Annotated in this window: 56 protein-coding genes (2 of these 56 running past the window's edge); 26 read left to right on the forward strand and 30 right to left on the reverse strand. The window is 68.3% G+C overall.

The window, feature by feature from the left end; genetic code table 11:
• The 3 genes in view from OH802_RS21700 to OH802_RS21710 are tightly spaced (each overlapping or abutting the next) and all read right to left on the reverse strand, a layout consistent with a single transcriptional unit that may run on beyond the window.
• Positions 1-26: the beginning of an HAD family hydrolase gene (locus OH802_RS21700; protein ID WP_406021974.1), read on the reverse strand. Its footprint begins 874 nt before the window's first position; only the first 26 of its 900 coding nucleotides appear in the window; it begins with the start codon at positions 24-26; the stop codon falls past the left edge of the window.
• Positions 23-1,009: a formylglycine-generating enzyme family protein gene (locus tag OH802_RS21705; protein WP_406021976.1), complete on the reverse strand. Its 987-nt coding sequence runs from the start codon at positions 1,007-1,009 to the stop codon at positions 23-25. Before OH802_RS21705 ends, OH802_RS21700 begins: the two co-directional genes overlap by 4 nt.
• Complete coding sequence (locus OH802_RS21710; protein ID WP_406021978.1) at positions 1,009-2,508, reverse strand: arylsulfatase; 1,500 nt, start codon at positions 2,506-2,508, stop codon at positions 1,009-1,011. The genes OH802_RS21705 and OH802_RS21710 overlap by 1 nt, the downstream gene beginning before the upstream one ends.
• Positions 2,509-2,614: 106 nt before the next feature.
• Here OH802_RS21710 and OH802_RS21715 point away from each other — a divergent pair, with 106 nt between their 5' ends.
• Together OH802_RS21715 and OH802_RS21720 are read left to right on the forward strand one after the other, a co-directional pair.
• Entirely contained in the window at positions 2,615-4,189 is a 1,575-nt protein-coding gene (locus OH802_RS21715; protein ID WP_406021980.1) for a SulP family inorganic anion transporter, read from the forward strand.
• Positions 4,190-4,444: 255 nt separating this feature from the next.
• The gene (locus tag OH802_RS21720) at positions 4,445-6,052 is read left to right on the forward strand and encodes an ABC-F family ATP-binding cassette domain-containing protein (protein WP_406021982.1); all 1,608 of its coding nucleotides are present in this window, start codon (positions 4,445-4,447) and stop codon (positions 6,050-6,052) included.
• A 58-nt stretch (positions 6,053-6,110) separates the two neighbouring features.
• Here OH802_RS21720 and OH802_RS21725 read toward each other — a convergent pair whose 3' ends face one another.
• Complete coding sequence (locus OH802_RS21725) at positions 6,111-6,911, reverse strand: alpha/beta fold hydrolase (protein WP_406021984.1); 801 nt, start codon at positions 6,909-6,911, stop codon at positions 6,111-6,113.
• 38 nt (positions 6,912-6,949) lie between these two features.
• Here OH802_RS21725 and OH802_RS21730 point away from each other — a divergent pair, with 38 nt between their 5' ends.
• Positions 6,950-7,579, forward strand: coding sequence for a TetR/AcrR family transcriptional regulator (locus OH802_RS21730; protein WP_406021986.1), 630 nt, complete (start codon positions 6,950-6,952; stop codon positions 7,577-7,579).
• Positions 7,580-7,731: 152 nt separating this feature from the next.
• On the opposite strand, the gene OH802_RS21735 is transcribed toward OH802_RS21730, so the two are convergent.
• The 3 genes from OH802_RS21735 to OH802_RS21745 form a co-directional block, all read right to left on the reverse strand.
• The gene (locus OH802_RS21735; RefSeq protein WP_406021987.1) at positions 7,732-8,079 is read right to left on the reverse strand and encodes a hypothetical protein; all 348 of its coding nucleotides are present in this window, start codon (positions 8,077-8,079) and stop codon (positions 7,732-7,734) included.
• 250 nt (positions 8,080-8,329) lie between these two features.
• Positions 8,330-9,031, reverse strand: a complete 702-nt coding sequence (locus OH802_RS21740) for a sortase domain-bontaining protein (protein ID WP_406021989.1) — start codon at positions 9,029-9,031, stop codon at positions 8,330-8,332.
• Between the two features lie 72 nt (positions 9,032-9,103).
• Positions 9,104-10,273 carry a class I SAM-dependent methyltransferase gene (locus OH802_RS21745; RefSeq protein ID WP_406021991.1) on the reverse strand — a complete coding sequence of 390 codons (1,170 nt, stop codon included), beginning with the start codon at positions 10,271-10,273 and terminating at the stop codon, positions 9,104-9,106.
• Positions 10,274-10,462: 189 nt separating this feature from the next.
• On the opposite strand from OH802_RS21745, the gene OH802_RS21750 reads away from it, so the two are divergent.
• Positions 10,463-10,918, forward strand: a complete 456-nt coding sequence (locus OH802_RS21750) for a VOC family protein (protein WP_406021993.1) — start codon at positions 10,463-10,465, stop codon at positions 10,916-10,918.
• Positions 10,919-11,029: 111 nt separating this feature from the next.
• Positions 11,030-11,416 (forward strand): hypothetical protein, encoded by a 387-nt coding sequence (locus tag OH802_RS21755; protein ID WP_406021995.1) that lies wholly within the window; start codon positions 11,030-11,032, stop codon positions 11,414-11,416.
• Between the two features lie 100 nt (positions 11,417-11,516).
• Here the strand turns inward: OH802_RS21755 and OH802_RS21760 are convergent, their stop codons facing one another.
• On the reverse strand, positions 11,517-12,119 hold the full coding sequence (locus OH802_RS21760) for a helix-turn-helix domain-containing protein (protein WP_406021997.1): 603 nt from the start codon (positions 12,117-12,119) through the stop codon (positions 11,517-11,519).
• Between the two features lie 154 nt (positions 12,120-12,273).
• On the opposite strand from OH802_RS21760, the gene OH802_RS21765 reads away from it, so the two are divergent.
• Entirely contained in the window at positions 12,274-12,606 is a 333-nt protein-coding gene (locus tag OH802_RS21765; RefSeq protein WP_141793738.1) for a hypothetical protein, read from the forward strand.
• A 284-nt stretch (positions 12,607-12,890) separates the two neighbouring features.
• Here OH802_RS21765 and OH802_RS21770 read toward each other — a convergent pair whose 3' ends face one another.
• The 5 genes from OH802_RS21770 to OH802_RS21790 form a co-directional block, all read right to left on the reverse strand.
• Entirely contained in the window at positions 12,891-14,468 is a 1,578-nt protein-coding gene (locus tag OH802_RS21770; protein ID WP_406021999.1) for a hypothetical protein, read from the reverse strand.
• Between the two features lie 219 nt (positions 14,469-14,687).
• Positions 14,688-18,188 carry a hypothetical protein gene (locus OH802_RS21775; protein ID WP_406022000.1) on the reverse strand — a complete coding sequence of 1,167 codons (3,501 nt, stop codon included), beginning with the start codon at positions 18,186-18,188 and terminating at the stop codon, positions 14,688-14,690.
• A gap of 261 nt (positions 18,189-18,449) precedes the next feature.
• Positions 18,450-19,235 (reverse strand): aminotransferase class IV, encoded by a 786-nt coding sequence (locus OH802_RS21780; protein ID WP_406022002.1) that lies wholly within the window; start codon positions 19,233-19,235, stop codon positions 18,450-18,452.
• A gap of 76 nt (positions 19,236-19,311) precedes the next feature.
• Positions 19,312-20,022, reverse strand: coding sequence for a creatininase family protein (locus OH802_RS21785; RefSeq protein ID WP_406022004.1), 711 nt, complete (start codon positions 20,020-20,022; stop codon positions 19,312-19,314).
• An 8-nt stretch (positions 20,023-20,030) separates the two neighbouring features.
• Entirely contained in the window at positions 20,031-21,167 is a 1,137-nt protein-coding gene (locus OH802_RS21790) for a hypothetical protein (RefSeq protein ID WP_406022006.1), read from the reverse strand.
• A gap of 46 nt (positions 21,168-21,213) precedes the next feature.
• Between OH802_RS21790 and OH802_RS21795 the strand changes: the two genes are divergently transcribed.
• From OH802_RS21795 to OH802_RS21810, 4 genes are all read left to right on the forward strand, one after another.
• Positions 21,214-22,047, forward strand: a complete 834-nt coding sequence (locus tag OH802_RS21795; RefSeq protein ID WP_406022008.1) for a TetR/AcrR family transcriptional regulator — start codon at positions 21,214-21,216, stop codon at positions 22,045-22,047.
• Entirely contained in the window at positions 22,028-23,017 is a 990-nt protein-coding gene (locus OH802_RS21800; RefSeq protein ID WP_406022010.1) for an HAD family hydrolase, read from the forward strand. Before OH802_RS21795 ends, OH802_RS21800 begins: the two co-directional genes overlap by 20 nt.
• A gap of 130 nt (positions 23,018-23,147) precedes the next feature.
• The gene (locus OH802_RS21805; protein ID WP_406022012.1) at positions 23,148-23,285 is read left to right on the forward strand and encodes a hypothetical protein; all 138 of its coding nucleotides are present in this window, start codon (positions 23,148-23,150) and stop codon (positions 23,283-23,285) included.
• A 302-nt stretch (positions 23,286-23,587) separates the two neighbouring features.
• Positions 23,588-24,694: an asparagine synthase-related protein gene (locus OH802_RS21810; RefSeq protein ID WP_406022013.1), complete on the forward strand. Its 1,107-nt coding sequence runs from the start codon at positions 23,588-23,590 to the stop codon at positions 24,692-24,694.
• Here OH802_RS21810 and OH802_RS21815 read toward each other — a convergent pair.
• Positions 24,673-25,539 (reverse strand): GNAT family N-acetyltransferase, encoded by an 867-nt coding sequence (locus OH802_RS21815; RefSeq protein ID WP_406029376.1) that lies wholly within the window; start codon positions 25,537-25,539, stop codon positions 24,673-24,675. The two genes, OH802_RS21810 and OH802_RS21815, sit on opposite strands and share 22 nt — an antisense overlap.
• A gap of 129 nt (positions 25,540-25,668) precedes the next feature.
• Between OH802_RS21815 and zwf the strand changes: the two genes are divergently transcribed.
• Both zwf and OH802_RS21825 read left to right on the forward strand, forming a co-directional pair.
• Positions 25,669-27,111 (forward strand): glucose-6-phosphate dehydrogenase, encoded by a 1,443-nt coding sequence (gene zwf, locus OH802_RS21820; RefSeq protein WP_406022015.1) that lies wholly within the window; start codon positions 25,669-25,671, stop codon positions 27,109-27,111.
• 57 nt (positions 27,112-27,168) lie between these two features.
• Positions 27,169-28,173 carry a 5'-3' exonuclease H3TH domain-containing protein gene (locus tag OH802_RS21825; protein WP_406022017.1) on the forward strand — a complete coding sequence of 335 codons (1,005 nt, stop codon included), beginning with the start codon at positions 27,169-27,171 and terminating at the stop codon, positions 28,171-28,173.
• Positions 28,174-28,214: 41 nt separating this feature from the next.
• On the opposite strand, the gene OH802_RS21830 is transcribed toward OH802_RS21825, so the two are convergent.
• The 3 genes from OH802_RS21830 to OH802_RS21840 all read right to left on the reverse strand — a co-directional run bounded on the left by OH802_RS21830 (position 28,215) and on the right by OH802_RS21840 (position 30,816).
• On the reverse strand, positions 28,215-28,823 hold the full coding sequence (locus OH802_RS21830; protein WP_406022019.1) for a hypothetical protein: 609 nt from the start codon (positions 28,821-28,823) through the stop codon (positions 28,215-28,217).
• A gap of 288 nt (positions 28,824-29,111) precedes the next feature.
• Positions 29,112-29,492 carry a hypothetical protein gene (locus tag OH802_RS21835; RefSeq protein ID WP_406022021.1) on the reverse strand — a complete coding sequence of 127 codons (381 nt, stop codon included), beginning with the start codon at positions 29,490-29,492 and terminating at the stop codon, positions 29,112-29,114.
• Between the two features lie 100 nt (positions 29,493-29,592).
• Complete coding sequence (locus OH802_RS21840; protein WP_406022023.1) at positions 29,593-30,816, reverse strand: trans-sulfuration enzyme family protein; 1,224 nt, start codon at positions 30,814-30,816, stop codon at positions 29,593-29,595.
• Positions 30,817-30,920: 104 nt separating this feature from the next.
• On the opposite strand from OH802_RS21840, the gene OH802_RS21845 reads away from it, so the two are divergent.
• Positions 30,921-31,421 carry an Lrp/AsnC family transcriptional regulator gene (locus OH802_RS21845; RefSeq protein WP_406029378.1) on the forward strand — a complete coding sequence of 167 codons (501 nt, stop codon included), beginning with the start codon at positions 30,921-30,923 and terminating at the stop codon, positions 31,419-31,421.
• Between the two features lie 24 nt (positions 31,422-31,445).
• On the opposite strand, the gene OH802_RS21850 is transcribed toward OH802_RS21845, so the two are convergent.
• Positions 31,446-31,658 (reverse strand): dodecin, encoded by a 213-nt coding sequence (locus OH802_RS21850; protein ID WP_045547745.1) that lies wholly within the window; start codon positions 31,656-31,658, stop codon positions 31,446-31,448.
• A gap of 158 nt (positions 31,659-31,816) precedes the next feature.
• On the opposite strand from OH802_RS21850, the gene OH802_RS21855 reads away from it, so the two are divergent.
• From OH802_RS21855 to OH802_RS21870, 4 genes are read left to right on the forward strand one after another with little or no spacing between them, the layout of a single operon-like run.
• Positions 31,817-33,247, forward strand: a complete 1,431-nt coding sequence (locus tag OH802_RS21855) for an MFS transporter (protein WP_406022025.1) — start codon at positions 31,817-31,819, stop codon at positions 33,245-33,247.
• A complete protein-coding gene (locus OH802_RS21860; RefSeq protein ID WP_406022027.1) occupies positions 33,244-33,702 on the forward strand; it encodes a hypothetical protein in 459 nt (152 codons plus the stop codon). Before OH802_RS21855 ends, OH802_RS21860 begins: the two co-directional genes overlap by 4 nt.
• On the forward strand, positions 33,699-34,169 hold the full coding sequence (locus OH802_RS21865) for a GNAT family N-acetyltransferase (RefSeq protein ID WP_406022029.1): 471 nt from the start codon (positions 33,699-33,701) through the stop codon (positions 34,167-34,169). The genes OH802_RS21860 and OH802_RS21865 overlap by 4 nt, the downstream gene beginning before the upstream one ends.
• A gap of 29 nt (positions 34,170-34,198) precedes the next feature.
• Positions 34,199-34,780: a TetR/AcrR family transcriptional regulator gene (locus OH802_RS21870; RefSeq protein ID WP_406022031.1), complete on the forward strand. Its 582-nt coding sequence runs from the start codon at positions 34,199-34,201 to the stop codon at positions 34,778-34,780.
• A 5-nt stretch (positions 34,781-34,785) separates the two neighbouring features.
• On the opposite strand, the gene OH802_RS21875 is transcribed toward OH802_RS21870, so the two are convergent.
• Positions 34,786-36,051, reverse strand: coding sequence for an oxygenase MpaB family protein (locus tag OH802_RS21875; protein WP_406022033.1), 1,266 nt, complete (start codon positions 36,049-36,051; stop codon positions 34,786-34,788).
• Between the two features lie 61 nt (positions 36,052-36,112).
• Between OH802_RS21875 and OH802_RS21880 the strand changes: the two genes are divergently transcribed.
• Positions 36,113-36,706, forward strand: a complete 594-nt coding sequence (locus OH802_RS21880) for a TetR/AcrR family transcriptional regulator (RefSeq protein ID WP_406022034.1) — start codon at positions 36,113-36,115, stop codon at positions 36,704-36,706.
• A 20-nt stretch (positions 36,707-36,726) separates the two neighbouring features.
• Here the strand turns inward: OH802_RS21880 and OH802_RS21885 are convergent, their stop codons facing one another.
• On the reverse strand, positions 36,727-38,409 hold the full coding sequence (locus tag OH802_RS21885) for an ABC-F family ATP-binding cassette domain-containing protein (RefSeq protein WP_406022036.1): 1,683 nt from the start codon (positions 38,407-38,409) through the stop codon (positions 36,727-36,729).
• 230 nt (positions 38,410-38,639) lie between these two features.
• Here OH802_RS21885 and OH802_RS21890 point away from each other — a divergent pair, with 230 nt between their 5' ends.
• From OH802_RS21890 to OH802_RS21910, 5 genes are all read left to right on the forward strand, one after another.
• Positions 38,640-39,155 (forward strand): GNAT family N-acetyltransferase, encoded by a 516-nt coding sequence (locus OH802_RS21890; protein WP_406022038.1) that lies wholly within the window; start codon positions 38,640-38,642, stop codon positions 39,153-39,155.
• Positions 39,156-39,232: 77 nt separating this feature from the next.
• Positions 39,233-40,450 carry a PucR family transcriptional regulator gene (locus tag OH802_RS21895; RefSeq protein WP_406022040.1) on the forward strand — a complete coding sequence of 406 codons (1,218 nt, stop codon included), beginning with the start codon at positions 39,233-39,235 and terminating at the stop codon, positions 40,448-40,450.
• 86 nt (positions 40,451-40,536) lie between these two features.
• Entirely contained in the window at positions 40,537-41,949 is a 1,413-nt protein-coding gene (locus OH802_RS21900; RefSeq protein ID WP_406022042.1) for a fatty acid desaturase, read from the forward strand.
• A complete protein-coding gene (locus OH802_RS21905) occupies positions 41,946-42,140 on the forward strand; it encodes a ferredoxin (RefSeq protein ID WP_350657827.1) in 195 nt (64 codons plus the stop codon). Before OH802_RS21900 ends, OH802_RS21905 begins: the two co-directional genes overlap by 4 nt.
• Before the next feature lie 29 nt (positions 42,141-42,169).
• A complete protein-coding gene (locus tag OH802_RS21910; RefSeq protein WP_406022044.1) occupies positions 42,170-43,354 on the forward strand; it encodes an NAD(P)/FAD-dependent oxidoreductase in 1,185 nt (394 codons plus the stop codon).
• On the opposite strand, the gene OH802_RS21915 is transcribed toward OH802_RS21910, so the two are convergent.
• The 4 genes from OH802_RS21915 to OH802_RS21930 all read right to left on the reverse strand — a co-directional run bounded on the left by OH802_RS21915 (position 43,312) and on the right by OH802_RS21930 (position 46,368).
• The gene (locus OH802_RS21915; RefSeq protein ID WP_406022046.1) at positions 43,312-44,199 is read right to left on the reverse strand and encodes a universal stress protein; all 888 of its coding nucleotides are present in this window, start codon (positions 44,197-44,199) and stop codon (positions 43,312-43,314) included. The two genes, OH802_RS21910 and OH802_RS21915, sit on opposite strands and share 43 nt — an antisense overlap.
• 51 nt (positions 44,200-44,250) lie before the next feature.
• Complete coding sequence (locus OH802_RS21920) at positions 44,251-44,667, reverse strand: pyridoxamine 5'-phosphate oxidase family protein (RefSeq protein ID WP_406022048.1); 417 nt, start codon at positions 44,665-44,667, stop codon at positions 44,251-44,253.
• A 14-nt stretch (positions 44,668-44,681) separates the two neighbouring features.
• A complete protein-coding gene (locus tag OH802_RS21925) occupies positions 44,682-45,647 on the reverse strand; it encodes a universal stress protein (protein ID WP_406022050.1) in 966 nt (321 codons plus the stop codon).
• Between the two features lie 133 nt (positions 45,648-45,780).
• Entirely contained in the window at positions 45,781-46,368 is a 588-nt protein-coding gene (locus tag OH802_RS21930) for a hypothetical protein (protein WP_406022052.1), read from the reverse strand.
• Positions 46,369-46,606: 238 nt separating this feature from the next.
• Between OH802_RS21930 and OH802_RS21935 the strand changes: the two genes are divergently transcribed.
• A complete protein-coding gene (locus OH802_RS21935; RefSeq protein WP_406022054.1) occupies positions 46,607-48,184 on the forward strand; it encodes a GAF domain-containing protein in 1,578 nt (525 codons plus the stop codon).
• Between the two features lie 88 nt (positions 48,185-48,272).
• Here OH802_RS21935 and OH802_RS21940 read toward each other — a convergent pair whose 3' ends face one another.
• The 3 genes from OH802_RS21940 to OH802_RS21950 form a co-directional block, all read right to left on the reverse strand.
• Complete coding sequence (locus tag OH802_RS21940; protein WP_406022056.1) at positions 48,273-49,193, reverse strand: universal stress protein; 921 nt, start codon at positions 49,191-49,193, stop codon at positions 48,273-48,275.
• A gap of 121 nt (positions 49,194-49,314) precedes the next feature.
• Positions 49,315-50,262: a universal stress protein gene (locus OH802_RS21945; RefSeq protein ID WP_406022058.1), complete on the reverse strand. Its 948-nt coding sequence runs from the start codon at positions 50,260-50,262 to the stop codon at positions 49,315-49,317.
• A gap of 104 nt (positions 50,263-50,366) precedes the next feature.
• Positions 50,367-51,092, reverse strand: a complete 726-nt coding sequence (locus tag OH802_RS21950) for a hypothetical protein (protein WP_406022060.1) — start codon at positions 51,090-51,092, stop codon at positions 50,367-50,369.
• A gap of 278 nt (positions 51,093-51,370) precedes the next feature.
• Here OH802_RS21950 and OH802_RS21955 point away from each other — a divergent pair, with 278 nt between their 5' ends.
• Together OH802_RS21955 and OH802_RS21960 are read left to right on the forward strand one after the other, a co-directional pair.
• Entirely contained in the window at positions 51,371-51,802 is a 432-nt protein-coding gene (locus OH802_RS21955; protein WP_406022062.1) for a hypothetical protein, read from the forward strand.
• Positions 51,799-52,617 carry a hypothetical protein gene (locus OH802_RS21960; protein WP_406022064.1) on the forward strand — a complete coding sequence of 273 codons (819 nt, stop codon included), beginning with the start codon at positions 51,799-51,801 and terminating at the stop codon, positions 52,615-52,617. Before OH802_RS21955 ends, OH802_RS21960 begins: the two co-directional genes overlap by 4 nt.
• A 123-nt stretch (positions 52,618-52,740) precedes the next feature.
• Here OH802_RS21960 and OH802_RS21965 read toward each other — a convergent pair whose 3' ends face one another.
• The 3 genes from OH802_RS21965 to OH802_RS21975 form a co-directional block, all read right to left on the reverse strand.
• Entirely contained in the window at positions 52,741-53,703 is a 963-nt protein-coding gene (locus OH802_RS21965) for a universal stress protein (protein WP_406022066.1), read from the reverse strand.
• A gap of 112 nt (positions 53,704-53,815) precedes the next feature.
• The gene (locus OH802_RS21970) at positions 53,816-55,471 is read right to left on the reverse strand and encodes a SulP family inorganic anion transporter (RefSeq protein ID WP_406022068.1); all 1,656 of its coding nucleotides are present in this window, start codon (positions 55,469-55,471) and stop codon (positions 53,816-53,818) included.
• Between the two features lie 54 nt (positions 55,472-55,525).
• On the reverse strand, positions 55,526-55,886 hold the 3' end of the coding sequence (locus tag OH802_RS21975) for a GAF domain-containing protein (protein WP_406022069.1). The gene runs 1,298 nt beyond the window's last position; 361 of the gene's 1,659 nt are visible here — the last part of the coding sequence; its start codon lies off the right edge, out of view; it ends in the stop codon at positions 55,526-55,528.

A 55,886-nucleotide genomic window follows, 5' to 3' on the forward strand; every position in this document is an offset into this window, starting at 1 on the left:
CAGGACGGCAGCAGTTGGTCGTTCACGGTGTCTCCTTCGGTTGCTGGGTCCCGGGGCGGCGTACGCATCGGAAGCCCATGTGGCTGGTGCCGGTGTCGACCATCTGTGGGCGGCGTGCCGCGGGCCGGTAGCGCAGGCAGTAGGTGTCGGCGCACAGGTGCGAGCCGCCCTTGACGACCTTGCGGGCGATCCGGAACTGGGGCTGCGCGGGGTCGAAGCTCTGCTCGGCATCGCCACCGCGCGGGTTGACGGGTACGCAGCACGGCTTCGCGACCTCGTCGGGATGCCGGTCGGTCCACCAGTCGCTGGTCCACTCCCACACGTTGCCGGCCATGTCGAAGAGCCCGAAGCCGTTGGCCGGGAAGCTCCCGACCGGGGACGTGCGGGAGAAGCCGCTCTCCCGGGTGTGCCGCCACGGGAAGTCGAGACCGTCCCAGGTGTTGGCCATGATCCGACCCTCCGGGCGCGGCTCGTCCCCCCACGTGAAGGCCGCTCCTTCGAGACCGCCGCGGGCGGCGTACTCCCACTCGGCCTCGGTGGGCAGGTCACCACCTGCCCAGGAGGCGTACGCCAGGGCATCCTCCAGAGCGACGTGGACGACCGGATGGTCGGGCCGGCGTTTGACCGAGCTGCCCGGCCCTTCCGGCGCCGACCAGCACGCCCCCGGCGTCCAGGTCCACCACTGGCTGACGTGCCGCAGGTCGACCGGCCCCGGTGTCGGCGTGAAGACCAGCGAGCCCGGCTGAAGGTTCTCCGGCGGCGCGTCGGGGAAGTCGGCCGGGTCGACCGGCCGCTCGGCGACGGTGACGTAGCGGGTCTTGCGCACGAACTTCGCGAACTGCTCGTTGGTGACCTGGTGGGCGTCGATGGAGAACGCCCCGACCCGCACGCGGTGGGTCGGGGCCTCCTCCGGATAGTGGTCGTCGGACCCCATCGTGAAGGTGCCGCCGGGCAGATCGACGACCGGATGCCTGGAGCTGGGTTGCCTGGTGAGGGGCTGGCTGGTCATCAGCTGCTCGGCATGCCGGCCTTGAGCTTCTCCATCAGCTGGTCGACGCTGAACGTCGCCGGCGTCTGCCGCGGCGGGAACTCGATCAGCGAGGACAGCATCTGCGCGACGTACGTCTGGGCCGGGATGAGCAGCCAGGCGTGGTCGAGCATCCAGTCGAAGTAGGTGTTCGACGTGCCCTCCGCCTTCTCGAACGGGTCCAGGCGCAGGTTGTAGATCTTGGGTGCGCGCAGCACCACCAACGGGTCCAGCCAGATCGCCAGCGTCCCGGTCTGGCGCTGCTCGAGGAAGATGAACTTCCAGTTGTCGAACCGCATGCCTGCGAGGTCGCCGTCGTCGGTGACGTAGAAGAAGTGCTTGCGCGGGCTCTCCTCGGCCTCGCCGGTGAAGTAGTCGAGCTGGTTGTGGCCGTCCAGGTGCACCTTGTAGGTGGTGCCCGCTAGCTCCGTCCCGGTCTTGAGCCGGTCGGCGACGTCGGTGTCACCGGCGGCGGCGAGCAGGGTCACGAACCAGTCGTTGTGGCTGACGATCCCGTTGCGCACCTCGCCGGCGGGGATGCGACCGGGCCAACGGACCATGGCCGGGACCCGGTAGGCGCCCTCCCAGTTGGAGTTCTTCTCGTTGCGGAACGGTGTCATGCCGGCGTCGGGCCAGCTGTTCATGTGGGGGCCGTTATCGGTGGAGTACATGACGATGGTGTTGTCGGCCAGCCCGTTCTCGTCCAGGTAGTCCAGGACGGACCCGACCAACTCGTCGTGGTCGACCATCGTGTCGTGGTACTCCGACTGCCACCGTCCGGCCTTGCCGCGGCTGCCGTCCTTGACGTGGGTGCGGAAGTGCATGTGGGTGGTGTTGAGCCACACGAAGAACGGGGTGTCGCTCGAGCTCGCGTCGGTCATGAATCGCAGCGCCTCGGGGACGACCTCGTCGTCGATCGTCTTCATCCGCTCCTTGGTGAGCGGACCGGTGTCCTCGATGCGCTGGGTGCCGTCGCCGTTGGCCCAGGAGTGGATTACGCCGCGCGGCCCGAACCTCTTGCGGAAGTTGGGGAACTCCTCCTCGCGCGGGTAGTCGTACAGCTCCGGCTCCTCCTCGGCGTTGAGGTGGTAGAGGTTGCCGAAGAACTCGTCGAAGCCGTGCATGGTTGGCAGAAACTCGTCGCGGTCGCCGAAGTGGTTCTTGCCGAACTGCCCGGTCGCGTAGCCCAATGACTTCAGTGCCGTCGCGATGGTCGGGTCCTCTGCGCGCAGACCGAGGTCCGCGCCGGGCATGCCGACCTTGGTCAGGCCGGTGCGATAGGGGTTCTGGCCGGTGATGAACGCCGCGCGGCCGGCCGTACAGCTCTGCTCGCCGTAGGAGTCGGTGAACCGGATGCCCTCGGCAGCGATCCGGTCGATGTTGGGTGTGCGGTAGCCCATCAGCCCGTCGCTGTAGCAGCTCAGGTTGCTGATGCCGATGTCGTCGCCCCAGATGATCAGGATGTTGGGCTTGTCGGACATGAAACCTCCTCGTGTCTGTGCTCGGAGGCTAGGCAAGCCCTCCCGCGCGCGACCTCCCCCGACTCGGGTGACATGCCAGACCGCCCGGTCGCGATGGAGTGGCGTCGTGAAGACGTGGCTGATCCCGACGATGCGCGGCTACGACCGCTCGTGGCTGCGCGGTGACGTGCTCGCCGGGCTCGCGACCGGGACGGTCGTGATCCCCCAGGCCATGGCGTACGCCACGATCGCGGGCATGCCTGCCAGCGTCGGGCTCTACACGTGCTTGCTGCCGATGGCGGCGTACGCCCTGCTGGGTGGCTCACGCGCGCTGAGCGTCTCGACGACGTCGACCATCTCCGTGCTGGTGGCAAGCTCGCTGGCCACCCTGCCCGAGCGCGACCCCGACGAGCTCATGCGGGCCGCGTTCACGCTGACCTTCCTGGTGGGCGTCTGTCTGCTGATCATGCGGCTGGCCCGGCTGGGCGCGCTGGTCGAGAGCATCTCCCCCGCCACCATGACCGGGATCCGGCTCGGCGTGGGGCTCACCGTCGTCGCCAGCCAGCTGCCGGCTCTGCTCGGCCTGTCGGCGGACCCGGAGGCGGAAGGCTTCGTCGAGGAGCTGGTCGCGGTCGCCCGCGAGCTCCCTGAGCTCTCGGTGGTGACCGCGGTGGTCGGGATCGCCGCGATCGTGATGCTCCTGGTGCTCCGGCGGCTGGCGCCGGCCGTGCCGGGGCCGCTCGTCGTCGTCGCGGCAGGCATCTTGTTGGTGGCGCTCAGCGGCGTGGAGGACCGCGGCCTCGCCCTCATCGACCCGGTGCCGACCGGGCTGCCGTCGCTGAGCCTGCCGGTGGTCGACGACGTGGTCGGGCTGCTCCCCGGCGCGATCGCCATCGCGCTCATGTCGTTCCTGGAGACGGTGCTGGTGGCGCGGACCAACCGGCGTCGCCACGAGCCTGCCATCGACGTGGACCGCGAGCTGGTCGCCACCGGCATCGGCGCCCTGGCCGGTGGGCTCACCCAGTCGCTCCCGCCGGCCGGCGGGTTCTCGCAGTCGGCCGTGAACCTCCGCTCGGGTGCTCGTACCCAGCTCTCCGGGCTGGTCACGGTGGGTCTGGCGCTGCTCGTCGCGCTCGCGCTGGCGCCTCTGCTGGCCGACCTGCCCCAGGCCATCCTTGCCGCCATGGTGCTGGTCGCCGTGGCCGGTCTGCTCGATCCACGGGAGCTTTGGACGTACGCCGCCATCGACCGGGCAGAGCTCTGGGTCGCCGTCGCCGTCGCCGCCGTCGGCCTGACCGGCGGGATGCTCCTCGGCGTCGCGGTCGGGGTCGGTCTCACCCTGCTGCTGGTCATCCGCGCGGTGAACCAGCCGCGGGTGCGCCGGCTCGCGCCCCCGTCCTCGGTGCCGGCGGGGGTGCTGCCGCTGCTGCTCACCGGCGACCTCTACACCGGCAACGCCCAGGCCACCTACGACGCGGCGCTCGCGCTGGTGCAGGCCGCCGATCCCCGAACGGTCACCCTCGACATCTCCACCCTCACCCACGTCACCGTCCCGCTGCTCAACACCCTCCGCTCGCTGCGCGACGACCTCGCCTCCGACGAGATCGAGCTGGTGCTCCTGGACGTGCCCGATGATGTGCTGCCCGTCCTCCGCCGAGCACCGTGGTTCGTGGAGGCGGAGCAGGAAGGGTTCGTCGGGTGAGCGGGCCCGCACGGCTGTTAAAGTGAAGACGTGGAGCTGATCGAAGTGGACAAGATCTAGCCACCGGACTGCCGGTGGCTTCGCCCGTGCGGGGATCCCGCACCGGTGAACGATCACTTCTCGACGCACACGCGCGTCCGCCCTTCCCGGGCGTCGACGCGTGGGGCTCTCCGGCACGTTCGCGTTTCTGCCGACACGTACCTGATCCCGTCGCGCCCTCTTGGCGCTCGACGGAAGAGACGAGAGAACACAGCCATGTCCACCCCATCCGCCATCACCCTGCGCGACCTGACCTTCGAGTGGCCCGACGGCACCGTCGCGCTCGAACGGGTCAACGGCACCTTCAGCACCGACCGGACCGGCCTGATCGGTCGCAACGGCGCCGGCAAGTCCACCCTGCTACGCCTCATCGCCGGCGAGCTGACACCGACCTCCGGGAAGATCGACGCCAGTGGCGAGGTCGTCTATCTGCCGCAGACGCTCACGCTGCGGCAGGACACGACGATCGCCGGCCTGCTCGGCATCGACGACATCCTCGCCGCGATCCGGGCGATCGAGGCCGGCGAGGTCGACCAGCGCCACTTCGACGCGATCGGCGACGACTGGGACATCGATTCCCGTGCCGACGAGGCCCTGGACCAGATCGGCTTCTCCGCCACCGACCTCGACCGTCGCGTCGCCGAGATCTCCGGCGGCGAGGGCATGCTGATCGCGATCACCGGCCTCCGCATCCGCCGCACCCCGATCACACTGCTCGACGAGCCCACGAACAACCTCGACCGAGCCACCCGTGCCAAGCTCGCCGAGTTCGTCGACCAGTGGCCCGGGACGCTCGTGGTCGTCAGCCACGACCTCGAGCTGCTCGAGCACATGGACAGCACCACCGAGCTGTTCTGCGGCACGCTGAGCACGTACGGCGGACCGTACAGCGCCTGGAAGGAGCACCGCGAGCAGGAGCAGGCCGCCGCCTCGCAGGCCGCCCGGTCCGCGCAGCAGGCGCTCAAGGTCGAGAAGCGGCAGCGCATCGAGGCGGAGACGAAGCTCGCCCGCCGCGAGCGGACCGCGAAGAAGACCCAGAAGGACGGCGGGATCCCGAAGATCCTCGCCGGCAACCGTGCCAGCAAGGCCCAGGCGTCCGCCGGCTCGCTCCGCTCGACGCTCGACGACAAGGTGAAGGCTGCTCAGGCTGCCGTCGATGCGGCCGGTGGCCGCGTACGCAACGAGGAGCACATCCACCTCACCCTCCCCGATCCTGGCGTGCCCCGCGGCCGGCGGATCGCGGAGCTGGAGGACGAGGACCGGACCGTCGTGATCCAGGGACCGGAGCGGGTGGCGCTGATCGGCGCGAACGGCTCCGGCAAGTCGACCCTTATCGACCAGATCGTCCAGGGCGGCGACCCGGTGCCAGGGCGGCCGCATGGCCGTCTTCTCACCGACCTGGTCGGCCTCCTCCCCCAGCGCCTCGACGGCCTCGACGACGAGGCCAGCGCGATGGAGAACGTACGCAGCGTGGCCCCGGACCTCCCGCCCGGAACCATCCGCAACCAGCTCGCCCGGCTCCTGCTTCGGGGCGACAGCGTGGACCGCCCGGTGCGTACGCTCTCAGGTGGCGAACGCTTCCGCGTCTCCCTCGCCCGCCTCCTCCTGGCCGACCCGCCCGCCCAGCTGCTGATCCTCGACGAGCCGACCAACAACCTCGACATCACCAGCGTCGAGCAGCTCGCCGAGGCCCTCGACGCCTACCGCGGCGCGTTGCTCGTCGTCAGCCACGACCACGGGTTCCTGGAGCGGATCGGCATCGACACCGTCATCGAGCTCGACGGGAACGGGCGGATGCACCAGCGTCGGAACCTGGGCGGCTAGCCCGAAGCCTTGCGTGGCCGAGACCACCGCAAGCGGGGCGTCGAACGCAGCCCGGCTCTCACCACGACCCGGCCAGGGAGTCGAGCATGCGGCCAAGCGCCTCAGGTGCGTCGACGTGGGCGAGGTGTCCCTGCCTGGGCAGACGATGGACTTCGGCGTGCGGCAACCGGGCCCTGACCTGCTCGAACGATGTGCCGTACGGCGCCATGTCGACGTTGTCCTCACCGATGATCAGGTCGACCGAGCCCGCTTGTGACCCCAACGACCCTGGGATCTCGGCCCGCGAGAGCGCCAAGAGCTCGACATAGAGCGGTTCACTGAGCTGACGCAGTGTCGTCCATGCGTTGCCGTCGGAGCGGAGGAGCTCGACATGCTCCCCCGAGAAACCCGAGACCTGCCGGTTCACGATCTCGACGCTGCGATCCCAGTCCCCGAGCTCATCGGCCTCCCGCAGGGACGGCAGCGCATGGCCACCGAAACCCGGTGCAACGGGTTCGTACGCGATCACGTGCTCGACCGGGCGCTCGGAAGCGAGCAGGAGAGCGATGAGACCCCCGTAGCTCCAGCCGAAGAGGGCCTTGGGCTCGCCGATCTGCTCGAGCACGGAGGTCAGGTCGTCGACCTCGGTCCGAAGCGAGTATTCGTCTCCGAGCGGGCCCGACGGCGCGCGTCCGCGTCGGTTGACGATCGAGACCGACGGCCACGTGGTCATGGCCCGAGCCACGTGTCGCCATCCCCTGGCATCGCTCATCACGCCCGGCACCACGAGCAGCCCGGGCCGGTCGCCGTCTCCGTATACATCAACCGTGACCCAGCGGCCGGCACCGGTCGGGACAGATTTCTGAAACGTTCGCTCCATAAAGTTTATTATGAAGCGAACGCTCTATAATGCAAGTCATGAGTTCCCGACCCGTCGGACGTCCCCGAATGTTCGATCGAGACGATGCGGTGCTGGCGGCGGCCCGCCTCTTCTGGAGCCGGGGTTACTCCGGCACGACCACCCGAGCGCTCAGCGAGGGCCTGGGAATGTCCACCTCGAGCATCTACGCCGCGTTCGGCAGCAAAGCCGGCCTCTTCGAAGAGGCCGTTCGCACATATGCCGAGCGCTACCGGACCATCTATGACGAGGCGTGCGCAGAGCCCGATCTCGGCGAGGTCCTGAGCCTGCTCCTTCGTCGCTCAGTGGTGGAGTTCACCCAACCCAGCGCTCGGCATCCGGGGTGCCTGATCAGTAGTGCGGCGATGACCGACGCACCAGGCACCATCGACACCCGGACCTATGTGAGCGAACTGCACGCGTCCAACGAGCGGCAGCTCCGAGAGCGCATCGAACGTGCACACAGCGAGGGTCACTCGGGGATCGGCATCGCGCCGGCGACGCTCGCCGCTCTAACACAAACGCTCTGGCACGGCCTGTCGGTCCAGTCCAACCAGGGTCTGGGGCGCGGCAAGCTCTTGGAGATCGTCGATGCAGCTCTTGCGACGCTGCTCGACAAGCCCCTCCACGACCGATCACTCATGGGGTAGCCAGGTCGGTCGGCTCCTGGCCGTGTCGCGCGACCCACCTCGCCACGAGGTCGCCGACCACGCGGGGGTTGTACGTCGGCGCACAGTGCCCGTCCGACACGTCACGGATGTCGATCGTCACTCACGCACGAGCCGTCCAAGACCAGTCACGTTCAGATCACGGCACCTCGGTCAGTGCCGGCACGAGGAAGCGCGATGAAGACGACGATGCCAACCAATGCACCGACCAGGAGACAGAGCAGCGCGACGCGATACACATTCGCGTTGAGCCAATTGACCATCGTCACGCGATGATCCGGACCGCGGATGACGGTGCGCTCGTCACCCATCTCGTAACGGTCGCACGAGTACGCGGTGAACACTGCTGGCTGTCCGACAGGCTTGTCCGCCGACCGCCAGGTGATCTCGTACTTCCGATGACGCTCGACCTTCGGCTGGCCCGATCCTCCGACCTCAACGGTCGTGCACGCATTGGCCTGCCCCTCGGGAAGGGTCTCCATGCCGACGACCTCAGCGCGCTCGACATGCTCGCCCGACGTCGCGTCGGCCCACGCAGGCACATACAACGCGAGCAGACCAAGAGCAACGACACCTCCCGCCCAGGCCGCCCGGACGCTGGGGCGCTTGCTGCGCGACCTCACGAGTCGCCGCCACCTCAATCCCTGCGTCACCTGCTCATCTCAGCAGATCCTCGCGAGCACGGTGGGGAATTGCACGCGCAGGCGCACGGTGTACGAGCGTGGCTCAGATTCACCTGATGGCGACGAGGACCCCGATCTTGTCGATACGGTGCTCGGGGTTGTCGAACTCGTCGGACCAGTAGTTGCCGGCCGCGTGGTCCTCAGGCGTGGCGCAGGTCGACAGCGTGATCATCGCGCGGGTGGGCTCTCGGCCGGGTTGGCCGGGGACGGCGGCGCGCTGCGCGCGGAGCGACGCCGTCGACCGGAACGACGTCTCCCGGGTGCCGGTGATGCGATAGACGTACGTCGCCTCCTCGGTGCGCACCCGGACCCGGTCACCTGGTTCGAGTTCGGGCAGCCGGAGGAACGCCTGCGTGGAGGAGAGCCGGTGCGCGGTCACCTGGTAGTTACCGATCCCACCAGGCCCGGTGCCGCCGCGAGGACCGTACGGACTGGCCGCCACACCGCCGTTCTGGATCTCGGTCCCGGGAGCGTCGTCGGTCCATCCTCGATAGGGCACGACCTCGAGATCGGTGACGCCGATGCGCGGGATGGACAGTTCCCCGCGCATCGGCCGGCCGTCGGAGGACAGCGGTGTCGTCTCGGTGGCCGACGGCGAGGCCGGCGCTGGCGGGGTCGAGGTTGCCGTGGCCGACGGCGACGCTGACGGTGTCGAAGGCGTGCTTGTCACCGAGGGGGTTTCGGCGCCGCACCCGCCGAGCGCGAGTGCACCGAGGACCGTGGCGACGGCTCGGGACGAGGTGATCTTCATGGCGCCGCCTCAGGCGAGCTAGTGGTTCGAGCCCACGGTACGCCGCCACGAAAGCCCGACCTGCCGACGAGATCAGAAGAGCCGGTAGAACCGCCAGAACCCGAACCCCTCGATCGGGAGGACCTCGAACCCACTGAAGCCCGCGGCCTCGCCGTAGCCCTGCAGGGTCGATGGCCGCATCACCGTCCCGGTCCCGACGCTCGGGGGCGACGAGAGCCCGTCCGGCAGACACACGAAGAGGCTGAACCCGTACATCATCCGCTCCAACTCGTCGCCGTCCGGCGCGAAGCTGTCCGCCACGGCCTCGTCCATCACCACCAGAGATCCGCCCGGGACGAGCGTCCTCCGGACCGCACTGAGCACGTCGACCGGCCGGGGCATGTCATGCACGCACTCGAAGGCGAAAGCGACGTCGACCGTCCCTTCCTCGAGCGTGGCTGCGTCCTGGCACACGAAACGCACCCGGTCCCCGACACCCGCCTCGTGTGCGTTCGCCACGGCCATGTCGACCGACGGCTGGTCGATGTCGATGCCGAGCACGGTGGCCTCGGGGTACGCGCGAGCCAAGGCGATGCTCGACCATCCCCCACCGCTACCCACGTCGAGAATCCGACACCCCGGCTCGGAGAGAACGTCGTGGACGGCGGGCACGCCAGCCAGCGCCGGCCCGAGCTGCTTCTCGTACCATGGCCGATTGGCGTCCGCCTGCGACTCCCGAGCGTCATCACCGAGCTCGTCCCAGCTGACCCCGCCACCATTCCGGTACGCCTCCAGGAGCCGAGGCAGCGCCGGCCCAACCGCCCCGAACATCCGGGCGATGGGCGCCAGATAAGCCAAACTGGTCGAGTCGGTCATCACCTCGGCCGTGCTCGCCGGGATGGCGAATCGGCGATCGTCAGGCTCCCCGTCCTTATCGACCACCAACAGCCCCACCACCGCCTGCTGCTCGAGCCACTCCCGCGCGTACCGCACCTGTGTCCCCGTACGCCCCGCCAGCTCGACCGCACTCGCCGGCCCCTCATCAGCCAGCGATCGATACCACCCAAGCCGATCCCCGATGAAGACCGAGACAATCTCCACCGTCCCGAGGAGCGACCCGAAAAGCCGCTCGGCCACTTCATCCGCCGTCTGCTGCGATGCATCCATCTGTCCACCATCGCCCCGGTCACGTTCACCTCGGCAGCCCGGTTCGGCCCCTACTTGGTTTGAGGTACGGCTCTTCGACCCTGATGCGATCTTCATGTCGTCCGGTGCTGCGTCCCCTCAGCCGCGATGTTCTCGGTGTCGAGCATTGGGTGACGAGTCCATCGCGGCGTAAAGTTGCACACCCTGCGGCGGCACTCATCACCGATGGTGAAACACGCGTACTCATGTCGACTGGTGCCTCGTGGCTGCGGAATGCTGCGAGGCATGAAGCTCCCGATTGTCGGCGTGCGCCAGATCAAGCTCCCGGTGAGCGATCTGGCCCGCAGTGCGCGTTGGTATTCCGACCTGTTCGGCCTCGAGCTGGCGGCTGAGTTCTACGAGGACTCGGCGGTCCGGGGGATCGTGCTCGCCGACCACGCTGCCGGTTTCGTGATCGGCCTTCGGCAGCGCGAGTACTGCGCGAGCGGTCCGGTACTGGACGGTTTCGACGTCTGTGCCTTCATGGTCAGCACGCCCGAACAGATGATGACGGTGGTCGCTCGGTGTGTCGATCTGGGCATCGCGCACGGCGAGATTCACGATCGCGGGGAGTTCGGCATCGCTATGGATGTAGCGGATCCGGACGGGACCATCCTTCGCTTCGTGGCCGGCTCGCACACCGGACCACCTGGCACCTTCGCCGGAGTCGAGTTCGGGCCCGGGCCGCCGACCTTCTATGACCAACCGCGACTCAACTTCTAGCCAAGGCGTACGCCACTCGCGGCGGTATGACGCAGTTCCGAAGCCGCGTCCGGCGGGTCCGAGTGGGCACGTTGTAGCGACACGTCGCGACTGCTGCGTCAGGATGTCGATATGACGAGCCTCATCCGTGTCGGGTATTGGCGCAGCGAGTACGAACCCACGCTGCCAGATCCGCGCGGGCACCTTGATGAGACCTGGGATGACGACGAGCGGGAACTCGTGGTCGCGTACCTTCAAGGTGGTCTGCCCGTGCTGCACATGATGGGGTTCTCGCCCTGTCGGATCTGCGATCTTTCGGCCAACGGAAACGCCGAACTGACCGACGGCTCGTATCTGTGGCCGCAGGGGCTCGCGCACTACGTCCAAGACCACCGCGTGCGCCTTCCGTCTGAGTTTGAACGGCACGTCTTGGACCGCTGGGAGATCCTGGAGGAGGCGGCGATTCGGGCTCACAAGGCGCCGCCCGATCGTTGGATGAGCATGACCGAGCAGGGGTAGGAGTCTCACACTCGCGGCGGCATGACGTGGTCCTCTGTCTTCACGCGAACTTGGTCAGTCGTCCATTGAAGGATGCGGGGCGCCAGTGGCTCACCGCCAGTCACCAGAGGTACTGCGCCAACTCCTTCGCGACTGCGCCCGCTACCGCTCCGACCCCGACCCAGAAGCCCTTACGCCAGGGGCTATTCGCCCTATTCAGCTTCTCGAGGAGGGGCTTCTGCTCCTCAAGTTGGTTTGTCAGGTTCGTTGCCGCCTTTGCGAGGGTCTCAATCTCCCGTTGGGAGTCACCAACGCTCGATCGATTGACTCGATCGACAACTTCGCTTGGGGTGAGCGGTCGGTCGCGTTCGCCAGTGCGGACAAACAAGCCACTTGGCGCGAGCGTTAGACGTCGGCCAGCCACGACCTCGACGACCACGACTTCGTCTGCGCCAACGAAGGTCCTAGTCGTCAATACTGCGGGAGATGGCTCGAGAAGTTGAAGTGCCTTTCCCACGTAGATCTCAGCGCGGTCAGCATCCACGCCGACCACGTGGGGCGTGCCGCTCTGCTCCGAAACACCTAGAACAAGAGAACCTCCGCTCGCGTTCGCAAACGCTGCCAAGTGTTGTGCAATTTGCGTTGGATTCGGAAGCCCGGCCTTGAACTCGACAGTTTCGGACTCGCCGGCGTTCACAAGCTCCAGCACCTTCTCTGGCGTCATGCACGAACCCTATCGATCCGGCGGCGTCCTCTTCAGTGCGTCATCATCGGTAACTCCATTGACACCTCGTCGCGGCGGTATGACGCGGGACCATTTCTGTCAGCTGGGGTTGCACGCCAGATCAGAGTTCGATGCGTGATGGCAAGATGACTACATGGCATCGGACTCCCGGATGGTGGCATTGGGTTTCGGAAAGTTCGCGCGCGCCGACCGTATCTTCGCCCTGGAGCGCATCACCGGGGAGGAACGCGGCGATGGCCGCCGCACTCGAGTCTGGATCGACGGGGTCACCGACCCCTTGATCGCGTCCAGGACCGAGATCACAATCCTTCGCGATATGGGCCAGGAGTCCGCGGTCACCGCACCCGAGCTCGACGAGGCAATGGACCTCGCCGCGCGTCTGGCGGCCGCGGCTGAGGAGGGTCGGGTGGATCTGAGCGATCTGGGTCGTCGTGCGCGACGCCTCCTCGCCACGACGACGCCATAGGGACGCCAAAGGGACGCCATAGGAAGGGAGACCTCGACAGCCCGCCCCTTCGGTGAGTGACCCATCGCGGCGATGTAGCGCGCTCGTGGCGGTATGACGCACGTCGATCAACGGCTGGGCGTGTACGTCGAGCCGCAGAGGCGCGCTGCGTCACCGGCGAAGGCCGCCCACAGCGTTGCTCGCGCCCGACCCTGCGCTCTCGACAGGAACGTCCGACACCCGACTCCCAGCCATTCCTGTCGCCATAGTTGGGAGCCTGCTCGAGTCCGAATGGCGCTGGTGGGTCAGCCGTCTCCGCGGGTCGATTCCTCAGCCGCAGCCGCCTGCGCGTCTTCGACGTCCACTTTCGGGCCGGTCGGATTCGCCGGTGCCAAACCCTTCAAGACCATCGCGTCGAGGTCCTCGACGGACCAGTCGGACCGGATGAGGCGCTCATGGAGGACCTCCCGAACCAACCACACGGCGACCGAGTGGGTGGAGAACTCCGGCCCTCCCTCTTGCGGCTGAACCGTCGCGTGCTTGCCGCTGGTGCTGCCGTGGACCAGTTCGGAGCGCCGGTCGTAGACCTTCCGGGCAACCTTGAACGTCAATTCGGGGTCACGAGGATCATCGGTCTTGGATGCGAGGAGGGCAGCCGCCCGGACAGAGACGCGGTACGAGATCTCAGCGCCTTTCTGCCCGAGCAGAGCCTCGAGCCCGATGCACGCGTCGATGAGCTGGTCATCCGGCGCATCGCGAAGCAATGCCATCGAAAGCCGCCTGGACGCAAGCTTTGCCTGTGCGTTGGAGGTCTTCAGAGCTGCTGCGACCTCCGGAAGTTGCGCTGCTTCCTCGGCGGTCACCGCCCTGTGTTCTTTGAGCCACCCGCCGTTCTCGAAGTACAAGGGATAGCGGCGAGCAGTAAAAACGTGGTTCAAGTTTGGGAGATGATCTTCCCAATGTTCCGCCCAGTCACGCGGGCGACGGAACACGCGAGCCCACCCGGGGCGTGCGAGAGAGACGATGCGGATGGCTTCGCAGACGGCCGTGATACCACTGGTGTCGATCGGGGCCTCCTGGGTGAACAGCTTCCGGCCCCCTCCGATGTTGTCCATCGCGGGCATGTCAACGACCACGGCCCACTTTGCTGCGTCAGCGAGCGGGGTCTTTACGGTGAACCGGTCGACTTCGCTGATGCGGCGCAGGTCGTCGTCAGTGAGTCGTTCGATTCGAGTGACTTCATCCACCTGAAGGCCCTCGTCGCCAATGTCGAAGTCGGTCAGCAGGAGAGGAACCACGAGCTGGTAGGCCAACGTGGGCGCGAGCCACGACCTCTCCCTCTGCAGATACAGGTCGGCGACGGCCGGGTCGGCCATCCCCAGGCCGAGCGCGGTCGCACGGTCGTAGATGCTCGATGGAAGCAGCACGATGGTCGTGTCCACCAAGGACTTGGCCAAGTCGTCGGGAATCGTTCCGCCAACGATCTGCGGCCGAATTCTCTCGTGCACGGTCTCGGTTGTGGTGACGTATTCTTTCAGCTCGGCCATGCCGGAAATGTCGTCGTAGGCGAACGGGTCGATGCCGCTGGCCTTGTTTGCGAACAACTCGGCCGGGGCGACACGAGACTCGTCCTTTTCCTTGGAGTACACGTTCGGCCAACCCGAGTCGAAAGCCTTCACCTGCCGCTTCTCCCGGTACGGCGTGTACTTGTAGCCTTCTTGAGCGAAGTACTCAGTCACCATCGCGTCCATATGCGCGACGACCGTCATCGTCAGTCGGAACAGATCCGGGTCGATGACCGTCTCTGGCATAGACGGAAGTTCCACAGGCATCAGGTCTGACGACGGCGTAGCGGACTGCTGCTCGGAATCGGTGTCGCTCACGGCGCTATTCAATCAACCAGGCACACGACGTGCATCAGGGTTAGTTGCGGTCCTCGCGGACAGCTATTTCTCCGAGTTGATGACCGCGCTGTTCGGGGTGATCCACGGCGCACCTGGGATCAGGCTCCTGACCTCTTGCTGGTTAGGTCGCGAAACCTTGACCGACTTCGAGTTAGGTCGGGCCCAAACGCGACCCCGGCGGAATCGGCGTCCGCGATGTCAGTAGCCGAGTGTCCCGCGCACCGCAGCGCGTCGCGCAGCCCTTCTCGCCTCAGCCAAGCGCGGTTCAAAGGTCTCGACGCCACGCTCACCGAGCCGCACGAGGTCCGGTTCGGACTCCCCAGCCAGTTCACGGCACACCTTGAGGTGCCGTTCGAGCCGTTCGTGGTCTTCGCCCCAGTGCGTTCCGACATCGAGGGTCCAGAGAAGGTCATCGGGCTGCCAGTTGAGTGGCCGGAGCATGACAGCAAGAACCTTCAGCGGGTATCGCTTGCCGTGCTGGAATCGCGTCGCGTGCAGCAGCGTGCTGAGCGACAGCGGGAAGTTCGGGTCGGATACGGCTGTGGTGATCCACTCGATGTCTGCGGCTGAGATGACCCAGAAGAGGTTCTTGGCCATCGGGCTTTCGCGCACCTGGTTCCAGAGTTCGAAACGGTGCGCGTTGCTCAGCTCACGCGCGCTTTCCTCCCACTCGTCGAAGTCATCGTTGCCCTCGAGCGCTTCGACGTGCTTGACCAGCAGACTCATGTAGGTCTCTGGCTTCGTCTTTGCGAGAATGTGGAGCGCTTTGGACTGCATGTGGTCGCGCATCGTGCCTGATGGGACGGCGAGGTCGCTCATGGCCGTAGCCCAGTCGGAGTCGTTTGGTATCTCTTCTGAGGAGTACGACATCTCGGCCGCCCACAAAGCGGCGGCACTGCTTCGAACCTTGGGGTCGCGGTGGGTGAACAGCGCTTGACGGGTGGTGTCGGATGCGTGACGGATGGCGTAGGACGAGTCGAGGTCCTGGATGTCATCGACTGTGAGGGCGTCGACGACGAGACTCGCGAGCTCGGTGTCTTCGCACTTGCTGATGACCGAGCTGATAAGAGAGCCTCTCCCGTAGGCGTCGCCGAGGAGTTCCATGGCAAGAGGAACAGTCAAGACGCCGTTGTCGACGCATCTGCTGATGAGAGGGCTGACTGCCCGACCCAGTCCATGGTCTAGCGCTGCACGGAGCCAGACCTCGGGGTCGGGACGCGTGGAGAGGTGGACCATGATGTTCCACCTTGCTGACCTGTGCCCGGCAATGGCGAGGTCACTGTCATGGTCCACGAGCCAGGTCATGATGACGCTGGGCGGTTGTTCGATGTAGGCAGCGAGCACTCGGTCGAGCTCAGCGTCTCGGAGACGGCGATCCTCTTCCCAATCTTCGGAGCGGTCGCGCTCGGTGGTCAGCGCCGCGAAGAGCTCATCAGGTTCGTCAAGCTTGATTTCGAGCCTGGAGGCTGCTCGGTTGAAGACTGCTCGCAGGCCTGGGGTGGTGACCAGTGGGGCGATGGCTTTGGCGATCGAGACCGCGACCCGTCGAGCCGCGGTCTGCTGCCCTGAGTTCGGGATGCCGCCGAGAGGAAGGGGGTATCCGCTGGCGATGTGTTCCCATTTGCTTATGACGTCGATGAGTTTTGGGAGTTCGGCGTCCGAAGCCCTGGCGAGTCGACTGACCAGTTCCGGTTCGAGCGCGTCATACATGGCGTGGATGTCTTCTCCGAGCCAGGTGAACGACTGCAGGACGAACGAGTTCACCTTCTCGGGGCTCATGTAGTTCCCGTCAAAGGTCGGCTGGAGGACACAACATGCGAGTTGGTACCAGACGTGGTCAGGCAGATCTTGAGCTTGGTCACTCGCCATTGCCGCGCAGAGGTGCACGATCGCCGTCGAGGCGGGGAAATCACCGGTTCTGGCGTCGTGGACGTTCTCGACCACCGTCTTGATGGGCGTCGCGTAGTCCCACCCTCGCGCATCCAGTTGGGTCAGTGAGTCAAAGAAGAGTCCGACCCACTCGATCTTCTCTGCCTGAAGCGAGTCTGCGACGCGCGCAGCGAGGACATCGGCTGCTCCGACGGCGGACTGTTCATCGTTTCCCTGGGCCGCATCTTGCACGGCCTGCTTCAGGTACTCGAAAACGAAACGGGTGCACTCAGGGTTGATGAGTGCGTAGGTGCGCAAGAGTTCGTCACCCTCAGAGCCCAATCCTAGGTCGCGAAGTACGGCGAGAAGTTCGGCCGCGGGGGGCACCATCGGCTGTTCGGCGCCGAGTAACGCGGCGTAGATCTGCGTCTGCAGGATGCCCGGGAGAAGGTCAGGCAGCGCAGTCTTGATGTCGCTGATGCGTACGGCGGTCGCGTGGCCAGCGAAGTAGACATCAGCCACGATGCTCGCTGCAATGGTTCGGGGAACCACGCGGTAGGTGTTCTCGAATGTCCGCCCGTCAGGGGAGTTCCACAATCGGTTACGGCGCACGTCGACAAGACCGGCGATTGCGACCGAGCGGATGAGCTCCTCGAACTGCGTGGGGCTGAGTTCGAATAGCTTCGCGATCGTGCGGGTCTGGTCTTCGTTGGCGTCGTTGACGAGGGCGATGGCTGCGAGCAGTTGGATAGCTTCGGCCGGCGCTTTGGAACGGCGAAGGAACGCCCGGATCTGATCCCTGAGCGCTTGTCCAGTCCACACGGCCTGCCAGGCGCCTTGCTGGACTAGGAGGTCGGCGAGGTTGAGCGCCCACGCCGGTCGCCCTTGGGCTTGCTGGAGCAGATGAGCGATGACCGAGGTGCGGGTGATGCCTCGCTCGCGAAGGAGGACTCCGATTTCCTCCGCGGTGAGCAGGTCCACCTCGAGGGCGAGCGCATTCGGAAGGTGGTCGGCGACGCTTTCCATCTCGTCGGGCCAGCAGGTGACGGCGACGCGGAACTCGAGGTTCTCTGCGAGCCGAGCACGCAGGAGTTGCTCGATGTCGTCGGTTCGGCCGCCGGCGTCATCGACGACCACGAGCTTCGGTTTGGTCGTGAGGAGGTCGTCGAGCAGCCGTTCGGCTGCGGTGTTCCGTTCGAGGAACAGGGCGCCAGGTAGCCTTCCGGCTACGTGGCTCTTGCCGGCGCCGGGGACACCCCAGAGGATGAGGTCCTGATCGGACTTCTCGGCGCGGTCGAGGAGTTCGTCGCGACCGACGGTGGGGAGCTGATGCTCGTCAGGACGTGCTCCACGGGGCGTGCGGGAGAGGCTGAACGCACCGCCTTCAATGTGCAGAATTTTCCGGCGCCAGTCGGGATCATCGCGGAATGCGTTGGCGAACCATGGACGGTCGAAGACTTGGATGAGTTCGCACTTGAACTCCTTGGCGATCGCGGCCAGTTTGATGCGTTTCTGCCGGTTGACCTCGGCGAGGTTCGCGACGACGACTTGGTCGACGATCGTCTCGTGGTCTCGGGCCGACTCGAGGCTCCCGCGGAGGCTCTTCTTGGCACCTTCCCATGTGCGGGAAGAGGTGATGATGAGGCCGAGGACCTGGCCGTTGGATTTGACGAGTTCTGCATCAAGTCCGTGGTCGGTCCCGCCCGTCACAGGGACGAGACCTGGGTAGTCGTGCCCGATGAGCGCGGCCGCGCAATCCTCGAAATCAGATTGTTGCAGGCGGTACCGGGTGTCGTTTAGACGTCGGTCGATACGGTCAAGCAGGTTCACGATCGGGCGCCTACCTAGCTCTCTACGAGGTCCGCTCTTCGGACAATCCGAATGTAGCGAGTCAGCTCGATCGACCGCTGCCTCATAAGTCGATATGCATAGCGTCGCCGAACATCCCGGCGAAGGGAGCAGCCGTCGGAGACGGTCGCAAAGCCACGTTTGTGGGTTGCTCCTAGCCGTGCAACTGTGCCTGCTACTGCGCGTCCTACTGGGCGGATTGACGCGTAGCTACCTGGCCTCAGCCAGAACGGGCGGCCGCCCTCACCTCTGAGCCGGGATTGCTGCGTAGGCTCGCTGCAACTCGGCGATCGCGGGAGCATCCGAGTCGAAGTGATGGCCATCGATCGCGCTGATCGGACGCACGCCGATGCTGGCGTTAGTGGCGAACGCCGCCTGCATGCGATCGATCTGATCGAGGGGGATCGCCTTCGACACGTGTCGGTCGTTCACGCCGCGAAGCAGGGCCATCGTCACGCCGGGAAGTACGGCCGCGTCGGGCCAGATCACCGTTCCATCGGTGGCGATGAAGCCGATGTTCCAGGTGCTGCCCTCGGAGACGTTAGTGCTGGTGGGATCGGTGAACAGCACGTCATCGAACCCCGCCTTCTTGGCCGCGGCGCGGTGATGGAGCGGGCTGAACAGGCCGACATGCTTGATCTCTGGTGTGTCGCGCTGGAACGCGACGGTCTTGACTCGCAGCGGCGGCAGCTCGCCGGCGTGGCTGGGCCGGATCGTGATGAGCGGGACCGGCCTCGCTGTGACCGTACCGACGTTGCCGAGGTTGATCGCCGGATCGAACATCGTCACCCGCAGGGTGTAGCTCCCGGTTGACCCAACAGTCGCGGCGCGGATGTCCGCCACCAGGGACTCGCGGTCGAGATCGGCGTCGAAGACGGTCTTCGCGTTGCTGACCAGGCGATCCAGGTGTAGATCGAAGCCACGTACGCCGCCTTCCTCGACATGCATCGAGGTGAAGTGGCCATATCCGGTCAAGGCCAGCGCCCTCAACTCGTCGGGGCTTGCTTCGACACCGTGGATCGTCGCCATGGCGACAACCCTGCCACTTCACGACCGCGCGACTCCCGCGCCCTGCGAAATGGCGAAGGCGTACGGCTAAAGGTTGCTACCTAGATGGCTGAACACCGCTGAGATGATCGTTGAAGCGAGTTGCCAGCGCATCCAGAAGCGCCGCGCCCTTCTCCGCGCTCGCTAGCGACGGGCTGCCGATGATGCCGGACTCCGTGTAGCGGCGCATGCCGTGGGTGAGCAGGTGGGGACGGCCGGCAGCCAGATGGTCCCGGTGTTTGTAGTCCTGGCCCACGAGGTCGGGGGCGCACTGGAGAAGGATGCTGACCTCGAGCTCACCGGCGTGCATGTCGTCGTGAGCATTCGTCTCCAGGCGGGCGGCCTCACGAGCGGCGGCCCAGTCACTGCGACCAGGGAAGAGGGAAAGGTCGCTGGCTTCTTGGACGATGTTCTGCAGGACGTAGTTGCCGCCGTGGCCGTTGACGAGCACGACGTGCTCGGCGCCTTGCGCGCGAGCTGAGGCGACGATGTCTTCGACCAGGCGGATCAGCGTGGCGGCGGGGATGCTGAGGGTGCCTGCCCAGTCGGCGTGCTCCTGCGAGCAGGAGACGGTGATCGGGGGCAGCAGCCACAAGTCGTTGGCGCGGGCAACCACCGAGGCGATCTGGGTCGCGACGATGGTGTCGGTCGACAGCGGCAGGATGTCGCCGTGCTGCTCGAAACTGCCGATCGGGAGCACTGCGATCTTGCTCCCTCGAGCAGCCACGTCGGGGCTGGTCTCAGTGGAGATCACGTCGGGGTTGGTCATCGGCGCACTCACGCCTCTCGTGCCGTGGTTGCTTTGAAGGCGCGATTAAAGTCGCGCACCGTGGGGGTCTCCCAGACCGGCGCCAGTTCGCGGCGCAGGTCGTGGATCTGGGTGAGGATCCGCGCTGATCTGGTGACCTCCAAGACCTTCAACGCTTGATGGCCAGTGATCACCGCTTCCTCGACCTCATGTGCGCCAGCGTACGCAGTGGCCAGACGAGCTAGCGCGAGCCCGCGGTCGCGATCCTGGGTGCCGGCCGGCCACGCTCGGAGGCTTCGGATGAGGATGTCGAGCGCGTCTTGGTGCTTGCCAAGACGGAGGAAACAGTTGGCTGCCTCCATCTCGATATAGGACGACGTGACGTACGGGACCAGGCTCGCGGTCCCATGGCCGGCTCCATTCGTCGCGACAATCTGGAGTGCGTCGTCGAGATCTCGGCGGCAGGCGACTTCGTCGCCGACCAGTGCGTGTGCCATCGCTCGTTGCCTCAGGAGAACACCGCTGAGTCGTGGATCATCGAGCGCCGGCGTTCCGAGAGCAGCGCTTGCGCGAGTGAGCGCGTCCCGGTTGTCGCGACGGTCGGAGGCGATGTTGCTCCGACGCATCGCAACATAGGCGATCAGCTCAGGGTCGTTGGCCTCGGCGGCCAGATCGACGGCCTGGTCGGTCCACCTCACAGCATCATCGAGGTCCCCTGCATCCTGGTGGAGCCAGCCGGTGAACTCGCTCAACCGCGTCGCCACGCGCGAGACATCGGCTCGGTTTGGCCCTGTGGCACCGCGTACGAGTCCCGTCACGAACCGTGCCTGTTCACGAGCAAGGGCAAGGACGGTCTGTGGCCCAGTGGCGGCGTCTAGGGTCGCGAGCTGGCCGAGAGAGACCTGCAGCGCATTCAGGAGGTCCGGGCTCACGGCCTTGTTCAGGGGCTCGGAACCGTAGGTGGAACCCGCCGGTTCAGGCGATGTCGGAAACCCGAGTTCCGGCGCGGTCAGATCGAACGTGTCTTGCAGAAGGCTCCGGTAGAACGCGTCGGGCTCACGGCGCCCGTTCTCCCAGCGGGAGATCTGGGTCTTGAGCACAGCGGTGTCGGGGAGCCTAGCGCCGCGTCGGGCCGCCGCGGTCTGGAGCTCGCTGATCAAGCGCATCTGGGACCAACCGCGACGCAGTCGCGCATCACGCAACCTGCTCGTCATGGCCCGCCTCCGCGACTTGATCGACAGCGTTTTCCCAGGTCAATCGGGGTTAACCAAGCCAATCCAGCAGGCGGCATCTCCCGAGATCAACAACTATCGCCCAACCTATCGAACTATGAGCGCACAATCGGCGTACCCAGGCCCGGTCAGCCGCCGGAGCCTGCGAGTCGGCCGCCCCAGACACACGGGGGCCGCCGCAGCAGGACTCTCACCGCGCGACGAGATCATCGACCACGCAGCACGGTTGTTCGTCGGCCGTGGATACGCCGCCACATCAACGCGGGAGATCGCAGACGCCGTCGGGATCCGGCAAGCGTCGCTCTACTATCACTTCGCGGGCAAGGAGGACGTGCTGCACGAGTTGCTGGAGAGAACGATCCGCCCCACGACGACTCGGATCGAGCAGCTCGAGGCCGACGCCGCCGCGCTCGGCTGGGACGTCGCGCTATGCCTGCTACTCCTCATCGATGTACGGACACTCGCAGACGCAAGACACAACAGCGGCCTGCTGCAGCGCCTGCCCGACGTGACCGCCACGAGCTCCTTCGCCGAGTTTGCGAGCGCTCGTACCGACCTCAGTGATGCGTACGAGCGTTTCGCTGCCAACGCGGCTCCGCACAGCACCACCCGGTCAGATGACGCTTGGGGCGCAACCCCGATCGGCGCGCTCCTCCTTCAGCTCGCCGAGGTCGTCATCGCGATGCGTCAGGCCGGCCGGCCCATCGGCAACGACGTCGTACGCAGCATCGCGATCTCCGGCCTGCGCCTCTGCGGGGACCTGGATCGAACCGCCGCTGACAGAGCAATAGCGCTTGTCGAGACCTACCTTTGACACGCATCATCAGCGTCGGCCACACACCCACTATCGACAGCCTCATGACGAACGAGAACGGGACCCCTTGAGTACCTTGATCCTCAGCGACCTCGACGGCACCCTCCTCGGTCCCGGCGCCACACTCTCGACGTCAACCCGCGATGGCATCAACGACCTCGTGACCAACGGACTGCTGTTCACGTACGCAACCGCCCGCTCGTACGTTTCCGCGGCTCGAGTCACCGATGGGCTCGACCTGCGGGTCCCGGTCACCGTCTCGGGTGGCGCGTTCCAACTCGACCCGCAAACCGGCGCGATCCTCAACGAGGAACGCATCGCGGCCGATGACTTGGACACCGTGCTCCGACTCTGCCGCGGGCACCGCGTTCCGCCGATCGTCTACAACGGCACTCCGACGGCCGAGCGGGCGACTCGGGTGGAGGGCGAGGAGTCCGAGGGCATGCGCCGCTTTCTCGCGGACAGGGTTGGCGACCAACGCTTTCGAACAGTCACAAGCTGGGCCCGTCTCCCCCACGATGGCGTCTTCTACGCCACGATCATCGGCGACGCTTCGGCGATCGCAGCCCTGACGGTCGACATCGCTGCAGCAACCGACGGCAGGCTCTCCTTGATCGCGCAGATCGATACGCACCACCCGCAGGACACGTACCTCGAGCTCAGCGCCGCGCGCGCGACCAAAGCCCACGCCGTCGCCTGGCTGCGCGACTACCTGGACGTCGACCAGGTCATCGCCTACGGCGACAACCTCAACGACCTGCCCATGTTCGGGGCAGCCGACGAGGCGTACGCGGTCGCCAACGCCGCCCCGGAAGTCCTCGAAGCCGCCACCGAGGTGGTCGGCTCGAACGTCGAGGACGGCGTCGTGCATCATCTCGCGGCGTCTTGGTCGCGCGATGTGAAGACAGCCCGCCCGGCCGAGTTGCTGAACGGACCGCAGAACGGACCAGACGCCATTTCCCTCAGTTAAAGCATTGACGGCTTGACTTCCCCGAGGGCATGTTGGATTTGCCTGACCATGCAGACGCTCAGGTGATTTCACGTCATGACAATCTCGGGCCGTGGAGATCCGCTGCCCTCCGCAGAAGGCAGGTGAAGCCATGGCAGCGAAGTCCAGGCCGGGCGACGGTCAGCATGCACGGGGCCGCAAGGGCGGCAGTCGCCTCGGGCCTGAGGTCCATGTCGGTGGGGTGTTCAAGAGCGTGGCGCTGTTGGTCAAGGGCATCGTCACTCGGTGACGAGACCCCATTGCGCAGGAACGGGCGAGCAGGTCGACCACGGTTCTCTCGACGTCGTAAGAGATGTTCTTCGGCCACGATACGGCCCCCGGACAGCAACATGGCACGTCGATCCGAACGGCCGCCGACACTTGGTACCTCCGGTTCAGGCCGGCAGTTGCTTTGACCTCAGCCATCTTGCGCTCTATCTGTCGCCGCCGGCGCTGTTCGGGGAGTTCAGACCCGCCTCGCCGTGGGCGGGCTGGACCCTTCGGCGGGAGACGGCATTGCCCGTGAAGACTTCGAGGTCTCAGCTCCGTTCAGTGTTCGACCGTACCGTCGAGGAACTGGTTGCCGGTCATGACGCGATCGCGGTGAGAGTGTCAGGTGGTATGGACAGCGCGGCAGTGCTGTCGTCGCTGGCTCGCATCGCTTCAGCAGACGTTCAGGTGACGGCGTTCGTCACCGAGGCAGTCGCTGACTCTGGCGAGCGGGCTTCGGAACAGGCGACGCGGATCGTCCGGAGTGTCTTCCGGGATAAGGCACGAGCCGAGATCGTTGTGCTGCCGAGATCCAGAGTTGCTGCTCCTGCATGGAGCGCGGTCGGCCCTCGCCTGGAGGGCGCTCCTGGACGAAACGCAGCCGCGATCGCCGCTGCTGCCGATGTCGGGGCGACCTTGATGCTGAGCGGTGACGGTGCCGACGAACTTCTCACTACCCCGGCCTTCCTTGGACGCCATTTGGCGCGCGCGGGTTCAGCATTCAGTCTTCTGCGTTACCTCGGAGACCACGGGCCCACCGACATAGTTGCCACAGCGGTCGCCTCGGCAACTGAGCTCCTGTTGAGCAGACGGACTGCGGCTGCGGCACGCGTGTACAAGGCTCTGGTCAACGACCCTGTCGTACAGGGGGAAGCTACTCTCGATCCCGGCTTCGCAGCACGTGTTCGGGAATGGACGCGGGCGTACGACGGCGCGCTACACGATCTGCTCTCGGAGCTGCTCGCCGGCCGTTGGGCCCACGCTGAGGCACACCTGGCAATCTGGCCCCAGGATCAGCTCCACCTCGGATCCGAAATACCAGTCCGGTCTCCATTCCTCGAACAACCATTCGTAGGCCACGCGCTCGGATTGCCGCTACGGGAACGTTGGGACGCCGAGCTGCCAACGCCGTACCTCCGCCGGAAGGCGGCGGTCGCGGCACTTCTCGAGCCTGACGTGGCCGCGGTCCTTCCTCGTCACAAGGAAGGGTTTTCCGTGGATCTGGCTGGCTCGACACTCACTGACAAGGACACCCCGACCTTGGTCGACCTCGGGCTGGTGCGGGCTCACACGCTGGTGACCGACACCGCCACAGTACTGACGCTACGCGCACTGGAAGACTGGGTGGTGGGTGCTCTCGACCGTGGCTATGAGCCGGCTCGCTCGTAGCTGTGCAGGTGATCCACGACCTCGAATCCCGTCGCCTGGTACAGAGCCAAGGCGGCAGTGCGATCCCGCTCGGTTCCGAGGGCGTCGTGGTCGACGTAGAGGATCACTTCGCTGGCACCGAGCGAGACAAGGTGACGTAGCCCGACGCTGAGAACGGCTTTGCCCAGTCCGCGGCCGCGATGTGCATCGTCGACGTGAAGCCATTCCACGATGCCAGTGCCTGACGGCAGCAGTCCGACCTCGACGACTCCTTCGTCCGCCCCGCCATCCGCCGTGATTCTCCACGACTGAGGATCCTCCCCGTCAGAAACGGTGAACGCGGCGGCGAGATCATTGTCGGCGAGAAACGGGTCTGACGGGGTGAGGTCTCGTCGCATGTAGACCCACATGTCCTCGTCGACGAAACCATGCGAAAGAAGTGCCTGGTGAACGTCGGGACGCAGATGGATGGGCAAACCCTCCATGCCCTCGTCGAGTGCGGTTGCGAAAGAGAAGGCGCGCTGCACTTTTGTGCCCTTCAACGCGTTCAACGCTGCATCGACCAACATCCCGACGATCTGGTGGTCATCTGCCGCCAACCACAGGAGATGACCGGCACCATCCGCCTTCGACGTACCGACCGCAGCTGCGCCGGCCAAGACCCCATCGACAGGGATGACCAAGTGCCGAAGGTTCGTGAGCTCTGCCCACCAACCGCCGTCGATGGGGCTGGTGCCATCGAGTGCGGCCTTGACCATCTGGGGAGACACTCGGGGCTGCCCCGGAATCGGCTCCCTCCGCCTCAGCAAGTCGACGAGCTGCTCGAAGTCTGACTCGGCGTACGGTCTCACCGTCGAGGTCTGCATGACCACCGTGACCAACTCCTCTCGCTGTCCTCGATGCTACTGGGCGTGGGTGTCGGCTACATCGCTTCGCGCGTGACTGGTAGCGCGAGTCCCTGGCACCGATTACCGCGAGTGGCGGAGACTTAGCGTGTGTCCTCCAAACCAGCCCCGCACGTACTCGTCCTTTTCGGCGCGACCGGTGACCTGGCCGCGCGCAAGCTGTTCCCCGGGCTGTATCGGCTCGCGCTCGCGAAACGGCTTCCCGATCAGCTGGCCATCATCGGCAGCGGGCGGCGCTCGCCCGGCACCGACGACGAATTTCGTGACCAGGTTCGCCAGTCGCTGAAGGAGTTCGTCCACGAGATCGACGAGAGCGTCGCCGGGCCGCTGCTGGAGCGGATCCGCTTCGTCCCGTCCTCCGCAGAGGACGGCGCCGCGCTGGCCGAGGCGGTGCACGAGGCCGAGGACCGGCTCGCGCTGGATAGCGGGCAGACGGTCGGCGACGTACAGCGCCTCCTCTATCTCTCCGTGCCGCCGCAGGCCGTGGAGGGGATGGTCGGGATGTTCGCCCGCGAGGGCCTGAACATCCGCAGCCGGCTGGTCGCGGAGAAGCCGTTCGGCACCGACCTCGCCTCGGCGCGCGAGCTCGACGCGGTGCTCGGTGAGGCGTTCGAGGAGGTGCAGATCTTCCGGATCGACCACTTCATCGGGAAGGAGGCCGTGCAGAACCTTCTGGCGCTGCGCTTCGCCAACGGTCTCTTCGAGCCGGCGTGGAACCGGCACAGCATCGAGTCCGTGCAGATCGACGTGCCCGAGAAGCTCACCGTCACGGGGCGCGGCAGCTTCTACGAGGGCACCGGCTGCCTGCGCGACATGGTCACCACGCACCTGTGCCAGCTGCTCGGGTTCGTGGCGATGGAGGATCCGCACGCCTTCCGGGAGGGCGCGATCCGCGCGGCGAAGGCCGCCGCCTTCGCGGCGGTGCGGCCGCTGGACCCCGAGCGCGTGGTCTTCGGGCAGTACGACGGCTATCGCGAGGAGCCCGACGTCGCCGCCGACTCCGATGTGGAGACGTACGTCGCCATCGAGGCGTGGATCGACAACGACCGGTGGCGCGGGGTGCCGTTCTACCTGCGCACCGGCAAGGCGCTCGCGGCCGGGCAGCGGACGATCACGATCCGGTTCATCGACCCGCGGCACCAGTGGCTGCAGCCGGCGGACTCCGGCCGGGCAGAGCCCAACGAGCTGGTGATCGAGCTCAGCGACGACGCCCGGATCGAGATCGACGTCCGGGCCAAGCGCCCCGGCCCCGGCATGGCGCTGGTCGAAGGGGTCTTCCGCCTCGACCTCGCCGGGGACGCCCCAGACGCCGGGCCGCTGGAGGCGTACGAGCGGCTGCTCCTCGACGTCATGAACGGCGACCGGACCTTGTTCACCAGTGCGCGCGAGGTGGAGCGGCTGTGGGAGATCTGCCAGCCGGTGCTCGAGCATCGGCCCACCGTGGAGAGCTATCCGCAGGGATCCTGGGGCCCGGAGTCGGCGCTCGAGCTGCCGGTCGGCGGCTGGCGGCTGGGCAGGAAGCAGTCGAACTAGGCGGCGTACGGCCGGGGCTCGTTCGAACCGGGACGTCGCGCACCTACGATGGGCGCGATGTCGATGAACAGCTCGCCGAGCCCCCGCCGCCTCCTGCTCGTCGTCGACGCCCCGTCGCTGCTGCACCGCAACCATCACGCCCGGGCCCACACCCGCATGATCGACCGTGCCGGCCGGCCCGCCTGGGCACTACACGGGATGCTGCGGCAGATCCTCGACTCGATCGACGCGTTCGCTCCTGACGCGGTGCTCTTCGGCCTCGACGACCGCACCTCGTCCGTACGCAGGGACGCCTATCCCGACTACAAGGCCGGGCGCGCTGAGAAGGATCCGATGCTCGTCGAGCAGCTCGGTAGGGCCGGTGCGATGCTCGACGCCCTCGGGCTCGCGACCCTCACTCCCCCGGGGCTCGAGGCCGACGACGTCAACGCCTCCGGGGCGGCGTGGGCGGGCCGCAACGGCTGGAACTGCGTCGTGATCACCTCCGACCGCGACGCGTTCGCGCTGATCAGCGAGCACACCCAGGTCCTGCGGCTGATCAACGGCGGGATCAACGGCTCTCCCCTGCTCAACCCCGCCCGTCTGTATGCGATGTACGGCGTCCCGGCCTCCCGTTATCTGGAGTACGCCGCCCTGCGCGGTGACGCCAGCGACAACCTGCCCGGCGTGAGCGGCATCGGCGAGAAGACCGCCGCCGCCTTGCTCGACCAGGTCGGTCCGATGGATGGCGTCTGGTCCGACATCGACCACAACGACGGCCAGAAGGTCACCGCGATCCTCGACGCGTGGGCCGCCGACACCGGCGTACGCCGCATCGGCGCGCGCGTCGTCCGCGCGCTCTCCGCGCCCGGCGCACGAGAGCGCTACGACTTCAACCTGCGCATGATGACCTGCCGCGACGACCTCGACCTACGCCTCACCCCGGACGTCCCCGGCACCCCCGGCCTCCTCCCCCTCGACCTGGATCGGGTCTCCCGCGTCGTCGGCTTCCTCGGTGTCGAGGCCACCACCGCTGTCGCGCAACGGGTGCTGAGTACGAATCCTGCTTCGACGGTCTCGTAGGCTCCCGGGCGAGCGCATGAGGTGCATGACGACTGACGCAACTAGACGTCGTACCCCCGCGCTGTCGCGGTCTCGTCGGGCTCTGCTCCAGCGCGGATCGCCGCCGCAAGCTCACCGTACGGCAACGGTCCGTCTGCCACACGTCGAAGCGTCGAGAGTCCAACAGAGGCGTAGCCGAGAGTCTCAATGGCACGTCGCGACGCGACGTAGAACTCCCATTGATCGACGTCGAGTGGATCGTACTCGGCATGAGTAGTCGCAGTCTGGACGCAGAACACATACACGTCGGCGTTGTATGTCGCCTCGCTCGACTCCCCCGTTGCGGGATCCCAACGACGCGCCTTCAGCCTGCTGAAGACGATCCGCGAGAGGTTCTTCTGCGTCCACGCTTGCAAATAGGCACTCGACTTCACCTCGATCCGCACCTCGTCGGGCGTGAGCACATCGAACTCATGCCAATCGACCTGGTGCGTCGTGGCGCCGACGGCCTGCGAGACCAGCCATTCAGCCAGCAGACCTCGCGTGGTGTTGCTGCGCAGGTCCCTCAACGCGTACGCCCAGAAGTCTCGTACCGTCGCGCGCAATCCGTTGAAGGACTCCTCGCCACGAAATCGCGTGGCTTCACCCGGTTCGGTCCATTGCTCGCCCACGATGCCCCCTCGCGCCACAGCCTAGCCGCGCTCCCGTTGTCCTGATGACCTGACGATCTGTTCACCATCGACGCTCGAATTCAGAGGTACGTCGGGAGGATTGCTTTCCCTGAGGCGAACGAAAATTCGTTCGCCTGCGGACGGACCAGAGGAGTCGGCAGTCCCTCCCGGCAACACCCGCGGAACATGCCTTCGCCGAGGCACGTACGCCTGGTCGGCGAGGAGCGCGTCGTGCGTCCCGCAGTGCACGATGCGGCATCACAAGCCTCCGCCTCCCGGCCATCACGGCTACTTGAAAAGGGCGGCGGCGGCTCCGAACGCCGCGATCAGCATCGAGCAGGTGGCGACCTGCTGCTGCGGACCGGTGAACCAACCGCGACACGCGTTTCGAGCGGTGTCGAGGCGGGTAAGGGCGCGCACGCGCTGCCACTTGTGCTGGCGGATGGAGCAGCCGCCGAGGAGACCATAGGAGTTGTTGCGGCAGTTCTCCCCCGTCCGGATCGCTGCTCCGCACGATGTCGGCGCCGCGAAGAGCAACCACACAAAGCAGACCACGAACACTCCCGAGAGCACGAGTGGTCCCACATCGAACCCGAACAGCAGTAGCACCGCCACCGCGAGCAGCAGGTATCCGAAATAGCGTACGAACCTAGACTTCTTTTTCCCCATGACAGCGGCCTCCCGAGAGTGTGGTTCCGCCATCCGAGCGTATTGACGCTCTCCCGTACGAGCCCGGGCTTTCGGGAAAAAGAGCGTCCGATCGGACCGCTCAGCGGACCAGGGAGTGGTCCTCGGACTCGGTGATACGAACGGCGGGCGCGGGCGCTCCTGAGAGTGCGTTGTCGAGGTCGGTCATCAGGTCCTCCGGGCTCTCGAGGCCGATCGAGAGGCGTACGAGGTTCGCGGAGGGCTTGGCGTGGGCGGCGACCGGGCGGTGGGTGAGGCCGGCGGGGTGCTGGATGAGCGAGTCGACGCCGCCGAGCGAGACCGCGTGGGTGAAGAGCTGGACCGACGAGGTCAGGCGGGCGGCTGCTTCGTACCCGCCGCGCAGCGCGATCGTGACCATGGCGCCGGGGCCGCGCATCTGCTTGCCGACCAGGCCCCGATCGTCGTCCTCCCCGGGGAAGTAGACCCGCTCGACTGCCGGATGCGCCTGCAGCCACTCCGCGATCTCGACCGCGCCGGACTGCTGGGTCCGTACGCGGGTGGGCAAGGTGGCGAGGCCGCGGTGGAGGAGGTAGGCACCCAGCGGGTGCAGGAGGCCGCCGGTGACGGCGCGGACCTGGCGCAGACGCGCGGCGGTCTCCTCGTCACACGCGATCACACCACCGACGACATCGCCGTGGCCGCCGATGTACTTGGTGGCGCTGTGCAGCGACATCGCCGCGCCCAGGGTGAGCGGGTTCTGCAGGATCGGGGTGGCGAAGGTGTTGTCCACGAGCACCGGTACGCCACCGGCGGCCGCGACAACGGTCGCGATGTCGACGAGGTCCAGGGTCGGGTTGGCAGGGGTCTCCAGCACCACCAGCGCCGTGTCCGACCGGACGGAGGCGGCGACCTCGTGCTCCGCACAGAACGTCACCTCCACGCCGAGCAGACCGGAGGCGAGCAGGTGGTCGGTGCCGCCATAGAGCGGCCGGACCGCGACGACGTGCCGCTTGCCGCTGAAGGAGGTGCTCGCGACGATCGCTGCCGTCATGGCCGCCATCCCCGAGGCGTACGCGACCGACGTCTCGGCCTGCTCGAGCTGCGCCAGCGCCGACTCGAACCGCGCGACGGTCGGGTTCCACAGCCGCTGGTAGACGGACCCGCCGTCCGGGAGCGGATGTCCACCGGTCGCCATGGCCTCGTACGACGCGCCACCGCGCTCGATGTCGGGGAGCGGATTGGTCGAGGAGAGATCGATCGGGAGGGCGTGGACACCGAACATCGCCAGGTCCTCCCGTCCGGCGTGGACGGCGAGCGAGTCGAGGTGAGGGTTCGCAATCGGCATGACCCGATGCTCGCGAGAACCACAAGATCAAGCCATATCGATTGCCGAAGATCCCATCGAATCCCTGATACTGACGTCTTCGAGCAACTCGACCAGTGATCCAGGTGAGCCCGTTGGCGAAAGTACAACCATCCGCAGCCGCCCTCGACTCCGTCGATCGCCGCATCCTGAGCGAGCTCGCCACCAACCCCGAGCTCACCAACAAGGCCCTCGCATCGCGCCTCGGCCTCGCCGAGTCGACCTGCGCCTACCGGCTGCGGGCCCTGCGCGACAGCGGCGTCATCACCGGGCGCCGCCTCGACGTCGACGTCCGTTCCCTCGGCTATCCGCTGCAGGCAGTGATCAAGGTGCGGCTCGGCAGCCACAGCAAGGAGCACGTCGAGAAGCTCTACGACGACCTGGCCGCGACCCCCGGCGTGATCCAGGCCTTTCACGTCGCCGGAGCGGACGACTTCCACCTCCACGTCGCCGTCGAGGATGCCGAGGCTCTGCGTGACTTCGTCCTGCAGCACGTCACCGTCCACCGGGTCGTACGGCAGACGGAGACGCAGCTCGTGTTCGAGCTGCGCGAGGGGCCGGGCGTACTTCCTCGCGACCCCGCGTAGCCCCAGCTCAGCGCCGCGGCGCCGTCACTCGTCCTCCATCCGGAAGCCGACCTTCAGCCCGACCTGGAAGTGCTGGATGCCGTCGTCGTCGACGTGTCCGCGAATCTGCGTCACCTCGAACCAGTCCAGGTGACGCAGCGTCTTGCTCGCTCGGCCGACGCCGTTGCGGATCGCCTGCTCGAGTCCTTCGTCGGAGGTTCCGACGATCTCGGTGACGCGGTAGGTGTGTGAAGACATGGTCCTGCCCCTTCTCTCGATGCTCGGTGTTCCCACCATGGGCGCGACGCCAAGACCGTGCAAGGGGTGACGCCCCGAGAAACTCCGTTGTCGAACACCTATGTTCGAGTTAGTATCTTGTACATCAATGTTCGACTTGTGCCCTCAGGAGGCGCGCCATGACTTCAGAGACCAACTCCGACAACGCCGTCGACCAGACCACCGACCCGCGCCGATGGCGGCTGCTCGGGTTGCTGGGGTTGGCGCAGTTCATGCTGATCCTCGACGTCACTGTGGTGGCGATCGCGCTGCCGCACATGGGCGCCGACCTCGGCCTCGGGCGGGATGCGCTGACCTGGGTGGTCAGTGCGTACACGCTCGCGTTCGGCGGCTTGATGCTGCTCGGCGGCCGGGCTGCCGACCTGTTCGGCCCGAAGCCCGTCGTGCTCGCGGGGCTCGCGACCTTCACCGTGGCCTCGCTGGCCACCGGCCTCGCCACGAGCGCGGAGCTGGCGATCGGCGGGCGGGTCGCGCAGGGGGTCGGTGCGGCGATGCTCTCCCCCGCTGCCCTGTCGATCGTGGTCCGGCTCTTCGACGGCGAGGAGCGCAACCGCGCGCTCGGGATCTGGTCGGCGCTCGGGGCCGGCGGGGCCGCGATCGGCGTACTCCTCGGCGGCGCCGTGACCGCCGGCCCGGGTTGGGAGTGGGTGTTCCTGATCAACGTGCCCGTCGGCATCGTCGTGGCGATCCTCCTGGCCCGGCAGCTCCCGCCGCTGCCGGCCTGGGGAGGCGACGTACGTCTCGACCTCGTCGGCGCACTGATCGTCACCGCCTCCACCGGGCTGCTGATCCTCGGCTTCATCGAGGCGGGCGACGAGGGCTGGGCCTCGAGCCGCACGGTCCTCCTCATCGTCGCCGGCATCGTCGGATATGCCGTTCTGGCCGGCTGGTTGCGACGTACGCGTCATCCCCTCATCGACCCGGCGCTGGTCACGCGGCGACCGGTCCTGTCCGGCACCTTCGTGCTGTTCGTCGCGACCGGACTGATGGTGGCGGTGTTCTTCCTCGGGACGTTCTACCTGCAGAGCGCCGCCGGACACGGCCCGCTCGCAACCGGGCTGCTGTTCCTCCCCGTCGCCGCCGCGACGATGGTCGGCGCACAGCTGGCCGGCAGGTTCATCGGCAGCCTCGGCGCTCGCACCCTCGGGATCGCCGGACTGCTCATCGCCGCCGCCGGGCTCGTCGTACCCGCTATCAGCATGAGCACGCTGTCCACCGTGATCGCGGTCAGCGTCGGCTCCGCCGGCCTCGGCGTCCTCTTCGTGGTCGCGGCCGCGACCGCGCTGGGCCAGGTCGAGCCGCAGCTCGCGGGCGTGGCCTCCGGCATCCTGAGCACCTTCCACGAGCTCGGCGCCTCGCTCGGCGCCGCGGTCATGTCCGGCGTCGCCGCGGCCAGCCTCGTCGACGGCACCACCGACGGCTTCGGGAGGGCCTACCTGGTCGCGGCCGTGATCGCGGCGCTCGCCGCCGTCCTCGCCGGGGCACTGATCCCCGGCCGACCCGCATCCACCGAGACCCACCAAGAGCCCCACCAGGAGACCCAGTCATGACGAAGCCCCGCCGCCCCAGACCCCGCGCGTTCTCGTTCGCGCTCCACTACCTCCAGATGGTCATCGCGATGGCCGTCGGGATGATGCTGCTCTACCCGCTCTGGCAGCTCGCGGTCGGCGGGCAGCCGGACAGCGCGTGGGTGCATCGCGCCGACGTCGACTCGCTGGTCATGGCCACCACGATGGTGATCCCGATGGCCGCCTGGATGCGCTTCCGCGGCCACGGGTCGAGGCCGATCGTCGAGATGTCGGCGGCGATGTACGCCGGCTTCGTGGTCCTCTTCCCCTTCCTCTGGCTCGGGGTCATCGACGCGGGTGGCCTGATGCTGCTCGGTCACGTACTCATGCTGCTCTTCATGCTCGCCGCGATGCTCGCGCGCCCGGCTGAATACTCCGGGGGCCACGCCCATCACCCCCACCACTCCCCCGCCACGACCGACCAGGAACCAGCATGACCGCCGACAGCCACCCGGACGTCGTCGTACGCCAAGCCACCCCCGAGGACGCCGAGACCGTCCGCACGCTCATCGGCGAGATCGCCGCCCACCAGGCCCAGTCCGACTCCGTCACCGTGACCGCCGCTCAGTGGGCCGGCTACCTCGAGCGCCCGGACATCATCGTGCTGCTCGCCGAGATCGGCCGAGAGCCGGTCGGCTACGTCTCGGCCGTACGCCGCCTGCACCTGTGGTCGGGCGGCGACATCATCGCCCTCGACGACCTCTACGTCCGCCCCGGCCATCGCGATGCCGGTGTCGGCAGGCGGCTGATGACCGCGCTGGCGAAGCGTGCCGGCGGTCTCACGATCACCTGGGGCGTACAACCCGACAACGACGCCGCGATCCGGTTCTACCGACGCCTCGGCGCCACGGTCCGCGCCAAGGTGATGTGCGCGTGGCCGGCCGCACGGCAGCCGATACCCTGATGCTCAACATCTCGTGGGAGGTTCCGGCCGTGACGACCCTCAAGCGCGCCGACGCACGTAAGAACATCGAGTCGATCATGGACGCGGCAACCGCCTGCCTCGCCCGCGACCCCGACGTCAGCGTCGCCGACATCGCCAAGGCGGCCGGCGTCGGTCGGGTCACGCTCTACGGCCACTTCGAGTCCCGGGCGACCCTGGTGACCCAGGTCGTCGAACGCGCGATCCAGCAGTCCGACGAGGCCCTCGGCGCGGTCGACCTCGACGGCGACCCCCGTGCCGCCCTCAGCCGACTCCTCGAGGCGTCGTGGCGACTCACCCAGCAGTACGGCGCGCTGATCGTCGCCGCCGAGCAGAGCATGCCCCACGAGCAGTTCCAGGCGGTCCACCTCGGGCTGATCGACCGCTGGAAGCCGCTCATGGAGCGCGGTCGCAGCGACGGCAGCTTCCGCGACGACCAGCCGCTCGAGTGGCAGCTGACCCTGCTCCAGAGCGTCCTCCACGCCGCCTCCGGCGCCGTCTACCGGGGCGAGATCAAGGCGGCCGAAGCCGCCGCTCTGATCGACGGCACCGTCCAGGCCGCCCTCACCTCTCCCGGCGCCACCCGCGACTGACGCGCTCACTCCGGGAGATCACCGACCTCCGCGCGCTCACGACCGAAGTAGCTGGCCAGCAGCGAGTCGGCATTTCGGTCGCCTCGCCGCTCCAGGCGAGCCCGGCCCTTCGCGGTCCGGCCGAGGACCCGATACCTGAGCACGTTCAGCGGCAGCAGGTAGGCGTGCGCCCAAGGGGGCCTCGTCGGAAGGCCGAGCTCGCGCATCGACCTGATCCCGAGGAAGACGGTCAGCATCGAGAGGAGCCGCTCCGTCTCGTACCAGCCACGCACCCGCTGCATGGGACCCGGCCAGCCCGGATAGCTGCGATCCCGCTGGACCTCGACCGCCGCCTGCGCCAGCTGCGGACCGGCCTCGGAGATCTCCGCCTGCGAGAGGAGCACGTGGTAGTTGATCCGGTGCCGCTCCCACTCGTCGTCGACGAGGAAGTCCTCGTCGACGCCCATCAGCCAACCGACGTACTTCCACAGATGCATCAGCGCCCGGGCGTCCGGCCTGGAGATCGGCACACCCAGCGCCCGGCACCCGATGATGAGTACGCCGTCGAACAGGCCCAGCGTGGCCGCCTGATCGGCCTGGTTGATCGGCAGCCCCCACCTGCCGGTGTCCCACCTGGGTTCGAACCCGTTGACCAGCGCATGCATGGCCCGTACGTGGACCGTGAGCCGCCAGGCTTCACCCGATCCCGATTCCGATCCCGGCTCCGGTGGCCGCAGCGCACCGGGCGTACGCAGGCTGACCGCCCAGTGCTGGGTCTCGGCCAGCCGCCGCCGGGTGGTTCCGCCGGTCAAGCCGCCGGTGGCCACGAGCAGGTCCGGCGGGCCGCCGAACCGGTAGCCGCTGATGAGCGAGAGCTGCAGGAGCACGTCGGCCGCATTCTGGCCGAGTCGCATGAACACGCGGCTGCCCTCGTCGACGAGGTCCCAGTCGACCCAGTCCGGGGTGGCCTCGACCTGCGCGAAGAAATCGGCGAGCACCGGAGGCGGGGACTCCACCGCCGCGACACCGTGCTCCAGGGCCGTACGCAGCTGGGTCATCGTGACCTTGCCCGGCATCCCGGCTCGCATCCGGATCGCCTCCGCCAGCCGCGCGCCGGCCTCGTCGCGCTCGCCGAACGCCCGCCCGATCCGCTCCATCAGGTCCTCGTCGACCTCGTCGATGCGGCCCAGGAGGCGCAACGGCCGGCCGAGACGGCGGCTGCGCGCCTCGCCTTCGCGAAAACGTGTCGGGAATCCGGTGGGTTGGGTGCCCTGCTGCGCGAATGTGGTCATACCTCCAGCGTGATGCGAGCCAGAGCTCGCTTTCAATTCGCGTTCTGCCTAACGTAGGGCCATGCGCAAGACACCCACCCAGGCCCGCTCGCGGGCTACGGTCGAGCGCATCCTGGAGGCCGGACGCCAGGTACTGGTCGACGACGGCTACGAGACCTTCTCGACCAACCGCGTCGCGGTCGCCGCCGGCATCAGCCCCGGTTCGCTCTACCAGTACTTCTCCGACAAGTCCTCGATCCTCGACATCGTGATCAGCCGCTACTGGGACGACGTCTCCGAGCGCACCGCCTCGGCGCTGGCGCTCCAGGCGAGCGCCGTCGGCACACCGGCGATCCGGTCGGTCGCCGATGCGCTCCTCGCCGGACTGGAGCAGGATCCAGCCCTCCTGCGCGTCCTGACCGAAGAGCTCCCCGCCTCACGCAACCGCGATCGCCACGCCGCGCTCGTCAACCGCGTACGCGACCTCGCCGCCGCGTATCTGCGGGCCGGATCGGTTGGGATGACCCGCCCCGACCCGCAGATCACCGCGTGGGTGCTGGTGGTGGCGATGGAGAACATCGCGCTGCGCTGGGTGCTCGACCGGCCGCCCTACCCGCGCGAGGCCGTGCTCGAGGAGATGGTCGCGCTCACCGCGGGCTACCTGGCGCAGGCCTGATGCCTCGTTCCTAGAGCACCTCAGCCGACGGCTTCCGCCTGACCACCGCCGTGCACACGTACGCGCCGCGCGCCGGAGGCGCGGCGGATCCAGTGGCGGTCGTGGGTGACGGTGACGACGGCGCCGGGGTGGGCGTCGAGGGCATCCTCGAGCTGCTCGACGAGCTCGGGGTCGAGGTGGTTGGTCGGCTCGTCCAGGAGCAGTACGTCACCAGGGTCTGCCAGCGCGATCGCGAGGTCGAGGCGGCGACGCTGCCCGACCGAGAGAGCCCGCACCGGGCGGCCCATCTCCTCCTCGCGCAACAGCCCGAACCGCCGCAGGCGCTCGATGGCGTCCTCGCGGTGGATCCCCACGGTTCGGGCGAACACGCCGGCGACCGAGCCCGCAGGTGGCGCCGCGACGTCCTGCCGGAGCCAGGAGACCCGCACTCCCGGGACGCGCTCGACGGTCCCCGAATCCGGAGCGAGCTCGCCGACCAGCAGCCGCAGGAGCGTCGTCTTGCCCGCCCCGTTCGGTCCGGTGACCAGCCATCGGTCCCCGGCATTCAGGGACCATTCGGCCATCTGCAGGCAGGCACCGGTCTCACGACGTACGTCACGAAGAGCGATGTAGGGCCCGTCGACCGGCGGCACGTCGGACCCGAGACCGGCGGCAAACCGGAGCGGCTCGGGTGGCGGCGCGACAGGATCGGCCCGCAGCCGGGCGACACGGTCCTTGGCCATCCGGATCCGGCCCATCGCGCCGTGGTCGCGGCTGCGCGCCCGGAAGGCGCCATGCCCGAAACCGTCGAGCTCCAGCTTGCGCGGGATCGCGGCGAGCCGGAACGCGTTCGCCTCGACGAGGGCCTCGTTGCGGGCCAGCTCGGCCTTCCACTCCTCGTGCCGCTCGGCCTGACGTCGCCGCTCGGTCGCGCGCGCTGCTAGGAAGCCGGCGTAGCCGTTGCCGTAGCGGCGCAGCCCACCGTCGCGTACCTGGACGATGTCAGAGGCGTTCCGCTCGAGGAAGGCCCGGTCGTGGGTGACCACGACCATCGCTCCGCGATGCGCGTCCAGCTGCGACTCGAGCCAGGTCAGCGCCGCATCGTCGAGGTCGTTGGTCGGCTCGTCGAGCAGGAGCACCTCGGCGTTGGCCGACAGCGCCACAGCGAGAGCGAGCCGGGCGCGCTCGCCCCCGGAGAGCCCTTCGACCAGACGCCCCCGGTCGACAGCGCCCAGACCGAGCTGGTCGAGCGCGGCGTCGATACGCCGGTCGACGCCGTAACCGTCGCGGGCCTCGAACCGGTCGATCAGCTCGCCGAGCTCCTCGAGCAGCTTCGGCTGATCCTGGTCGCCGGCGATGGACAGGCGCTCAGCGCAACGCTGGATGCGCGACTCGAGCGCGCGCAGGTCCGCGAGCAGGAGGTCGACGGCGTCTCGCACCGTCGCCCCAGCCGGGAACCGCGGCTCCTGCGCGGCGTGTGCGATGCCGCCAGGGACGACGACGCGGGTCTCGCCAGCGACCGGCGCCACCGCGCCCGCCAGCAGGTCCAGCAGAGTCGACTTGCCGGCGCCGTTGTCGCCGATGACGGCGAGCCGGTCGGTCGGGCCGACGGCGAGGTCGACGCGGTCGAGGACGATCCGCTCGGCGAAGCGGACCGTGGCCGAGCGCAGCTCACAGACGCGGTGGCTGCGTACGGTGGAGGGAGAGAAAGCAGACGGGAACAAGAGGACTCCTCTTGGCGACGGGTCGGAACACGGACCTCGAGCGCGCCGGGTCGGACGGCGCGGTCGCTCAGGACCCACTGCGGAGAAGACTCGACGCAGCGTCCCGATCTATCGCTTCAGAGTACCCATCGGTGCGTACGCTATCAGCCCCTCATCGGGGCCCGCGACCGGTTTACGGCCCCACGTCCAAAGCGTTCGACAGCCGATCGAGGCCGTGCCAACGTTCCCCCATGCACGTCAGATCCGGGTCGGTCAGCGACCTCCCAGCAGCCATGAGTCTCCTCGATGCCGCGGTCGCGTGGCTCGCGTCGCAGGGCCGCACCGGGCAGTGGGGCGAGGCGCCGTTCTCCGGCATCGAGGCTCGGGTCGAGCAGATCCGGACGATGCTCTCGGAGCGCACCGCCCGGATCGCCGAGGCGGACGGACAGGTCGTCGGGGTCTGCGTGCTCGCCGACGAACCACTGCCGTACGTCGATCTCGCACCGATCCCCGAGCTCTACCTGCAGCTGCTCGTCACCGACCGTGCCCGGAGCGGTTCCGGCATCGGCCGGACGCTGGTCGACGACGCCGTCGAGATCGCCCGGCAGCGAGGTGTCGCCCAGCTGAGGCTCGACTGCTACGCCGGGGACGACCAGGCGCTCGTCCGGACGTACGAAGGATTCGGGTTCGCGCTGGAGCGACGGTTCACGGTCGACACCGGACAGCCCGAGCCCTGGCCCGGCGCGATCCTCAGGATGCAGATCTGAGCCTCGTCTCCAGGCCACCGCCGCGCGGCCGGCATTTGTAGACTGCGCGAATCCGGCGCGTCGAAGGGGTGAGTGCGGTGACCGAGATCGGTGCCTGGCTGGCGGCGTTCGCGGAAGAGCAACGCCGGCCCGAGGAGGTCGCCCGCTGGGCCGCGTCGACCGCTGACGCGATCCTGGCCGACGGCGAGATCGATCTGGCCGATCTCCGGCCCCTCCTCCTGAAGGCCGTCGAGGAGCACTGGTACGCCTTCCTCGACCGGATCACGCTGCCGGACGCGGAATTCGAGCTGGTCCCGTCCGCACACGCCATCGCACTCGAGGCAGCGCGCCGCCATCTCGGTCTGCCGTTGCTGCTCAAGGTCTACCAGCGGGCTCAGGAGGAGAGCTGGGACTTCGCGGTGCAGGTCGTCCGGCAGGCGCCCAGCGATCTCGACCACGAGGCCCTGCTGGTCTGGTTCTGGACGAAGGCGACCGCATGGTTCGGCTCCTCGGTCGAGCAGTCGGTACTGATCCACCAGGCCGAGACGACCCGGATCCAGCAGCGCGGGGACGCCCGCCGCTTCGAGATGGTCTCCCAGGCGCTGGACACCCGAAGCGTCTCCCCCGCCGAGCTGTCCGCCGCGCTGGCCGGCCATCCGATCAACATTCCCGGCCATGTCGCCCTGGTCGCGCACGCGCTCACCGCCGACTCCATCGAGCAACTGGAAGCTGCGCTCACCGCCGTCACCCGCCGGGCCGGGCATGCCCGGTCGGTGCTGGTGCGCCCGGGAGGCAGGGAGATGTGGGCCTGGCTCGCGCTGGGTGAACGACCCGACACCGTGACCGACACCGGGATCGACCCCACCGCCGTACGAGTGACGGTGGGCGTCGGCGGAAGCGGTCTCGACGGTTTCGTCGCAGCGCATCTCGACGCGCAGGCGGCTCAGCGGGTCGCGCTGGCGCCAGGGCGCCGAGAACCGGTGACCGCCTACGACGACGTGGCCGCCCTGGTCCTCGTCGCCCATGACCCGGAGGCCGCCGCGCGGTTCACCCGAACGACGCTGCGCGGGCTGGCCGATCCGCCCCATGGCCGCCTCCGCGAGACCGTGCGCGAGGTCCTCACCTCGGCCGAGACGGCGGACCGGCTCGCCGAGCGGCTCGGCATCCACAAGAACACCATCCGCTACCGCCTCGCCCAGGCCGAGCGACTCCTCGGGCATCCGCTGCGTGAACGAGCCGGCGACCTGCTCCTGGCGCTCGACTACCACGACACGTTCCTCGCCACCACGACTGTGAATAAGCACAGTAATCGGTGATCGATTCGGCTTGATCAGCCAGAGACTCTGCTGCCGCGTACGTCCATTCTGACAGTGGTCGTAACCGAACTCACAGGAGGCAGCAGATGACACTCGGCGCCAGCGGCACCGTCGACAGGGGCTCCACCGAGAGGTGGCGGGACAGGAAGCGCTATCTGTGGCTCCTCGGGCTCGTGGTCCCGTCCTTCGCCTTCATCGCCGTGGGTGGTTACGTCCTGACCGGGTGGGGCGTGTTCCTGTGGACGGGTCCGATCGTCGTCCTCGGCATCGTCCCAGTCATCGACTTCGCGGCCGGCCTGGACCGCTCCAACCCGCCCGACGACGTCATCGAGGAGCTCGAGGAGGACAGGTACTACCGCTACATCACCTTCGCGTTCCTGCCGATCCAGTACGCCGGGTTCGCCTTCGCGATGTATCTGATCGCGACCCAGGACTGGCCGTTGGCGCACAAGATCGGGCTGGCCCTCACCATCGGATTCATCGGCGGCATCGGCATCAACACCGCCCACGAGCTCGGCCACAAGAAGGAGAGCCACGAGCGCTGGCTGTCCAAGATCGCCCTCGCGCAGAGCTTCTACGGGCACTTCTACATCGAGCACAACCGTGGCCACCACGTACGTGTCGCGACACCGGAGGACCCGGCCTCCTCCCGGATGGGCGAGAACCTCTACGGGTTCTGGTTCCGCACCGTGTTCGGGTCGCTCCGCAGCGCCTGGGGCCTGGAGGCCAAGCGCTACCGGCGCAAGGGCACCCACCCGTTCCACCTCGGCAACGACGTCCTCAACGCCTGGCTGATGAGCGCGGCCCTGTGGACCGCCATGACGCTGTGGCTGGGCGTCGGGATCCTGCCCTACCTCGTCCTCCAGGCCGTCATCGGCTTCTCCCTGCTCGAGGTCGTCAACTACCTGGAGCACTACGGGATGCTGCGGCAGAAGACCAGCTCCGGGCGCTACGAGCGGGTGCTGCCGATGCACTCCTGGAACTCCAACAACGTCGCCACCAACGTGCTCCTCTACCACCTGCAGCGGCACAGCGATCACCACGCCAACCCGACCCGGCGCTACCAGACCCTGCGTGACTACCGGGAGTCGCCGGCGCTGCCGACCGGCTACGCCGGGATGATCGTGCTGGCACTGGTCCCGCCGCTGTGGCGCCGGGTGATGGACAAGCGCGTGGTCGCGCACTTCGACGGCGACGTACGGCTGGCCAACGTACGCCCCGGACGGCTCGACAAGCTGCTCGCCGCCTTCCCGCCGCCCGCAGAGCCGGCGAGCGAGGAGACCGTGAAGATCGACGTGACCCGGCAGACCTTCGACGACGAGGTCGCCGCCGGCCGCTGCCCCGGCTGCGGCTACGTCTACGAGGTCGCGGCCGGCAACGAGCTCGAGGGCTTCGCGGCCGGCACCGCCTGGCGCGACATCCCCGACGACTGGTGCTGCCCGGACTGCGGCGTACGCGAGAAGGTCGACTTCATCCCGCTGAAGGAGTCAACGCTGTGAATACGATTGAAGCGGACAAGACGGTGTGCGAGGGCATCGGGATGTGCGAGGCCCAGGCCGACACCTACTTCCAGATCGGCGACGACGGCCTCGTCGAGGTCCTCACCGACGAGGTGCCCGACCCGGACCGCGGGTACGTCAAGGCAGCCGTCGACTCCTGCCCGGTCTCCGCGCTCCGCCTCCTCGGCTGAGCGCGACCCATCGAGTCGGAGGAAGACGAATGCCATCACTTCTGGTCGTCGGTGCCGGGCTGGCCGGGCTCCGCGCCGTCGAAGGCGCGCGTCAGGCCGGCTGGTCCGGGCCGATCACGATCGTCGGTGACGAGCCGTACCCGCCCTATGACCGGCCGCCGCTGTCGAAGGCGGCTCTCTCCAGCGAGGAGGAGCCTGGCGTGCCGGTGCTGCGGTCGAGCGAGGTGATCGAGGAGCTGCGGGTGCACCACCTCTCCGGGGTGCGGGTCCACGGCCTCGACACCGAGCGCCGCACGGTGACCACCAGTGCCGGAGACCTCGGCTATGACGCGCTCGTGATCGCCACGGGCAGCACGGCGACGACGCTGCCGGGGCTGTCCGGGGTACGCGGCGTACAGGTGCTCCGTCGCTACGACGACGCGCTCGCCGTACGCGACTCCCTGGCGCGCTCGCGCCGGGTGGTGATCGTCGGGGCCGGGTTCATCGGCTCCGAGATCGCCTCGGCAGCCCGGGCCCGCGGTATCGAGGTCACCGTCGTCGAGGCGAGCAGTCGACCGCTGGAGCGGGCGGTCGGCCCGCTCGCGGCCGCACGGCTGATGCAGCTGCACACCGACGCCGGCGTCAGGCTGCTCACCCGGACCACCGTCTCCGGCGTGCGCAGCTCGGACCTCGGCGTCGACGAGGTCGAGCTGAGCACCGGTGAGACCGTGGCCGCCGATGCCGTGGTCCTGGGCATCGGAGCCCGTCCTGCGACAGCGTGGCTCGCCGGCAGCGGCGTCGCCCTCGACAACCGCACCGGCGGCGTTCTCTGCGACCGCCGGCTCGCCACCAGCGCGCCCGGGGTCTGGGCCGCGGGTGACGTTGCGTGCGTCGACGGCGAGCGCAGGGAGCACTGGACCGCGGCGGGCGAGCAGGGTCGGGTAGCCGGCGCGAACGCCGCCGGAGCCACCGAGGTCTTCGCCTCCGTCCCCTTCGCCTGGTCGACCTGGCACGGGCACCGGATCCAGGTCGTCGGCGAGACCACGGCGGCCGACGAGGAGGAGCACGAGGCCGGGTTCATCGTCTATCGGCGAGGCGGCATCGAGGTGGGCGCGGTCGGCATCGACAACCCTGGTCCGGTCGCCCGGCTCCGCCGCACCCTCGCTGCGCAGGCTCCCTCCGAGACCCCGGCTCACACCGCATTGGCCGGAGGCGTCGTACCTGCTCGGGAGTAGGTCGTCGGGACGGTGACGACGACGCTGTGCGCGTGATCCAGGAGGTGGTGGGCCACCGCTCCCCCGCCGCCGACCACGACCATGTGCATGGTCTGGGCCTGCTCCGCGAGCGCATGCCCGAGGCTTCCGGCCTGGATCCGCAGGTGCGGGTGCAGGTCCGGATAGCGCTCCCGGAGTCCGGCCACGCACTCCGCGACCAGCACCCGGTCGTCGTCTGGCCGCTTCGTGCTGCCGGCGCGGTAGCAGTACAGCACCGTCACCGGCAGGTTCCGCTGGTCGGCCTGGTCGAAGGCGAACTCCAGGGCCGGAATGGAGTCGCTGGTCCCGTCGATGCCGACGAGCACGCCGCGGCCCACGCCGCCGGCGCCCGGGCACAGCACGACGACCGGGCACCGCGCGTCCTCGACGACGGAACGGCTGACCGAGCCGAGGATCCAGCTGCCGACCGGTCCCTTGCCCCGCGACCCGAGCACCAGCAGCGAGGCATGGCCGGACGCGGCGACGAGCGCGGGCATCGCGGACCCGATCTGCTGCGATGTGGTCACCTCCGGACGCCGGTAACCGTCGAATCCCGAGAATCCGGAGAGCGCATCGAGGCGGCGCCTGGCGTAGCGCTCGGCGCTCGCCAGCACCACCGACCCGTGAGCCTGCTCGGGCTCCGAGGGGGCTCCGGCCCGGAATCCGGGCGGCGTCTCCAGGGTCGTGGCCGACACCACGTGGACCAGCGCCACGTCACGTCCGTCGCGGTATGCCTGCTCGACCGCCCACGACACGCTCTCTGCCGCTGCCGGCCAGTTCTCGACCCCGACCAGGACCGCGCCCTCGGGGATTGCTGCGTACGTCATCTCGACTCTTCCGTCTACTCGTCTGTGCTCTACTCGTTTGTGATGGGCGATTCAGACCGGCACGACGCGCCGGCCGGTGATCTGGGTCGGCGTGATGCACACGTACAGCGTTCGCCGGCCGTCTGCCCACGGCTCCGGCCTGAGGTCGTGCTCCGTCAGCCAGACGCCGTCGACGAACTCCGCGGACCCGCGGGCCAGCACGCTCCAGCCCGAGGAGGTGTAGGAGTCGAACTCGTCGATCTGATACGACACCTGGCCGGTGCCGACGTGGTCCGCCATCGCCGTGCGTGGAGCGGTGCGGAACACGATCCGTTCGCCCACCATGACGTGGTTGACCGGCAGGACCAGCGGCCCGTCCGGGTCGCCGAAGGCGACCCTTCCGACCTCGCTCCGCTCGAGCAGCTCCACGCATTCGGCGCGGTCGAGCTCGGTCAGGTGGCCGGGGAACCATCGTGCTGCCAGGTACATCGTCTTCTCCTTCGTCACTGACGGCCGGCAGCGACCGGCCGGCTGTCTGCTGTGGTGACCCCGTCCGTGGTTCCGGCGTCCCCCTCGAACGCCGGTGCCACGGACGGGTCGATCTCGATCGGACAGGTGCTTTCGCGAAGCACCGCCCGGGCAGTCCCGCCCAGATGCCCGAAGCCGCGGAAGCTCCGGCCATGGCCGAGGATCAACAGATCCGCGGTGCGGGACGCCTCCACCAGGGCGTATGCCGTCTGCGCGTGCACGACGTCGACCCCGACGTCGACTCTGGCCGCTTCCGGGCCCGAGTCCGCTCGGGCCGCGCCCAGGGTTGCGGTGAGCTCCCGCTCGGCCCGGTCGATCCAGGCCTGCTCCTCGCTCCCGACGGTGAGGTAGTCCTGGAAGGCCCCGAAGGTGTGCCAGACGTGCAGCAGCCGCAGGCTCGCGCCCCGCGCGGCAGCCACCTCCAGCCCGCGGCGTACGAGGGCGATGGAGCCGGCGGCGTCCTGGACCCCGACGACGATCTCGCGGGGCTCGTCCCCCTGAACCCAGGTAGCGGGGACGGCGATCATCGGCACGGGCGCGTGAGCGGCGACCGGGGCGAGGACGGAGGAGGTGATGATCCGGTCGAGCAGCGTGCGCGGCTGGTCACCCAGCACGACCATCCGCGCCTTGGCGGACTCCTGGGCCAGCACCGTCGCCGGCAGGCCGAGCAGGAGGTCCGTCGTCACCACCACGCCGCTGTCCGCGACTGCATCCTCCGCCTCCGCGAGGATCGCTCGTCCGAGCTGGCCCATCCGGGAGTCGGGGGCCGTGGGCGCCACCGGCCAGGTCGGCAGCGGTGGTGCGTACGGGTCGACCACATAGACCAGGTGCAGCACGGCACCGGACCGGGCCGCCTCAGCGGCGGCATAGCGGGCGGCGGCGAGGCCGGCCTCGGTGCCGTCGACTCCTGCCAGGACCAGATCCCTGCTGCTCTCGTTCATGCTTCCAGCCTCCCCGGCAGCGTCCCCGCTCGACAGGGACCCTCGGCCCGAGGCAAGGGCCTTTGGTCGCCCACGACTCACCCTCGGCCGCGAGCACGGTCTGCGTGACCGCGAGGACCGAGGGTCACGCTCTTCATCGCAGCCACGGGTGGTGCATCACGAGCGGCATCCGTGCCCACTGCTTGCCGAAGCCCCAGGTGTCACCGGCGTACGTCAGCGCCAGGACTCCGACCGTGAGCGCACCGAGCAGGTGGTCGTCGATGATCGGGTTCTGGTCCAGCGGGAAGCTGGAGAACCACATCAGGACGTACATCGTCGCGCCGGCGATGGCCCCGACCCGCATCCCGATGCCGAACGTGAGTGTGAGGCCCACGCCGAGCAGCCCGATCATGAACAGCCAGTCGGCCCACGGCTGACCCGCCATGTCGTTCCACATGCCCTGCAGCCAGTTGTTCTCGTGCACGTTGGACAGGTAGCCCTCGGTCGGGCTGCCACCGTTGATCCAGGCGGCGTCCTCGGCGAAGAAGTCGATGCCGGTTCGGGTGCCGGCCTCGTTGGTGATCGCACCGGTGTGGAAGCCCAGCGCGAGCAGCTTGTCGAAGAAGGCCCACAGAAACGTGAGCCCGAAGGCGATCCTCAGCGTCGCCAGCATCCGCGCGGCGGGCAGCGGGTAGTGCCCGGGCAGCGTTGTCGCAGAGCCGGGTGTGGAGATTGAAGTCATCATTCCTCCAACGGTCTCGCCGGCCGTGTTGGCCGGACACCTTCAGCCAACCGCCGTCGAGCCCGTCGCGGCGAGGGAACGGGGTCCGCCCCGAGCGGGCCCTTCGTCCCCGGCGCCGCAGGACTGTCGACCGTGACCGCTCGTCGGTTTCGATGATCTCGAGGCGGAAGTCACCGAGGTTGGGGCTCCACAGTCCTTTACCGAGACGTCCCGACGCCGCCGGTCTAGAGTGAACGTCATGGCATCGCCGGAGACGGGGCTGCCGGATGCTGCACGGGCAGTGCTCGACGCCATCAACGTCATGAACTCCGATCTGGATCTTCCTGGGGTCCTCGACCGGATCGTGCGCTCTGCCTGCGCCATCACCGACGCCCGCTACGGCGCGCTCGGTGTCCTCGGCGACGACCGTACGCTGGTGGAGTTCGTCCACCACGGGATCGACGAGCCCACCCGGTCCCGGATCGGACCGAATCCTCACGGGCGCGGCATCCTCGGGCTGCTGATCAACGACCCGCGGCCGATAAGTCTCGAACGACTGCAGGATCATCCGGCCTCCTACGGCTTCCCGCCGCACCATCCGCCGATGACGTCGTTCCTGGGCACTCCGGTGACGATCCACGGCACCGTCTACGGCAACCTCTATCTCACCGAGAAGGCCCATGGTCGGCCCTTCACCGACGAGGACGAAGTCCTGGTCACCGCACTGGCCACCGCGGCCGGCACGGTGATCGAGAACGCACGGGTGTTCGCGGACTCCGAGCGGCAGCGCGCCTGGCTCGCCGCGTCGTCGCAGATGTTCAACGCCCTCCAGACGCCCACCACGACCGAGCGTGCCGTCGAACTGGTCGCCACCTGCATACGCCCGGCTTGCGGTGCCGGTGGCGTCGGTGTGGTTCGGCAAGGCAGTGTCGGCCCGGAGGTGCTGGCCGCGGACGGGCTACCCGCCGCGGAGATCCTCACCACCTGCATCGAGGTCCACGACGCGTTCGAGACCGCCGCCAAGGGTGAGGGCGTGCCGCCCGTGGCGGTGGCCGACGGATCAGTGGTCCTGCTGGCGCCCCTGCGCGGCCATCTGTACGGTCCCGCGGTCGTCGTCGCGGTGGTCTCCGACCTCCGGACCGCCCGGTCCCAGCACGATCTCCTCACCTCGTTCGCCGACCAGGCGGCGGTGGCGCTGGATCGCGTCCATGCGGTCGCCGAGCACCAAGCGGGGGCTCTTGCCACCGACCGTGACCGGATCGCCCGCGATCTGCACGACCTGGTGATCCAACGTCTGTTCTCGACCGGTCTGCTCCTTCAAGGCACCCGGGCGAAGGCCGCCGGTCCCGGAGTGCAGCACCGCATCGACCAGGCGATCGCCGACCTCGACAGCACGATCCGTGACATTCGCTCCACCGTCTTCCAGCTCCAGCCGAACGTGTCGGCGGGGATTCGCGACTCGTTGCACGCGCTGCTCTCCGAGTACGCCGGCGCCCTCGGCTTCACTCCCGAGCTCCGCACCACCGGTCCCCTGGACACGCCCGTGCCGCGGACGATCAGCGACGAGCTTCTCGCCGTTCTCCGCCAGGTCCTGTCGAGCATCGCCCGGCAGGAGAAAGCCACCCGAACCTCCGTCGAGGTTGGCGTCGAGACCGACGCGGACGGCCGCCGGTGGGTGCGCCTCCAGGTCACAGACGACGGCGGTGTCGTCAGCACGACGGGGAGCTGGCTGCGCAACATACGAGAGCGCGCGATCGAACTCGGCGGAACGGTTTCGATCGGCGACCGCGAACCCAGCGAGACCCAGCTGGACTGGCGTACGCCGCTCGACGGGTGAACTGCCCGGCGGAGGCTGGTGCGTGACCAGCCCCCACCGGGCGTCTTCCCCGGCTTCGGCCCACCCCCTGGGCCGGCAGCCGGAGGCTCTAGGCCGCCCCGGCCGTCGAGGCCGACATCGGTGCCGATCGGCCGTCGCCCTGCAGCCGCGCCACAGGGACGACCAGCACCGGGACATCGGCGCTGTTGAGCACCTCCCGCGCCACCGCTCCCAATCCGATCGAGGCACCGTTGTGATGATCTCGACTCAGGACGATCAGCTGGGGGTCGCCCGCGTGGTCGGTCAGGACGTCGGCCGCATGGCCGTTGTCTCGCACCACGGTGGCCGCCACCCCTGGAAACTCGTCTCGGAACGGACCGACCAGTTCCTCCAACGCCGCCACGCTGCGCTGCTCCCACTGTCGATAGAGGGGCGCGCCTAGGACTTTGTCCCAGACGAGCATGGGCCGCAGGTCGACTGCGGACACGACGCGCAGCGGTGCCTCGGACCGCATCGCCTCCCGGAACGCCAGCCGGAGCGACTCCTCGTCGTCCGCCGCCGGATCGACACCGACGACGATGGTGCCCGGGTGATGAGGCCGCGCGTTCCACACCGGCGGCACCACCACCAGCGGAGACGACGCACGAGCGGCGAGCCGGAGCGCGGTGGTCCCGATGCGCACGCCGCGTAGGGGACCCATGCCGCGCTTCCCCACGACGAGCAGGTCACGCTCGCCGACCGTGGCCAGCAATGCGGAGACCGGGTGTCCGAACCGGACCAGGGTACGCACGCTCAGCTGTGGATGCGCGGCCACCACCTGGTCGCGGATGTCCTCGAGGAGCACCCACTCGTGACCCGCGTCCGCATCGGCCTCGCGTCGATCCGGGACACCGACGTCGACCACCCCGACCAGCATCAGCGGCCCGCCCGTCGCCAGCGCCGAGGCGACGGCATAATCGACCGCGGCCCGGTTGCGCTCGGAGCCGTCGACACCGACCACGACCTTCGCCTGGTCCTTCTCATAGGTCATCGCAACGCACAGCTCCTCCGGTTCGCTCTCACAGACTCCTCCAGCAAACCCTTCACCCATGCGCCGCGCGGAGAGGCCATGGTCCGGACAGGTCGGGATGAAGGTCCATGACCGCACCCGCTCAACGATCGCGGTCATCCGGCGCGGACGGGCAGGGCACCACGGCGACAGGCACCTCTGCGTTGTGGATCACCTCGCGTGCGACCGGTCCGAGGCCCCAGGTGCCACGCGCGTCGTGGCGCCGCCCGAGCACGATCAGCTGAGCGCCGATCGACCTGGCCAAGACGATGCTGGCGGCGTGGCCGCGGTCTCGCTCGATCGTGACCTGTACCTGCGGATACTCCTCACGTAGCGGTTCGATCGCAGCCTGGAGATCCACTGTGCTGCGTTCCTGGCCGTCGCGTACGAGCGGTGTGTTGGCGGTCGGGTCCCAGACGAGCACAGGACGCAGGTTGACCGAGTGCATCACCACCAGCTCGACCCCGGCGCGGCGGGCCCGCTCGAGCGCGGCCCGCAGCACCGGCGCATGGAGACCGTCCGGGTCCACGCCGACGACTACTGGTTCCCCTCGGTGGTCCGCAGGGCTCCAGCCAGGCGGCACGACCACCACGGTCCCGAGGGCCCGTCCGGCGACCCTCATCGCCGTCGACCCGACCAGGAACCGATGAGAACCCCCGAGGCCACGTTTGCCGACAACCAGCAGATCCTCCACGTCCGAGTACCCGAGCAGAGCCGGCACCGGGTGGTCGAACTCGATCAACGACACCGTCCGTACGCCGGCATGTGTGGCCTCGACGTGACGCTCGATCTCCTTCAGCACGGGCCACCGGCGCCCGTCGACGGCGCCATCCTGATGTCGCACCGGGTGTCGAACGGCGCCGATCGGCACGAGCGGCCGGCCGGAGGCAGCCGCTTCCGCGATCGCGTAGGCCACTGCGGCTCGGTTGGGCTCGGAGCCGTCCACGCCGACCACGACCCTCGGTTCGAGCGGCGGCAGCGGGCGGGTCGGGGGATCCAAGGGCTCCTCGCCCACCGTGGTCTGCCAGCCGGGACTCGAGGTCGCGGTCATATGTCCTCCCTCACGAGATCGGTGATCGGATGATCGCTCCAATGGCCCCCAGCGAATCCCGCCGGTTGCGTACGGTGCCAGGGACGTAGGTCGGACAGGTCGGGTCAAAGGTCCTCAGGCGCCCGAGGCTCAGCACGCGGCTCACCACGTCCGAGGCGTTGCACCCGGAGGTAGCGGTCCGGCCCACCTGCCGCCCGGGCACCGGAACGGAACCATGCCTCCAGTCCTGGACCGTCGCGTCGCCCGAGCTCGTCGAGAAGCAGCTCGCGGATCTCGACCGCCCGCAGCTTCGCGCCCGGGTCCATGGCCCGGTCGAGCGCCACATAGCTGGATCGCCAGGCCATGCACAGGTCGGAGTCGGTCAGCCCGTCGGTGACCGCCAAGACAGCCTCGACCGGATCGATCACGTGTGGTCTGATCGCTCCTGCAACTGACGCTGCCACAGCCGCTGTCTCTGCGCGCGCCCGCCGCCTGCCCATCCGGTGACGGCGCTCCACCGGTCGCGCGGTGCGCGGGGGCCAGCCGAGCCACCCCATCTCCCATGCGGCGGCGAGCCCCGCGGCGGTCACCAGCAGACCACTCGTCCAACCGAGCGCGACGATGAGCCCTGCGCCAGCCAGGGCCGTGGTCGGCCACAGCAGGCTCCTGACGAGGACGACCTTCCACTGGATCGGGCCCGTGTCGGGCCCCAGGCACACCAACAGCGAGAGAGTGATGAAGCTCGCGCCCGCCCACCAACCGACCGTCAAGGGCACGGACCACGCCATGAGTGCGGCCATGCCGCAACCGGCCACGATGGCGGCCACGGCCGACCAGACCCAACCTCTCATGTGGTCACCTTCCCGGCTGGCCGGGGACGGGCGGACGGGCCAGGATTCCTCCGGCTCCGGGACCAAGGCCCCGACGCCGGTAGTCGTTGGTCACTCGCGGAGTCTCACCAACCGTTCCCCATCGAGCACCGTGACGTGCCTGGACCGGGACGCTCGATGTGAGGACTTTGGCGCAGAGTCACGAGGACCTTCGCCACTGCTTCGAGACCTCGAGTGGTGCCTAGCGTGGTCACGTCATGAGGGGTGAGACCCCATCTGTTCCCGGCGACGGAGGCGCGATGAGCCCCAAGAGCAAAATCCTGCTCGGGTTGCTGCTGTTCAACGGCTTGAGCGCCACGGCCGGGGGTCTCGCGCTGATGACCGACTGGATTCCCGAACAGGCATCCTGGGTCCGGGACACCGACTTCCCCAGCAACTACTTCCCGGGCGTGATCCTGATGGCCGTCGTCGGTGGCAGCTCCCTGATCGCCGCCGCCGGCATGGTCAAACGCAGCCACGGCTGGCAGCTCGCCAGCATCGTCGCGGGAACGATCATGGTGTTCTGGATCATCGGAGAGATCGCGTCGATCCGTGGATTCCACTTCCTGCAGGTGATCTACCTCGTGACCGGTGCGCTCGTGGTGGCGTGGACACCAGCGCGGCGGACAGAAGAGGCCTCATCGAAGATCGAGGAGACCAGCTCCTCGTCGATGTCCGACGGTTCGACGTGATCAGTCGGCGGACCCGGGGCTTCTGTGCCGCCGTTGCATTGCTGGTGGTGGTCGCTGCCGTTCCCACGTTCTTCGTGGACGGGATCCTCAACGGCACGCCGGTGATGAACGGCTCCGCGCGCGGCACAGCGCTCACAATGTTCGCCCTGGCGCTACCGGTGCTCGCGGTTGGGCTGGTCACGTCGACCAGAGGCTCGGTCCGGGGGCGGGCTGCCCTGATCGGCGCGCTCGGCTACCTCACCTACAACGCCACCCTGCTGGTGTACGCCACTCCGTTCAACGAGCTGTTCCTGGCCTACGTCGCCCTGCTCGGACTGTCGCTGTGGTCACTGGTCAGCGCGCTGCTCGACCCCCTGCCGCTCCTGGTGCCGGGCAGCAGGTTGCCGGTGCGCGGCATCGCCGCGTTCATCCTGACCGTGGTCGCGCTCAACGCGTTCGCCTGGCTGCGGTTCGTCGTACCTGATCTGGGCGAGGACCCGCCCGGCTTCCTGGACGGGACCGGCCTGACCACCAACCCCATCTACGTCCAGGACCTCGCGGTCTGGCTGCCCGCCCTGGCGATCGTGGCCGTGCTGCTCTGGCAGCGCCGACCCGCCGGCGTCTTCCTCGCCGGAGCCGGGCTGTTCTTCTGGATGATCGAGGCGATCGGTGTCGCGGTCGACCAGTGGTTCGGTCACCAAGCCGATCCCGCCTCCGACGTGGCGACCCTGGCTGGGGTCGTGTTGTTCGTCGTACTCGCCGCAGCGACCCTCGTCCCTCTGGTCCTCTGGCTGCGCGCGGTCCCGTCGCGGGCAGATGAGGAACGGCAGTCGTGAACCCGGTCGGGTGAAGCAGCCGAACCAACCACCATCCGGTCACCACCGTCTGGACGAACGCCATCACGGCGCCGGCGCCCACCCCGATCAGGATGGCGACGGACCCGCTGGCCCTCGTGGAGCTCAGAAGGCCGGGGCCGGGTCGGCGGCGGCCTTCTCGAACCGGCCGTCGTGCTCGAGGACGAGGTCGGCGGCGGTGAGGACATCGGGTATCGGTGGCTGGATCTCGACCGGGCAACGGCTCTCGCGGATGACCGCACGGCCGGTGTTGCCCAGGCGGCCCAGGGGGAAGGAGTGCCGGCGGCGGCCGATGACCAGGAGATCGGCGTTCCTGGTCTCCTCGGTGATCTCCCTGGCCGGCTGGCCGTGGCGAACCTCGATCCGGACGTCCACGTCCGCGGCGTGCGGAACTCGGCGACGGGCGCGGTCCAGCGCGTTCTCCAAGGCGCGGCGGGCGTTGTTCTCCCAGTCGCTCATGTCCAGGTGAGCAATGGTCATGTCGTCGTAGACGGTGTCCAGCTGCCAGGCATGGAGCACGAGCAGCTCTGCGCTCCGGTCCGCCGCGTGCCTGAGAGCCTGGGCGAGCAGGCCAGCCGAGCTCACGCAGTCCTTGACCGCCACGACCACCCTGCGAGTCGGGTCCTCGGGCGACCAGCCGCTCGGAACCATGACGACCGGGACCGGCGCATGGCCCGCCACCCGGTTCATGACCGACCCGGTCATGATGCGCTTCAAGCCCTGTCTGCGATCGTCCCCGAGGACCATCAGCCGGGCGGCGGCAGCGCAGTGAACCAGCCCGGAGACCACCGAGCTCTCCAGGAGGGTCGCGGTCACATGCTCGGCACCGACGTACGCGGCCGCCTCCTCGGTGGCCTTCGCCAGCAGCTCGTTCCCGGCCCGGCGGACGTCCTCTCCGAACGATGGGTAGGGATAGGGGCCGATCACGTCGGCCGGCTGGGACAGGGTCACGTGTACGAGCCAGAGGTCGGCGTCGTCCAGACCGGCCTCGGCCGCGGCGTAGGCGATCGCCGCCCGGCCACCCGCTCCCCCGTCGATCCCCACCAGGATCCGGTTGTTCTCGGACATGTCGCCTCCTCATGGGCGCGACGCACCCGGCCGTCCCGTTCCCACTCTCATCGAGGTCGTCGCCAGCGGGCAGGGACGTCGGTTCCGGGATCCGAGGACCTTGGTCCGCCGCTCACCGCTGCCGGTAGGCCTCGACTGCTGTGGGAAGGGTCGGGAAGAGCCGCTCCTCACCGATCCTGTCCAGGATGCCGGAGGGAGCCAGCGAGTCACGCAGGTCCTGCTTGATCCTGGCGATCGCGAACACGATGCCTCGCTCGCTCAGCGTGGCGCGGAGCGCCTCGAGCGCGTCCACCGCGGTGACGTCGACCTCGGTGTTCGCCTCGGCGTTGAGCAGGAACCACTCCACCGGCCGCTCCGCGGCGTCGACCGCCGCGAGCGCGCGGGTGCGGAAGTCCTCGGCGTTGGCGAAGAAGAGCGGCGAGTCGTAGCGGTAGACGAGCAGGCCGGGCACCTCCTCGGCCTCGGGGTAGTCGTCCACGTCGTGCATCCCGGCCAGCCCCGGCACGTGGCCGAGGACCGCGTCGTGAGGGTGCGCGACCCGGCGCAGCAGGTCGAGAACGGAGAGGCCCACCGCGATCAGTACGCCCCACATCACCCCGGCGGCGAGCACCGCCACCGTCGTGACCAGGGCGAGGACGAGCTCGCTGCGCCGGAACCGGGCGAAGCGGCGCAGCTCGCCCACCTCGACCAGCTTGGTGGCGGCGTAGACCACGACCGCGCCGAGCGCGGCCTCGGGGAACGCCTCCAGGACCGGCGCCAGGAGCAGCACCGCGGCGACCGTGGTGGCTGCCGCGGCGTACGAGGTCAGCTGCGTGCGCCCGCCCACGGCGTGGCCGATGGCGGTCCTGCTGCCGCTGCTGCTGACCGGGAACCCGTGCAGGAGCGCCGAGCCGAGGTTGGCCCCGCCCAGGGCGAGCAGCTCCCGCCGCGCGTCGACATGTTCACCGTGGCGGGCGAAGGCGCGGCCGGTGAGGATGTTGTCGGTGTAGCCGACGAAGGCGACGCCGAGCGCCGGGCCGAGCATCGCGACGATTGCGCCCAGGTCCAGGACCGGGAGACCCGGGGCCGGAGGCCGGCTCGGGATCTCGCCGACCAGCCGCAGCCCGGACCCCTCACCGAGCAGCGCCACCAGCGCGGTGGCGGCGAGCATGCCGATCAGCGCGACCGGCGCCCGCGGGGCGAGCAGGGAGCCGGCGATCATCGCGGCGGCCGCGCCACCACCGAGCAGCAGCGTGGGGACATGGACCTGGTCGAGGTTGCCGATGAAGCTGCTCAGCTCCGCCAGCACCCCGTCGCCGGTGATCGTGACGCCGGTGAGGTTGTCGAGCTGGGAGACGACCATGAGGACCGCGATCCCCGTCATGTAGCCGACCAGCACCGGCCGTGAGAAGAGCTCGGCCAGCACCGATACCCGCAGAAACCAGCCCGCCACGCAGATCGCGGCGACCACGAGCGCGAGCGTCGCCGCGAACGAGGCGGGGTCCTCAGCCGCGGCCGGGGTGGCCCCGATCGCAGCCGCCGTCATCAGCGCAGTGGTCGACTCCGGGCCGACCGAGAGCAGTCGGGAGGTGCCCAGCAGGCCATAGACCACCATCGCACCGACACACGCCCACAGCCCGGTCTCGGGAGGGAGACCGGCCAGCTCGGCGTACGCCATCACCTGGGGCACGAGGTAGGCGGTGATCGTCACCCCGGCGAGCAGATCGAACCACAGCCAGCGCCGCTCGTAGCCGCGGGCCCACGGCGGCATCACGCGGCGTACGTCCATGGCAGCACTGTCCCACGAGTCGCCGTCCGCCCGCCGCCGTCCGGACAGAGGCCTCTAGCCGAGAGGCACCGACCACTCCACGACGGTGCCCTTCGGTGAGGCTGGCTCCACAGTGCACCAGCCACCTCTCATCTCGGCACGTTGGCGCATGTTGGCCAACCCGCTCTCCACCACCTCGGCGGGGACGCCGAATCCGTCGTCGCGCACCCGGAGCACGAGGTCGGCGCCTGCCGAGAGCGACACCTCGACCTCGCTCGCATGCGCGTGACGCACGGTGTTCGACAGTGCCTCGCCGAGGACGGCGAGGACGTCCTTGGTCACCTCGGGCGTGGAGCGGAGCCGGACCGGGCCCGAGAAGATGAGCGCTGGACGGAACTTGAGCGACTCCGCCGCCCGGTTGACCACATCGGTGACC

This window comes from Nocardioides sp. NBC_00850, assembly GCF_045207335.1.
Classification (GTDB): Bacteria; Actinomycetota; Actinomycetes; order Propionibacteriales; family Nocardioidaceae; genus Nocardioides.

Excerpts from the sequence above, each read along its gene's own strand:
- OH802_RS21955 (WP_406022062.1), top strand. The coding sequence starts at position 51,371 with ATGAGCCCCAAGAGCAAAATCCTGCTCGGGTTGCTGCTGTTCAACGGC.
- OH802_RS21875 (WP_406022033.1), bottom strand. The coding sequence starts at position 36,051 with ATGACCACATTCGCGCAGCAGGGCACCCAACCCACCGGATTCCCGACA.
- OH802_RS21860 (WP_406022027.1), top strand. The coding sequence starts at position 33,244 with ATGACGAAGCCCCGCCGCCCCAGACCCCGCGCGTTCTCGTTCGCGCTC.
- OH802_RS21890 (WP_406022038.1), top strand. The coding sequence starts at position 38,640 with ATGCACGTCAGATCCGGGTCGGTCAGCGACCTCCCAGCAGCCATGAGT.
- OH802_RS21935 (WP_406022054.1), top strand. The coding sequence starts at position 46,607 with ATGGCATCGCCGGAGACGGGGCTGCCGGATGCTGCACGGGCAGTGCTC.
- OH802_RS21705 (WP_406021976.1), bottom strand. The coding sequence starts at position 1,009 with ATGACCAGCCAGCCCCTCACCAGGCAACCCAGCTCCAGGCATCCGGTC.
- OH802_RS21910 (WP_406022044.1), top strand. The coding sequence starts at position 42,170 with ATGCCATCACTTCTGGTCGTCGGTGCCGGGCTGGCCGGGCTCCGCGCC.
- OH802_RS21710 (WP_406021978.1), bottom strand. The coding sequence starts at position 2,508 with ATGTCCGACAAGCCCAACATCCTGATCATCTGGGGCGACGACATCGGC.
- OH802_RS21950 (WP_406022060.1), bottom strand. The coding sequence starts at position 51,092 with ATGAGAGGTTGGGTCTGGTCGGCCGTGGCCGCCATCGTGGCCGGTTGC.
- OH802_RS21930 (WP_406022052.1), bottom strand. The coding sequence starts at position 46,368 with ATGACTTCAATCTCCACACCCGGCTCTGCGACAACGCTGCCCGGGCAC.
- OH802_RS21920 (WP_406022048.1), bottom strand. The coding sequence starts at position 44,667 with ATGTACCTGGCAGCACGATGGTTCCCCGGCCACCTGACCGAGCTCGAC.
- OH802_RS21755 (WP_406021995.1), top strand. The coding sequence starts at position 11,030 with ATGACGAGCCTCATCCGTGTCGGGTATTGGCGCAGCGAGTACGAACCC.
- OH802_RS21785 (WP_406022004.1), bottom strand. The coding sequence starts at position 20,022 with ATGACCAACCCCGACGTGATCTCCACTGAGACCAGCCCCGACGTGGCT.
- OH802_RS21825 (WP_406022017.1), top strand. The coding sequence starts at position 27,169 with ATGTCGATGAACAGCTCGCCGAGCCCCCGCCGCCTCCTGCTCGTCGTC.
- OH802_RS21840 (WP_406022023.1), bottom strand. The coding sequence starts at position 30,816 with ATGCCGATTGCGAACCCTCACCTCGACTCGCTCGCCGTCCACGCCGGA.
- OH802_RS21965 (WP_406022066.1), bottom strand. The coding sequence starts at position 53,703 with ATGTCCGAGAACAACCGGATCCTGGTGGGGATCGACGGGGGAGCGGGT.
- OH802_RS21805 (WP_406022012.1), top strand. The coding sequence starts at position 23,148 with ATGGCAGCGAAGTCCAGGCCGGGCGACGGTCAGCATGCACGGGGCCGC.
- OH802_RS21760 (WP_406021997.1), bottom strand. The coding sequence starts at position 12,119 with ATGACGCCAGAGAAGGTGCTGGAGCTTGTGAACGCCGGCGAGTCCGAA.
- OH802_RS21970 (WP_406022068.1), bottom strand. The coding sequence starts at position 55,471 with ATGGACGTACGCCGCGTGATGCCGCCGTGGGCCCGCGGCTACGAGCGG.
- OH802_RS21790 (WP_406022006.1), bottom strand. The coding sequence starts at position 21,167 with ATGCGCTTGATCAGCGAGCTCCAGACCGCGGCGGCCCGACGCGGCGCT.
- OH802_RS21780 (WP_406022002.1), bottom strand. The coding sequence starts at position 19,235 with ATGGCGACGATCCACGGTGTCGAAGCAAGCCCCGACGAGTTGAGGGCG.
- OH802_RS21880 (WP_406022034.1), top strand. The coding sequence starts at position 36,113 with ATGCGCAAGACACCCACCCAGGCCCGCTCGCGGGCTACGGTCGAGCGC.
- OH802_RS21940 (WP_406022056.1), bottom strand. The coding sequence starts at position 49,193 with ATGACCTATGAGAAGGACCAGGCGAAGGTCGTGGTCGGTGTCGACGGC.
- OH802_RS21865 (WP_406022029.1), top strand. The coding sequence starts at position 33,699 with ATGACCGCCGACAGCCACCCGGACGTCGTCGTACGCCAAGCCACCCCC.
- OH802_RS21745 (WP_406021991.1), bottom strand. The coding sequence starts at position 10,273 with ATGAAGATCGCATCAGGGTCGAAGAGCCGTACCTCAAACCAAGTAGGG.
- OH802_RS21850 (WP_045547745.1), bottom strand. The coding sequence starts at position 31,658 with ATGTCTTCACACACCTACCGCGTCACCGAGATCGTCGGAACCTCCGAC.
- OH802_RS21855 (WP_406022025.1), top strand. The coding sequence starts at position 31,817 with ATGACTTCAGAGACCAACTCCGACAACGCCGTCGACCAGACCACCGAC.
- OH802_RS21915 (WP_406022046.1), bottom strand. The coding sequence starts at position 44,199 with ATGACGTACGCAGCAATCCCCGAGGGCGCGGTCCTGGTCGGGGTCGAG.
- OH802_RS21835 (WP_406022021.1), bottom strand. The coding sequence starts at position 29,492 with ATGGGGAAAAAGAAGTCTAGGTTCGTACGCTATTTCGGATACCTGCTG.
- OH802_RS21795 (WP_406022008.1), top strand. The coding sequence starts at position 21,214 with ATGGCCCGCCTCCGCGACTTGATCGACAGCGTTTTCCCAGGTCAATCG.
- OH802_RS21900 (WP_406022042.1), top strand. The coding sequence starts at position 40,537 with ATGACACTCGGCGCCAGCGGCACCGTCGACAGGGGCTCCACCGAGAGG.
- OH802_RS21765 (WP_141793738.1), top strand. The coding sequence starts at position 12,274 with ATGGCATCGGACTCCCGGATGGTGGCATTGGGTTTCGGAAAGTTCGCG.
- OH802_RS21730 (WP_406021986.1), top strand. The coding sequence starts at position 6,950 with ATGAGTTCCCGACCCGTCGGACGTCCCCGAATGTTCGATCGAGACGAT.
- OH802_RS21725 (WP_406021984.1), bottom strand. The coding sequence starts at position 6,911 with ATGGAGCGAACGTTTCAGAAATCTGTCCCGACCGGTGCCGGCCGCTGG.
- OH802_RS21735 (WP_406021987.1), bottom strand. The coding sequence starts at position 8,079 with ATGGAGACCCTTCCCGAGGGGCAGGCCAATGCGTGCACGACCGTTGAG.
- OH802_RS21945 (WP_406022058.1), bottom strand. The coding sequence starts at position 50,262 with ATGACCGCGACCTCGAGTCCCGGCTGGCAGACCACGGTGGGCGAGGAG.
- OH802_RS21815 (WP_406029376.1), bottom strand. The coding sequence starts at position 25,539 with ATGCAGACCTCGACGGTGAGACCGTACGCCGAGTCAGACTTCGAGCAG.
- OH802_RS21740 (WP_406021989.1), bottom strand. The coding sequence starts at position 9,031 with ATGAAGATCACCTCGTCCCGAGCCGTCGCCACGGTCCTCGGTGCACTC.
- OH802_RS21720 (WP_406021982.1), top strand. The coding sequence starts at position 4,445 with ATGTCCACCCCATCCGCCATCACCCTGCGCGACCTGACCTTCGAGTGG.
- OH802_RS21925 (WP_406022050.1), bottom strand. The coding sequence starts at position 45,647 with ATGAACGAGAGCAGCAGGGATCTGGTCCTGGCAGGAGTCGACGGCACC.